The organism is Streptococcus sp. HMSC072G04, from assembly GCF_001813295.1.
Taxonomy (GTDB): Bacteria; Bacillota; Bacilli; order Lactobacillales; family Streptococcaceae; genus Streptococcus.
The window spans coordinates 160858-215044 of the sequence record NZ_KV812046.1 but is presented as its reverse complement, the minus strand read 5'-3'; the positions used below and the strand labels follow the sequence as shown (position 1 = coordinate 215044).

General features: G+C 43.8%; 33 protein-coding genes and 1 pseudogene. 19 read left to right on the top strand and 15 right to left on the bottom strand.

What is annotated here, in order from left to right; all coding sequences use genetic code 11:
• Positions 1 to 17 precede the first annotated feature (17 nt).
• Complete coding sequence (locus HMPREF2904_RS10900; RefSeq protein ID WP_070662794.1) at positions 18 to 506, top strand: hypothetical protein; 489 nt, start codon at positions 18 to 20, stop codon at positions 504 to 506.
• Between the two features lie 85 nt (positions 507 to 591).
• On the top strand, positions 592 to 1938 hold the full coding sequence (gene celB, locus HMPREF2904_RS10895; RefSeq protein WP_049474111.1) for a PTS cellobiose transporter subunit IIC: 1347 nt from the start codon (positions 592 to 594) through the stop codon (positions 1936 to 1938).
• A 290-nt stretch (positions 1939 to 2228) separates the two neighbouring features.
• On the opposite strand, the gene HMPREF2904_RS10890 is transcribed toward celB, so the two are convergent.
• From HMPREF2904_RS10890 to HMPREF2904_RS10880, 3 genes are all read right to left on the bottom strand, one after another.
• Complete coding sequence (locus HMPREF2904_RS10890) at positions 2229 to 2828, bottom strand: histidine phosphatase family protein (RefSeq protein WP_049474110.1); 600 nt, start codon at positions 2826 to 2828, stop codon at positions 2229 to 2231.
• 9 nt (positions 2829 to 2837) lie between these two features.
• Positions 2838 to 3677 carry a Cof-type HAD-IIB family hydrolase gene (locus HMPREF2904_RS10885; protein WP_070662791.1) on the bottom strand — a complete coding sequence of 280 codons (840 nt, stop codon included), beginning with the start codon at positions 3675 to 3677 and terminating at the stop codon, positions 2838 to 2840.
• Between the two features lie 97 nt (positions 3678 to 3774).
• The gene (locus tag HMPREF2904_RS10880; protein WP_070662788.1) at positions 3775 to 4656 is read right to left on the bottom strand and encodes an AraC family transcriptional regulator; all 882 of its coding nucleotides are present in this window, start codon (positions 4654 to 4656) and stop codon (positions 3775 to 3777) included.
• Positions 4657 to 4763: 107 nt separating this feature from the next.
• Between HMPREF2904_RS10880 and HMPREF2904_RS10875 the strand changes: the two genes are divergently transcribed.
• Together HMPREF2904_RS10875 and HMPREF2904_RS10870 are read left to right on the top strand one after the other, a co-directional pair.
• Positions 4764 to 6200: a glycoside hydrolase family 1 protein gene (locus HMPREF2904_RS10875; RefSeq protein WP_049474107.1), complete on the top strand. Its 1437-nt coding sequence runs from the start codon at positions 4764 to 4766 to the stop codon at positions 6198 to 6200.
• Positions 6201 to 6282: 82 nt separating this feature from the next.
• Positions 6283 to 6624 (top strand): antibiotic biosynthesis monooxygenase family protein, encoded by a 342-nt coding sequence (locus tag HMPREF2904_RS10870; protein WP_049474106.1) that lies wholly within the window; start codon positions 6283 to 6285, stop codon positions 6622 to 6624.
• Between the two features lie 69 nt (positions 6625 to 6693).
• Here HMPREF2904_RS10870 and HMPREF2904_RS10865 read toward each other — a convergent pair whose 3' ends face one another.
• From HMPREF2904_RS10865 to HMPREF2904_RS10850, 4 genes are all read right to left on the bottom strand, one after another.
• Positions 6694 to 9408 (bottom strand): DEAD/DEAH box helicase family protein, encoded by a 2715-nt coding sequence (locus HMPREF2904_RS10865; protein ID WP_070662785.1) that lies wholly within the window; start codon positions 9406 to 9408, stop codon positions 6694 to 6696.
• 149 nt (positions 9409 to 9557) lie between these two features.
• Positions 9558 to 10988 carry a vWA domain-containing protein gene (locus tag HMPREF2904_RS10860; protein ID WP_256263291.1) on the bottom strand — a complete coding sequence of 477 codons (1431 nt, stop codon included), beginning with the start codon at positions 10986 to 10988 and terminating at the stop codon, positions 9558 to 9560.
• 270 nt (positions 10989 to 11258) lie between these two features.
• A complete protein-coding gene (locus HMPREF2904_RS10855; protein ID WP_070662780.1) occupies positions 11259 to 12068 on the bottom strand; it encodes a Cof-type HAD-IIB family hydrolase in 810 nt (269 codons plus the stop codon).
• Positions 12069 to 12080: 12 nt separating this feature from the next.
• Positions 12081 to 12824 (bottom strand): DeoR/GlpR family DNA-binding transcription regulator, encoded by a 744-nt coding sequence (locus tag HMPREF2904_RS10850; RefSeq protein ID WP_070662777.1) that lies wholly within the window; start codon positions 12822 to 12824, stop codon positions 12081 to 12083.
• 177 nt (positions 12825 to 13001) lie between these two features.
• On the opposite strand from HMPREF2904_RS10850, the gene HMPREF2904_RS10845 reads away from it, so the two are divergent.
• The 10 genes and pseudogenes from HMPREF2904_RS10845 to HMPREF2904_RS10800 all read left to right on the top strand — a co-directional run bounded on the left by HMPREF2904_RS10845 (position 13002) and on the right by HMPREF2904_RS10800 (position 28239).
• Positions 13002 to 13571, top strand: a complete 570-nt coding sequence (locus tag HMPREF2904_RS10845; protein ID WP_070662774.1) for a sugar O-acetyltransferase — start codon at positions 13002 to 13004, stop codon at positions 13569 to 13571.
• Positions 13568 to 14332, top strand: a complete 765-nt coding sequence (locus HMPREF2904_RS10840; RefSeq protein ID WP_070662771.1) for a nucleoside phosphorylase — start codon at positions 13568 to 13570, stop codon at positions 14330 to 14332. Before HMPREF2904_RS10845 ends, HMPREF2904_RS10840 begins: the two co-directional genes overlap by 4 nt.
• Positions 14333 to 14363: 31 nt before the next feature.
• Positions 14364 to 15746 carry a TrkH family potassium uptake protein gene (locus HMPREF2904_RS10835; protein WP_070662768.1) on the top strand — a complete coding sequence of 461 codons (1383 nt, stop codon included), beginning with the start codon at positions 14364 to 14366 and terminating at the stop codon, positions 15744 to 15746.
• A gap of 9 nt (positions 15747 to 15755) precedes the next feature.
• On the top strand, positions 15756 to 16421 hold the full coding sequence (locus HMPREF2904_RS10830) for a potassium channel family protein (RefSeq protein ID WP_070662760.1): 666 nt from the start codon (positions 15756 to 15758) through the stop codon (positions 16419 to 16421).
• 119 nt (positions 16422 to 16540) lie between these two features.
• Positions 16541 to 17286: pseudogene (locus HMPREF2904_RS10825) on the top strand (CPBP family intramembrane glutamic endopeptidase).
• A 147-nt stretch (positions 17287 to 17433) separates the two neighbouring features.
• The gene (locus HMPREF2904_RS10820) at positions 17434 to 19665 is read left to right on the top strand and encodes a glycoside hydrolase family 31 protein (RefSeq protein WP_070662752.1); all 2232 of its coding nucleotides are present in this window, start codon (positions 17434 to 17436) and stop codon (positions 19663 to 19665) included.
• A gap of 68 nt (positions 19666 to 19733) precedes the next feature.
• Entirely contained in the window at positions 19734 to 21341 is a 1608-nt protein-coding gene (locus tag HMPREF2904_RS10815) for an alpha-glucosidase (protein WP_070662750.1), read from the top strand.
• 590 nt (positions 21342 to 21931) lie between these two features.
• Positions 21932 to 24181, top strand: a complete 2250-nt coding sequence (metE, locus tag HMPREF2904_RS10810) for a 5-methyltetrahydropteroyltriglutamate--homocysteine S-methyltransferase (protein ID WP_049497962.1) — start codon at positions 21932 to 21934, stop codon at positions 24179 to 24181.
• Positions 24182 to 24294: 113 nt separating this feature from the next.
• Positions 24295 to 25170 (top strand): methylenetetrahydrofolate reductase [NAD(P)H], encoded by an 876-nt coding sequence (metF, locus tag HMPREF2904_RS10805; RefSeq protein ID WP_070662748.1) that lies wholly within the window; start codon positions 24295 to 24297, stop codon positions 25168 to 25170.
• A gap of 132 nt (positions 25171 to 25302) precedes the next feature.
• A complete protein-coding gene (locus tag HMPREF2904_RS10800) occupies positions 25303 to 28239 on the top strand; it encodes an ATP-binding protein (RefSeq protein ID WP_070662745.1) in 2937 nt (978 codons plus the stop codon).
• Positions 28240 to 28382: 143 nt separating this feature from the next.
• Here HMPREF2904_RS10800 and hutG read toward each other — a convergent pair whose 3' ends face one another.
• The 8 genes from hutG to HMPREF2904_RS10760 all read right to left on the bottom strand — a co-directional run bounded on the left by hutG (position 28383) and on the right by HMPREF2904_RS10760 (position 38554).
• Positions 28383 to 29375 (bottom strand): formimidoylglutamase, encoded by a 993-nt coding sequence (gene hutG, locus HMPREF2904_RS10795; protein WP_070662742.1) that lies wholly within the window; start codon positions 29373 to 29375, stop codon positions 28383 to 28385.
• An 82-nt stretch (positions 29376 to 29457) separates the two neighbouring features.
• Positions 29458 to 30999, bottom strand: a complete 1542-nt coding sequence (gene hutH, locus HMPREF2904_RS10790) for a histidine ammonia-lyase (RefSeq protein ID WP_003008651.1) — start codon at positions 30997 to 30999, stop codon at positions 29458 to 29460.
• A gap of 232 nt (positions 31000 to 31231) precedes the next feature.
• The gene (locus tag HMPREF2904_RS10785) at positions 31232 to 32560 is read right to left on the bottom strand and encodes an APC family permease (protein ID WP_070662739.1); all 1329 of its coding nucleotides are present in this window, start codon (positions 32558 to 32560) and stop codon (positions 31232 to 31234) included.
• A 21-nt stretch (positions 32561 to 32581) separates the two neighbouring features.
• The gene (locus HMPREF2904_RS10780) at positions 32582 to 33160 is read right to left on the bottom strand and encodes a HutD/Ves family protein (RefSeq protein ID WP_070662736.1); all 579 of its coding nucleotides are present in this window, start codon (positions 33158 to 33160) and stop codon (positions 32582 to 32584) included.
• 15 nt (positions 33161 to 33175) lie between these two features.
• The gene (locus tag HMPREF2904_RS10775) at positions 33176 to 34849 is read right to left on the bottom strand and encodes a formate--tetrahydrofolate ligase (RefSeq protein WP_031576517.1); all 1674 of its coding nucleotides are present in this window, start codon (positions 34847 to 34849) and stop codon (positions 33176 to 33178) included.
• Between the two features lie 52 nt (positions 34850 to 34901).
• Entirely contained in the window at positions 34902 to 35531 is a 630-nt protein-coding gene (locus tag HMPREF2904_RS10770) for a cyclodeaminase/cyclohydrolase family protein (protein ID WP_024054843.1), read from the bottom strand.
• Positions 35532 to 35543: 12 nt separating this feature from the next.
• On the bottom strand, positions 35544 to 36443 hold the full coding sequence (gene ftcD, locus HMPREF2904_RS10765) for a glutamate formimidoyltransferase (RefSeq protein ID WP_003008641.1): 900 nt from the start codon (positions 36441 to 36443) through the stop codon (positions 35544 to 35546).
• Between the two features lie 80 nt (positions 36444 to 36523).
• A complete protein-coding gene (locus tag HMPREF2904_RS10760; RefSeq protein ID WP_070662732.1) occupies positions 36524 to 38554 on the bottom strand; it encodes a urocanate hydratase in 2031 nt (676 codons plus the stop codon).
• A gap of 199 nt (positions 38555 to 38753) precedes the next feature.
• Between HMPREF2904_RS10760 and hutI the strand changes: the two genes are divergently transcribed.
• The 5 genes from hutI to HMPREF2904_RS10735 form a co-directional block, all read left to right on the top strand.
• Complete coding sequence (gene hutI / locus HMPREF2904_RS10755; protein WP_070662729.1) at positions 38754 to 40001, top strand: imidazolonepropionase; 1248 nt, start codon at positions 38754 to 38756, stop codon at positions 39999 to 40001.
• A 291-nt stretch (positions 40002 to 40292) separates the two neighbouring features.
• Positions 40293 to 42677: a phosphoketolase family protein gene (locus HMPREF2904_RS10750; protein ID WP_070662726.1), complete on the top strand. Its 2385-nt coding sequence runs from the start codon at positions 40293 to 40295 to the stop codon at positions 42675 to 42677.
• Positions 42678 to 42914: 237 nt separating this feature from the next.
• The gene (locus HMPREF2904_RS10745; protein ID WP_070662723.1) at positions 42915 to 45011 is read left to right on the top strand and encodes a surface-anchored 5'-nucleotidase; all 2097 of its coding nucleotides are present in this window, start codon (positions 42915 to 42917) and stop codon (positions 45009 to 45011) included.
• A 245-nt stretch (positions 45012 to 45256) separates the two neighbouring features.
• Positions 45257 to 49645: an SGO_0316/SGO_0317 family LPXTG-anchored serine peptidase gene (locus HMPREF2904_RS10740; protein ID WP_070662720.1), complete on the top strand. Its 4389-nt coding sequence runs from the start codon at positions 45257 to 45259 to the stop codon at positions 49643 to 49645.
• An 85-nt stretch (positions 49646 to 49730) separates the two neighbouring features.
• The coding region (locus HMPREF2904_RS10735; protein ID WP_070662806.1) for an SGO_0316/SGO_0317 family LPXTG-anchored serine peptidase at positions 49731 to 54187 on the top strand (4457 nt) is incomplete at its 3' end.

Below are 54187 nucleotides of genomic sequence, written 5' to 3'. Positions count from 1 at the left end.
TTTTTTCTGTCTAACTTTTGGGGTGCAGTTCACAACGTCGGGAGACTGCTTTGAAAAATACTTTTTTCAATCGATTTCTTCTTTTACGTTATTCAATCGCACTCTTCTTTTTTGGCAATATTTATTGGCTTTTAATCCAATTTATTAGACCCTCTCTTGTCGTGATTTTCCCTATTATACTCGTCGTATTTTCTATTTTAGCTACTGTTGAGCAGTTTCGATTGTATGGGAAACGGAGTGTGCGATTGGGAATAACACAAATGTTTGTTCGTTTACAAGCAGTTATTTCAACGGGATTACTTGTTCTAACTTGGACAAGTTGGTTCACCTATCTTTTTCCAATTTTCGAAAATAATCAAGTCGCACGTGTGTTTGTCTTTATAGTTCTTTTATTGGGTCTGGTTATCAGCTTATTAGATATTAGAAGAATTCAAGATATATATCAACAAAAAGATAAGGCTTATCAACGATTTATTCAATTGGAAAAGAGCTCACTTAACTTATAAACTTTTGGTTAGAGTCGATATACTTCGAATTATTCTTTTTTTGAAAAAGTAAATAATTATTATGTTTAATTAAGGAGGTCTGTTTATGGATCAGCAAAGCGGATTGTTTGGTTTCCTTGAAAATCACGTCATGGGACCAATGGGTAAACTTGCTCAGTTTAAAGTTGTGCGTGCTATTACCGCAGCCGGTATGGCAGCCGTACCTTTTACTATTGTTGGGTCAATGTTTTTGGTATTTAGTATTTTGCCACAAGCTTTCTCATTCTGGCCAATTGTAGCAGATATTTTCTCTGCTTCATTTGATAAATTTACGTCACTATATATGGTTGCAAACTATGCAACTATGGGCTCATTATCACTTTACTTTGTACTTTCATTAGCATATGAGTTGACTAAAATCTATGCAGAAGAAGAAGAGTTAAATATGAATCCTCTTAATGGTGCTCTTCTTGCATTAATGGCATTTATCATGACAGTTCCACAGATTATTTTTGATGGAGGTATGATGAAGGCTGTGACAAGTCTCAAAGAAGGAGCTGTAGTTGCTGATGGTTGGGCAATGGGAAATGGAGTTACTCGTTTTGGTACTACAGGTATTTTCACAGCGATTATTATGGCTATTGTCACAGTTCTTATTTATCGTATGTGTGTTAAACGGAATTGGGTCATTAAAATGCCCGAAGCTGTTCCAGAAGGTGTTTCTCGTGGATTTACCGCATTGATTCCAGGCTTTGTAGTTGCGTTCGTTGTTATTTTCATTAATGGCTTACTTGTGGCTATGGGAACAGATATTTTTAAAGTTATTGCTATTCCATTTGGGTTTGTTGCGAATCTGACCAACTCATGGATTGGACTGATGATTATTTATCTATTAACTCAACTTCTTTGGATTGTAGGTATTCACGGTGCAAATATTATCTTTGCTTTTGTAACTCCAATCGCACTTGCTAACATGGCGGAAAATGCTGCTGGAGGTCACTTTGCTGTAGCTGGAGAGTTTTCTAACATGTTTGTTATTGCAGGAGGATCTGGAGCAACTCTTGGTCTATGTGCATATATCGCATTTGTAGCTAAGTCAGAACAACTTAAAGCGATTGGACGTGCTTCAATTGTGCCGGCATTGTTCAATATTAATGAACCTTTGATTTTTGGTTTACCAATTATCTATAATCCAGCCTTGGCCATTCCGTTTATCTTAGCGCCAATGGTTACTGCAAGTATTTACTATTTTGCTAACGCTCTGCAATTAATTAATCCGGTAATCGCTCAAGTTCCTTGGCCAACTCCAGTAGGGATAGGTGCTTTCTTAGGAACGACGGATGTTCGAGCAGTTTTTGTTGCACTACTTTGTGCAGTTGCAGCGTTCTTAGTTTATTTCCCATTCATCCGAGTTTATGATCAAAAATTGGTGAAAGAAGAACAAGAAGCATAATAAATTAAGAATTTCCAAATTATTAACGTACTCCAAGAAATTCATATAAGATAAAATTGAATTAGTAGAGAAAAATTTTCATTTTAAAAATTTTTCTCTACTTTTTTCAAAGACAAGTAAAATAGACTGTTATCTATTTTAACTATCTTTGAAGTCTATATCTGTTTTTTGGAATCATTGCAAAGTTTGTTATAATAAGATTTATAGGTGCATTAATTAATTTTTACAGAACTAAACTATTCCCTATTTAAAAAAATCATAAACCTTGTGTGTTTATGATTTTTTCTTGTCTAGGTTTCATCGCCTGTCCAGCCACTGAAATCGTGATGGATGACGTCTTCTAAATAAAAAATATGATCTGTATAGGTGAACTTGAGGATGCAGCAATTGGTCATGCGACCAGTGATCGGCGTCTGCTGATATTTCTCCCAGACTCTTGCAAAATTGCGGATAGAGCCCCCATGGGAGACCATAAGAATTGTATCTCCACTTGTTTTTTCCATCAGCTCTTGAATAGTCTGGTTGATGCGTTCTTGAACTTCTTGTTGAGATTCTCCCCCGTAGTGAACGAAGAAGTCTTCATAAGGTAGAGCTGGATTGAGGTCCTCACTTTCTCCTTCAAACACTCCAAAATTCCATTCCTTGAGGCCTTTGATTCGTTGATAAGAGACTTGTCCATTGGTTGCAATTTCCAAAGTATCACAGGCACGTTCAGAAGTTGAGCTATAGGCTTGATCAAAATGAATGCCATTTTCTTTAAAATAATTGCCAGCAATCTGAGCTTGGTAGATTCCAAGGTCTGTCAGTGGAGAATCACACCAACCTTGGATCAGATGGCGTTTGTTAAAGAGTGTCTGCCCATGACGCATGAGATAAAGAGTTTTTGACATACGATCCTCCTACAGTAAACCTAGTTTTTCAAAAGCTTTATAAAGACCGTCTTCTCGGACATCATCCGTGATCAAATCCGCCATGGCAAGGATTTCTGGTCCACCATTTCCCATCGCCACACCAATCTGACAGGCTTCTAGCATAGGAATATCGACTTTAGCATCACCAAAAGCGATGGTATCTTCACGATTGGCCCCAAGATGCTGGAGAATAACATCAACTGCATAGGCTTTATGAATATCTTTTACACCTAAATCTCCAAAGAGAGCCTCTTCCCCACGTCCTCCCCAAGTTCCGGCTTTTAGCTCCGGGAAGGCTTCCTTAGAATCCAAATGATCCTGGTAGGAGTGGAGAATGAAGCTGATTTTGTTCAAGTCATCGCGGTAGAGCTCTCCACCATAAACCAAGCCATGCAAGGCATCCTCTGCCTCCATGTGTAAGACTTGTTCTTCGCTAGCTCCCTTGCCTAAAGCGTAGGCGCGTAGAGTTGGTCTCGCGGCTTCCCGAAAATTCCGACTGGCAAAAAGGCCGTTATTGCTTTCAAGATAGAATTCTAAGCCTCGTGATTCAAGCCAATCAACAGCTCGCTTGGCTGTCTCATAGGGGATTAGTTGATGTTGGAGGATCTGACCCTTATGTTCAACATAAGAACCATTTCCTCCAATCATGCCATTAAAACCGATATTCCAAATGTCGTCAGGCATTTCTGCCTTACTCCGTCCCGTGCAAACATAGACGAGATGTCCATTTTCACGTGCTTTTCGAATGGCCTGTCTAGCTGAATTGGGTATGTGATTATCATAGTCAACAATGGTTCCATCAACATCTAGGAAAATAATCTTGCTCATCAGTTCCTTCCTTTCCTATTTTCACGATTCTACATTTTAATTGGCAAGTAATCTACTGATATCCTGTTATATAATGATACTTTCCTATTATACCCCATTATCCTTTTCGTTCTTCTCGATAGACCCGAGGAGTCACGTGATAAGCCTTTTTAAACTGGCGATTGAAATTGGACAGATTGGTGAAACCGACTTCCGATGCAATTTCTAGGATGGAGAGACTGGAGTGTTGGAGGAGTTCGGTCGCCTTTCGTAAACGGTAGGAGATCAGGTAATCGATGCAACTAACGCCCAGATTTTTCTTGAAGAAATTCATGAAGTAAGTGGGACTATAGTTACAAATGGATGCTAGGTGATCAATGGTGAGCTCCTCGTTGTAATGCGCATTGATGTAATCAATGATGGTCCGTATTTTTTCCTCTCTTCGATAGGCATCGCGGGTTTGGTCTTTGGAGTGGACATAGCCGTGTTGAAAGAGAAGGTGAAGGAGGGATAAGAGTTTACTTTTCAGTTCTAATTCAAAGAAGCCCTTACGGTAGTAGCCAATTTCTATCGCCTCAACCAGAAGTTTCCGAATCTCGGAATAACCAGCTTGATGAGGTTTGATGACACGATCAAAGTCTAACTGTCCGTTGTAGAGTGGCTGAAGATAATTAATTGAAGCGTAGTCTAAAGTTGAATAGCCAAGCAAATCGAGATGGAAATTGATGGCATCCATAAAGTGATAGTTCCTATCAATTGGGTGGATTGAATGGAGGCAATTGGGACGGATGAGGATAATATCGCCTTTTTCACTATTAAAATAATCATAATCAATATGGAATTGCGCTTGGCCATCATGGACATAGATGAGTTCCATATCGGTATGCCAATGAAAGAGAATATCAGGATGACCGTCTTCCATAATGGTCCGAGTAATGGAGTAGGGGGTGAGATCGTTCTTATAGGGGATATTTTTGTGGAGTTGTCCTAAATTAAGCATGATTTTCCTTTTTGTGAGAATAGTATCAGTAATAGATAGTTTAGTGTAAGACAGTTGATTCTGGATTCATTATAATATAAGAAAGAACAAAAGAAAAGAGAAAGAATATGGCTAAATTTCCTACAGATTTTTTATGGGGTGGCGCAACTGCTGCCAATCAATATGAAGGTGCTTATAATGTTGATGGAAAAGGACTTTCTGTTCAGGATGTGACACCAAAAGGTGGAGTTCCGGCTAAACCTGGAGACCATAATCCGCTGATTACAGAAGAACCTACTCCTGACAACTTAAAACTTGAGGGAATTGATTTCTACCATCGCTACAAGGAAGATATCGCTCTATTTGCAGAAATGGGTTTTAAGGTCTATCGCACGTCTATCGCTTGGTCTCGTATCTTCCCTAACGGGGATGAGCTGGAACCAAACGAAGCAGGCTTACAGTTCTATGATGACTTATTTGATGAATTAGCTAAGTATGGCATTGAACCATTGGTGACACTTTCTCACTATGAGACACCATTGCACTTAGCTCGTCAGTATAATGGCTGGGTGAACCGTGATTTAATTGCTTTCTACGAGCGCTATGTTCGTACAGTCTTCAATCGTTACAAGGACAAAGTGAAGTATTGGTTGACCTTTAACGAAATCAACTCGGTTCTGCATGCGCCTTTCATGAGTGGTGGGATTGCTACACCAGCTGAAGAGTTGTCAAAACAAGATCTTTATCAAGCAGTTCACCATGAATTGGTAGCTTCAGCTTTAGCAACAAAAGTAGGTCATGAAATTAACCCAGATTTCAAGATTGGTTGTATGGTATTAGCAATGCCAGCTTATCCAATGACACCAAATCCTAAAGATGTCCTAGCAACTCGTGAGTTTTCAAACCAAAATTATCTTTTCTCCGATATTCATGCGCGTGGGAAATACCCAGCCTATATCAATCGTTATTTCCGTGAAAACAATATTTCCATTGAATTTGCTGACGGTGATGCCGAATTACTAGCAGAAAATACGGTTGACTTCATTTCCTTCTCATACTATATGAGTGTGGTGCAAGCACACGATCCTGAAAACTATGAGTCAGGTATGGGAAATCTTCTTGGTGGAGTAAGCAATCCTTATCTTGCTAGCTCTGAGTGGGGATGGCAAATTGACCCAGTTGGCCTACGCTTAGTATTGAACGATTTCTATGACCGTTATCAATTGCCACTCTTTATCGTAGAAAATGGACTTGGAGCTAAAGATGTCTTGGTAGAAGGTCCAAATGGTCCAACGGTGGAAGATGACTACCGGATTGATTATTTAAAACAGCACTTGCAACAGGTGGGAGAAGCGCTTGAGGATGGTGTAGAACTTTTGGGATACACGACTTGGGGTTGTATCGACCTGGTGTCTGCGTCGACTGCAGAGATGAGCAAGCGCTACGGATTTATCTATGTAGACCGTAATGATGATGGCACAGGAACTTTGGCTCGATATAAAAAGAAATCCTTTGATTGGTATAAGGAAGTCATTGCAAGTAACGGTGAGTTACTATATCATTAATTTGCTCCTTATAAGACGACAAGTCTGAGACATTCTCAGACTTGTTTTAAAATAATAGTAAAAGAGAAATTGGAGAAATAAAATGGTTTTAACAGTCAATATTTATTACAAGGGAAAAGATGGGGCTGCTATTGCCTTTGCCAAAAAGATGTTAGAAACTGGTATTGTAGCTGAGATCCGAGATAAAGAAGGAAGTCTCAGATATGGCTACTTCCTCCCCTTAGAGGATCCGGAAACAGTCTTACTGATTGACCAATGGGCCAATCAAGAAGCCCTTGATCTTCATCACCAATCTCCTACCATGCAGAAAATCTTAGACTTACGCCAGAAATATAACCTTGTCATGGAAGTAGAGCGATTTATCGAAGATGAATCAGGAATTCCAGAAGGTGACGAGCAGTTTATTGCTAGGGGAGAACTTTAAAAATATCTAATCAAAAAAAGCATCCAAACCCTTTAAGTAAGATAGGGAGTTGGATGTTTTTTATTCTTTTTATTTCAAATTCGACATCACTTGTTTCTTGGTGAAGGTGCGCTCTTGTTTGTTAGCCAAGGCCTTGATGCGCGCATCTAAAAGAACAGCACGACCTTCCGTACTTCGAGTATAAACCAGGTCATACTTACCTATACTCTTTCGAATCTGCTCGACAAAGGCTTGGGCATCTTCTTTACGTTTGTCAAAGAGGCTTGGCACGGCGAAATATTCTGTCTGATCGGATACCTTTTCTTGTGCTTTCAAGATATAGCGTTGATTTTCAATCGGTGCGAAAAATTCGATCATGGTTTGCGAAAAGACTTCTTTCTCCCGCATGGTTCCGCCTTTCAAATAAATCAGCGTGTTGATGGCATCCTTTCTGTCTCGTGCGACTTGGATGTGGGTCTCCTGGGTTTGAATCTGGCCAGAAAGGAGCAGAGCTTGGTGGATAGCCTGACCAAAGACTTCTAGCCGTTTATAAGGGCTCTTATAAAGATAGTAGCGGAGCCAGGCAAGGAGTGCGAGAACAGCTAGGAAGAATAGAAGAATAAGAGACCCTTTATTCCATCCTCCTCTATGTGAATAGTAAATAAAGTTGGCGAAAGCATCGGTCAAAGTGGCGGCCGTTAGCCAACGAGCTAGCTTCCTGGCGTCAAAAAATAGGGCTAGGGGCAGGAAGTGTTTATCCACTTGAACCTCATTTACAATCTCCATATTCTCCAGAATCGGCAGGGCTTTTTGCCAGCCGTCTCGGAGCTCTTGGCGGTGAGTGGAGCGCTCTAAGGTCTCTTCATTGAGTTTTTGCAACTGTTTTTTGGTATAGCGGATATTGTCAAAGGCTAGACGTTCAATGCCAGATTCGATGAAGGGCTCCTTGTAATGGAGACCTAAAAATTGCTTCATCCGTCTTTCTAAGAGCTCCAGATCAGGACTGTATTCTTTCAACTGATCAGTGATGGCCTCGATCTCTTCCTTTTCAAGATCGGACTTTTCATACCATTTCTTTAGGGAAAGATTGATGGAGACCAGGTGCCAGATATTGCTGGTCTTGTCTGGGTCCTCAGGCCACACTCGGATGGCACGACCTCGCATTTGGTTACTGAGCATAAAACTGCCGACAAAGCTCGCTAGGATCAGGGAATTGACACAAGGAGCATCCCAGCCTTCCCCTAGAAGTGACTTGGTTCCAATGACGACTTGGATGAGCCCTTCTTGAAAGAGCTGGGTCACAGCTGTCACCAAATCATGCTGAGAACCAACCAAGCGAACCTTGAGAAAGTCATCAGGAGATAATTGGCCGACGTTTTGGTAAGTCAGTCGATTCCCTCCTAGAAGCTCTTCTAGTCTTGGCTTAGCGACCGTCGGGATGATGACGATGCTGCCGGTCAAAACAGCGATGGCAGGAGGAGTTGCTTGCTCTAAGCTTTCCCTGCGAATGGATTCGAAATAAGAGAGTACTCCCAATTGAGTAAATTGGGCGTCCTTATCCCCGAGATGAACTTCAAAGTCTTGACGAATATAGTCTGTTAGGACCAGTTGGCGCAATTGACTTCCAAGCGCCTGGTATTCCGCCTTGAAAATCTCTCGAACTGCATTGAGTTTTCCAAGGGATTGATTGAGCAGAAGGTCTTGTTTTTTGTTGCGGACCAGTTTGACTTGTTTTCGATCGATCAAGCTGGCTGCTTTTAGTTCATGAAGCAGTTGCTTCTCGTATTCCTCAGGTAGATTGTACCAGTGAGGCACCTGAAAGAGCAGGCCTTGCAGGAGAATTTCAAGCCAGTCCAGGGTGAAAGCAGGTAGTTTCTTGGCTCCTAAAAGGTCCTGGAAACGTTTGGGAAAGGCGATTCCCTTGCTTCGAAGAAAGATCAGGGTAGCAGAGAGATACTTGGGATCATTGAGCAATTCATCATCGCTGATCTGCCCCGATAAGGCTTGGCAGTTTTGGAGGTATTGGCAAAAGAGGGGATCGGAAGTCAGTTGTTGCAAGAGAGTATTCTTTTGTTGGCTAAAAGCATCCAACTGCTCTTGCTCTTCCTTGGTTGGAAAGGCGAAGTAAACATAGTCTTGGTGGGGACAAAGGGTGTCTTCCTTGACCAATTCGGGAACCGTAATTTCCTCATCGATCTCACCACACATACGGATATAGCGATCCCAAAGGGCAGGATCCCCTTCATAGGGAGGGGTGGCGGTGAGGGAGATCATCTTTAAGTCAGGGAAGGCTTGACGAAAAGCTTCCAAACTCTTCCACCATTCATTGCGCAAGTGGTGGCACTCATCTAAACAAAGGGTCCCAAGTGAGATAGCTTTGAAAGTAGTAAAGATATCAAAGCCTTTGAAATCAAATGTTTCAATCTCTGCCTGGTCATCGGTATCTTCAGCTTGTGATTGACCGACGACTTGGTTCACGGCGCTGTGTAGGGCCTGATAGGTAGCCACTGTAATCAGCTTAGGATGTTTGAGGTCCTGAGAGATCAATTGCTCCGCTTGGCTTTCATCACTCAAGAATGCCTGGATAATCCGGTCCACCCATTGCTGACGAATGGTGACCGTAGGAGCCAAGATCAGGGTTGGCTGGCCAAAGCGTCTGATAAATTCGATTCCCAGGGTTGTTTTTCCAGAGCCGGGAGCTGCTACCAAATGCAGGTGGCCATCCGCCATAAAAGCGTCACTCTTATCGAGAACGCGTTTTTGATAGTGTCTCCATTGGCCTGTAAAGGCTAGTTCTTGTAACATTGGTTTCCTCCCTTGTACTGTCCCCATTATATCATAGCGGAGGACAAGAATCTCTTGGTAGAAGTTGAAGATTTCCGCTTTCTAATGAAAATAGCGAAGGGGAAATTTTGAGTGATAAAAAGCCCAATCAACGGATTAGGCTTTTCATATTAGTCTTTCTTTGTTTTACGAGAGAGGCCAAAGGCAGCACTCATGCTAAGAAGACCAAGACCTAGAGTCGTCAAAGCAATGGAGTTTTTGCTTCCTGTATTTGGAAGACTTGCTTCTTTTTGAGGAAGAGCTGCTGGTGCGATATAAACTTCCGTTTTCACAGGCTCGTTTTTAGCAGGTGTAAATACGGTCGGTTTCGCAGGTGTTACAACAGCCGGTTTTTGAGGAGTAGGAGTCGGTGTTGCAGGCGTTTGGATGCTAGGTGTTTGTGGTTTTGCTTTCGCCACACGATGAGTTTTTGAGATCAACTCATACTTGTCTGTTTGGACTTTGAAGACACGACCTTTTTGGACAGTTTCAACGACTTTATTGGCAAATTGAACGTTCAACAAGTTAGCAAAGTTTTTGTCGATATCTAGGTAGAGACCATTTGTTCCATTGACCAATGGAGCAAAGTCAGACTGGTCTACTGTGCGTCCTACAACTGTTAAGGAAATATTCGCTGCCTTCAATGATTGAAGAGTTTCTTCTTTTGATGGGAGAGGATTCTTATATGGAGTATTCACATCGATTGGCTCGTCTGTAATGACGAATGCAAATCGATGATTGTTTGTTCCGGTGCCCCAGTTGTAGTCCTCTGAAGTAGCGATGTGGCGCAATGGAACAGTGGTGTTTTCATAACCACCATAGGTTTTGATAGTTTTCAGAGCAGAAATAAAACTTTCTGGATCCGTTGTGAATTTTGATCCGTTAAAATCAAAGTATTGTATACGATCTGATCGTTCAAATGCAACCAATCCCAAGCGTGCTTGGATATTTTTTGCAGATAAATTACGAACAAAGGTCTCAACGTTCTTCATTGTATCATTGATATGTGAATCCATCGAAGTTGATTTATCAATGACAAAGACGATGTCGGATGTTGCTTGGACTTCTTTTTTATTGACGATATCGGCTTCTTTTGTCACTTCGACTACAGTTGTTTTATTGACAGTTTCAGTTGTTGTCTCAGTGTAGTCAGCTGTTTCTTTAGTGGATGTAGCTGTCTTAGTTGAAGAGACTGGTTTTGAAGTGCCAACAGGTGTGTCTTGATCTGCTAAGCTAGTCGTTTTGATGGTTGCTGTTGAGGTAGTGGTTGTATCTGCACCGTCTGTTTTAGCAGATGGGCCAGTTTTTTTAACGTCCACAGCGATAACATCCCCAGTTTTTGCTTTATCAACAGGAACAACTGGTGTATTGGCTTTGGCGTTGATTTCTTCGGTTGCAGCCGTGATAGGCGATTTTGCTGCTGTAGTAGCTGCAGGAGCAGCTTGGGTTGTTGCAGGTGCAACGTCATCAGCAGAAGCAATAGTCGTTCCTGTGAAGACAGTTCCTAAAACAACGGAAGCTAAAGTTAAAGTTTGTTTACGTGAAATAGTATATTTTTTCAAAATACGTCCCCTTTTTAATAAACTTTTTTCTATCATACAGGTTTTTGAAAAACTTGTCAACGGTATAATAATCAAGGGTTTTGCTGACTTTTATATCCCTAATTATTAATAAAAAACCCAACGAGAAAAATATACACAAAATAATTTAAATATACAAAGTGTGTGAAAGAAAATAGGATTCCCACAAATTTGCAGGAATCCTTATTTTATCGGCATTTCTACTATATTTTTAGTCCTAAAAAATACTAGCTAGTCACTTTATTTATGTTTCTAAATCAGGACATAGGTTTCAACCGCTTGTCCAGCACCGTTTTCATTGTTGGTCTTTGTCACGACTGCTGCTCCGTCTTTCACCTCTTGAGGAGCGTTGCCCATAGCGACACCGATGCCTGCTTTTTTGAGCATAGGAAGGTCATTGAAGTTGTCCCCCATGGTGAGGACTTCTTCTAAGCTCAAGTGGTAGTGGTTGGCGAGCTCAACCAGAGCATCTTCTTTAGAGACGTGCTTAGCAGTAACTTCTAGGTAGTTGGCTTTGGAGAGATAAAAGGCGGTAGAAGGAAAGTCGTCGTTAGAAATAGCATGATAGAGAGCTTGGATCTCTTCTGCTTCCCCAATTAAGAGCAATTTGTGGAGGGGCTTTGTCGTATCCAGCAAAGGATCCAATAGGGGGAGAATGAGAGGTTTTTCTCCTGTAATCCGGGCTTCCTCTTGGCTCCATTGGTCGAGATGATCGGTCATCCAGTCTTTTCCACTATAGAGGTTGATCGAAACTTGAGGGAAGTGTTGGTTGGCCCAGTTGATAAACTGACGAGCTTCATTCTTGTTTAAAGGATGCTCGAAAAGAACCTGCTCTCCCTTTTGGATCAAGGCTCCGTTGTAGCAGGCCATGGGACAGTCCTCTATGCCGAGCTCTTTGGCAATGGGAGCCATCCCTTTTGGAGAGCGAGCAGAAGCCAGCACGAAAGGAATCTCTTCACGCTTTAAATCAGGGATCAGTGCTGTTAACTCTGGGTCAATCTGATGGTGGTCATTTAAGATGGTGCCATCGATATCACTGATGATGAGACGGATGTGAGACATAAAGATTACCTCCTAGTAGAGAATAGTGGTTTCGTTGCCGACTTGTTTAAGGATTTCAGGGCTTGGTTTTTGGTCAGTGATCCAATAGTCAAATTGTTTGAGACGAGCAAGATAGTAGTTTCCGTTTTTCGTCCATTTAGAACTTTCTGCCACAAGGATCTTGGTGCGAGATCGTTCAAAGACGAGGGATTTGACGGCAACGTCTTCTGCATCTTCAAAGGTGACCTCGCCGTTGGCCAAGCTACCAGCTCCAAAAAAGGCAACATCAAAGCGAAGATTGTCCAGTATTTGTGCTTGGTCCGCAGCATAGTAGAAGCGGTTTTTAGGATAGAATTTTCCTCCTAAGAGATGAAAGTCAACCTGGGAAGGGCTACTGAGTTGGATAGCATTGTCAAGGGAGTGCGAATAGACTGTAAGATCTCCATCAAGCAGGCCTGCCAGCAAGGTGATTGAGGTAGAGGCATCGAGAAAGATCACTTGGCCATCTTGGATCCATTGCAGGGCCTTTTGAGCCATGGCAGTCTTTTCCTTGTTGGCTTTCTGACTGCGGTCTAGATAAGAAGGGCCGGGTTCTTTGTTTAAGGGGAGAAGTCCACCATGGGTCCTACGGACTAGCTGGCGTTGGCTAAGAAGGGCAAAGTCTCTGCGAATAGTATCTTTTGAGACCTTAAAGTAATCAACCATTTCTTTAGCCGATAGCTGTTTTCGCTCTTCTAAGAGTTCTAATATTTTTTCGAGTCGCTGTTCCTGGTACATGAATTCGCTCCTTATTTCTGTTCTTGCCTATATTTTACATCATCTATTAAGTCAATGCAAGTGTTTTTAATCGTTCTTAAGTGTTTATGATCTTTTTTCTTGCAAACCCTTATTCTGACGTTTGTTTTAAAGGGGGAATTCTGCTATAATATGTCAAAATAACGTGGAGGTTTCCTTATGGCCAGTGAATATGAAAAAATGATTGCAGGTGATTTTTATAGACCTGCGGACCCTGAATTACGGGCTTTGGCCCAATCCTCTCGGGAGAAGCAAGAAGCCTTTAACCAAGAGATGGATCCTAAAAAGGGGGCAGCTATCATCAAAGAGTGGTTTGGTTCAACCGGTGAAAACCTCTATCTCAATCGCCAGGTTCTTGTGGATTATGGAGTCAACATCCATCTGGGAGAAAATTTCTATGCCAATTACAATTTGATCATGTTGGATGTATGTCCCATTACGATTGGAAAGAATGCCATGATTGGTCCTAATTGCCAATTCTTGACACCATTGCACCCACTGGATCCAGACGAGCGCAATTCTGGTCTCGAGTACGGGGCGCCGATTACGATAGGAGATAACTTCTGGGCAGGAGGAGGTGTCACCATCCTTCCTGGTGTGACGCTGGGTGACAATGTGGTTGCTGGCGCAGGAGCAGTAGTCACCAAGTCTTTTGGAGACAATGTAGTCCTTGCAGGAAACCCAGCCCGTGTCATTAAAGAAATACCCGTCAAAAAGGAGAAACGATGATCCATCAACATGAAATTCCTATTTTAGAGTTTGACGACAATCCACAGGCAGTCATTATGCCGACTCATGAGGGACTCGATCTGCACCTATCTGAAAAATGCATCTATGCTTTCTTGGAGGATGAGATTGAGCGCTTTGCCAAAGCTGTCGGAGCCAAACAAGTAGCTAGCTTTGTCTCAGCTACCAAGACCTATCCGGTCTATGTTATGGAGCACCAAGGAGAGGAAATCTGCTTGGCCCAAGCGCCAGTTGGATCTGCCCCTGCTGCCCAATTCATGGATTGGTTGATTGGCTATGGGGTGAAGAAGATCATATCGGCAGGTAGCTGTGGGGTCTTGGTGGATATAGAAGAAAATGCTTTTTTAATCCCGACCAAGGCCTTGCGAGATGAAGGGGCCAGTTACCATTATGTCGCTCCTTCTCGTTATATAGAGGTGGACGGCCGAGCACTGACTGCTATTGAAACAGTTCTCAAACAAGCGTCCATTCCTTATCAAGAGGTCATGACCTGGTCGACGGACGGCTTTTATAGGGAAACCCCTGACAAGGTGGCCTATCGCATCGAAGAAGGGTGTAGTGTGGTCGAGATGGAGTGTGCCTCGCTTGCAGCAGTGGCCCAGCTTCGTGAGGCGGTTTGGGGCTTGCTCCTATTTACCGCAGATTCACTTGCAGACCTGGAACATTATGACCAGCGTGACTGGGGCTCAGAAGCTTTTGAGAAGGCCTTAGAATTGTGCCTAGAGATGGTTCATCACTTGTAGATCTTTTCTTTTTTTATGATACAATGAAGCTATGTTAGTCAAATCATTTTTTAAACAATGGCGGGCCAAACTGACTCGCCTATCTCCGGCAAGGCGGATCTTTCTCAGCTTTGCCTTGGTTATCCTGATGGGCTCTCTCTTACTGAGTTTGCCCTTTGTCCAGCAAGTAAGCTCAACAGCAGGCTACATCGACCACCTTTTTACCGCGGTCTCCATGGTCTGTGTGACAGGACTCTTTACCCAGTCGGTGGCTTCGACCTATAATGGCTGGGGGCAATTGATTTGTATGCTCTTGATTCAGATTGGGGGCCTAGGAATTTTGACCTTTATTGGTCTCTTCTTTATGGAAAGTCGCCAAAAGCTCAGTTTCAAGGACCGGCAGACCATTCGGGATAGCTTTAGTTTTAGCAATAACCAAAGTTTGACCCGTTTTGTCCGCTCTATCTTTATTACCACCTTTACCATCGAAGGACTGGGGGCCTTACTCCTCATGACTCGCTTTATTCCTCGATTCGGCTGGGGTCATGGGATCTTTAACTCCATCTTTGTCGCAGTTTCCGCCTTTTGTAATGCAGGTTTTGATAATTTTGGGGGCGATAGTATGATGAGTTTCCAGACCGATTGGTTGGTCAATCTGACCTTATCTGCTCTGATCATTACTGGGGGCTTGGGCTTTATGGTCTGGTTTGACCTAGCCACCAAGGCCCGCAACCAATCTGGACGCCGGACTCTTCGCTTTCATACCAAGGTGGTTCTCTGGTTAACGGCTGCTATTCTTCTGTTTGGGACAGTAACCAGTCTCTTGACAGAGTTTGATAATCCAGCAACGATTGGGTCCCTGCCATTGGGAGAGAAGATTTTGGTCAGCTTCTTCCAAACGGTCAGCATGCGGACAGCTGGCTTTGCCTCACTGGATTATACAGCAGTCCGACCTGTGACACTCTTTGTCTATATCCTCCAGATGTTCCTAGGTGGGGCACCAGGTGGGACAGCAGGAGGGATGAAGATCACCACCTTCTTGGTCTTGATCCTCTTAGCTCGCAAGGAATTGCTCGGGTTGCCTCATACCAACCTAGGCAAACGAACCATCGCACCAGACTTGGTGCAACGTTCTTTGGGCACAGCAGTGATTTTCCAGTTGACCTTTATCCTGGGGCTCTTTGGCCTTTGTCTTGTGACGCCGGATGGTCAACGTTTTCTGTACTTGGTCTTTGAGGTGGTATCGGCTTTAGCGACAGTGGGCGTAACGGCCAATGTGACCTCGACCTTAAATGGAGCAGGGCTGGGGATCATCATGGTGCTCATGTTTATTGGGCGGATCGGCCCCTTGACCCTTATGGTCAGCTTGAACAATTACAAAGCCAAAAAAGCAGATGCCTTGCAATATGCCAAGGCAGACATCATTATCGGATAGGAGAGACTTATGGCAAATCGAACCATTGGAATTCTGGGATTAGGGGTTTTTGGACAGAGTGTCTTAAAAACCCTGCAGGACCAGGATGTGGATATCATTGCAATTGACGATCATGAAGATGTGATCAACCAGTATGAATCTATGATTACAACTGGGATTGTTGGAGACATTACGGAAATGGACCTCTTGGATGCGGCAGATATTGGGAACTGTGACACAGTCGTCATTGCGACGGGAGAAAACTTGGAATCAAGTGTCCTGGCGGTCATGCACTGTAAGGCACTTGGCGTCGAGCACGTCATTGCCAAGGTCAAGAATGAAGTGACCAAGGAAGTCCTTGAGAAGATTGGAGCTGATTTGGTCATCCTACCAGAGGTAGAAGCGGGGATGTCTCTAGCTAAGATGATCCTCTTCCAACACGGGATTGAAGTCTTCCAGTTGGATGAAGCAGTGGTGGTGGCTGAGTTTACGGTTCCAGCTAGCTGGGTAGGAAAAAGCCTTCAGGACTTGGCTGTCAGAGAGGAGTACCATCTCAATATTATCGGCTATCGAGATGCGGAAGACCAACCGCTTCATATTCAGATTGGTCCCGACTTTATCTGGCCTGAAGGGGTGCGCGTGATGGCAGTGACAGACAACCAGTATCTGGATAGAATCCAAGATTTGTTAGACTAATGGTGTAATGGAAACGGCCCAAAGGTCGTTTTTTTCTCTAGGTTAACTCTTCTTTAAGCATTGATTGCTAAAGTAAGAGAAACAAAAATACTTCCATTGTGGGAATAGAAGGATGAAAGATGACATTTTTTAACAGGATACGACCCAAACAGCCCTTAAAAGAGCTCAAATGGTTTGATATTGGTATTGTGACGGCCATTCTCTTTGGGCAATTCATTGTCCGCTCGACCCAGCTGTTTTTAGCCAGTTTTCAGCCAGTCGCGCCTACAAGCAGTAGCAATACTGCAAGTGAAGGGGCTGCTTATTCCAGCAATATGACCTTGCAGTTGATCTTGCTGGCTCTAGCCCTTCTTTACTTGCTGCTCCGTCGCTTTGATTTTAAACAATTGCCGATCCGTTTCAAGTGGTCCACCTTGATCTGGGTACTCCTGCTCTTTGCAGCGATGGGACTTTTTGGGATGTAATCTCAACGGTTTCGGGTGAATACAATTACCTAAGTCCGAGTCTTTGGCCTTTTATCGATCCTATGCAGATCCTCCATAAGTTCATGGCTCTGAGTCCCATGGCAATTGCTTATGGCTTACTCAATGGATTTTATGAAGAATTTTTCTTTTTGGGCTTAATGACTTCGGTAAGTGAGAAGAACAAGTGGAAGGCGCTGGCCTTTTCAACCCTGATCCGCTTTTCTTTCCACACCTATCAAGGGCTTCTCTGGGCCCTTGTGATTGGCGTCATTTATGGACTCTTTTATTACGTCATGTACAAGAAGGTCGTCAAGAATCTCTTGCCATTTTTCCTCATGCATGCCTTGGCAGATATGTTTGGCTCGAGTCTCATGTATCTCTTGATCGATTGGGGAAGTTGATCTTATAAAATTTTAGGAAAGGCTTTGTCAAGTGTTGACAGGCCTTTTTTTGAGTGCTATAGTAAAAACGTAAGCGCTTACCTAGTAAGTCGGAGCAGATGAAAAGAGGGCGAGTCAGATGCCCCATAAAAAGAGGAGGACAGACAAATGGCAGGACCAGTGATAGAGGGAGAAAACTATCGGATCTCCGTATTAACGGAATCTTTGGTGCGCTTGGAATACTCAGAGGATGGTGTTTTTGAAGATGGTCAGACGCAGGTTGTACAACATCGAGACTTTGGACCTGTTGCCTGTGAGGTCGTAGAGACAGAAGAGGTTCTCGATCTTCATACAGAGCATCTCCACCTCCATTTTGAAAAGGGACCTTTTGCACCGGATCGGCTTTTTATTGAGCTCAAGGGTCAGTATGCAGTCTATGGGAGCCGGTGGCACTATGGAGATCAGCCGGAGACCTTAAAGGGGACCAGTCGGACGCTTGACGAGGTCGATGGGGCTATGGAGTTGCAAGATGGGATCTTGAGCAAGGCCGGTTATGCTTTTTTAGACGATTCTGCTTCCTACTTGTATGATGACGAAAGCGGCTTTAGAGCACGGTCCTATCCAGAAGTGGATCTGTATTTCTTCGGTTATGGACGCGATTATCTAGGTGCCTTAAAAGATTTTTACCATCTGACAGGACAGCCACCCCTCTTGCCACGTTATGCTCTGGGAAACTGGTGGAGTCGCTATTGGCCTTATACCAGTCAGGAGTACACAGATTTGATGGATCGTTTCAAAGCAGAAGGGGTGCCTCTTGCAGTCAGTGTGATCGATATGGACTGGCACAAGACGGCGATTCCTGCTCGCTTTGGAAGTGGTTGGACTGGCTATAGTTGGAACCGGGATTTGATTCCTGATCCAGCTACCTTCTTAAATGGCCTGCATGAGCGTGGTTTAAAGGTGACCTTAAATGTCCATCCGGCAGATGGAATTCGCGCCTTCGAAGATGCTTATCCCATGGTCGTAAAACGCTTGGGACTGGATGCTGAAAAAGAAGAAGCAGCTAGCTTTGACTTTTATAGTCCAGCCTTTCGCGAAGCTTATTTCGAAGATGTTCACCATCCTTTGGAAGATCAAGGAGTGGATTTTTGGTGGATTGATTGGCAGCAAGGTAGTCATGGCAAGATGGATCCCCTTTGGTTGTTAAATCACTATCATTATCTAGACAATTGCCGAAAAGGCCAAGCTGGTCTCATCTTATCGCGTTATGGGGGTCCTGGTAGTCATCGGTATCCGATTGGTTTTTCAGGGGACACTATTGTGACTTGGGAATCCCTAGCCTTTCAACCCTATTTTACCAGCACAGCTTCTAATATCGGCTACACCTGGTGGAGTCATGATATCGGTGGCCATATGCGGGGCTACTATGATGAAGACTTGGCGCTTCGCTGGTTGCAGTTTGGGGTTTTTAGCCCGATCAATCGTCTCCATAGTTCTTGCAATGTCTTTAACAGCAAGGAACCGTGGTTTTACTCGCCTGAGACCTGTCGCTTGATGAAGCAGTATTTGCGCCTGCGCCATAGCCTACTACCTTATCTCTATACCATGAATGTGGCGACACACGAAGAAGGGCTACCTTTGGTTCAACCCCTCTATTACCACTATCCAAACGAAGAAGAGGCTTATGAAGCGAAGAATCAATATTTCTTTGGCAGTGAACTCATGGTGGCACCGATTACCGAAGCGCTGGATCCGGTCTTTCATAGTTCTTCTGTGAGCGTTTGGTTCCCAGATGGCGTTTGGTATGATTTATTCCATGACTGGAAGTATGAAGGAAAAGGCAAGCTCACAATCTATAGAGGTAGAGAGGATATTCCAGTCTTTGCACGTGCAGGAGCCATCATCCCTATGGATGCACAAGCACAGACAGGAGTGGAACTTCCAGAAATGCTGGACTGGCATCTCTTCCCAGGTGACAATCGTTCTTTCGTACTCGTCGAAGGAGAAGGAGCTAGCAAGGTTGAAACCCGCCTAACAGTCGATTGGGATGAAAGAAGGATTAGGATGGATCTGTCAGGTGATCTAGCCTTGCTTCCTGAAAAGAGACAGCACCGTTTCTTGCTCCATACCTTTGAGGCAGCCCCTATCTTAGTGGACAATCAAAGTCAGGAAATTGCGATGGGTGAACTGCAATCGCATCCTATTGCTAAAGAAGATCGGATGTTTGAGCTCTTAAAATCTGCCAACCTGGCCTACGATAGGAAAAACGAATTATTTGCGGCTTGTTCAAGAGCCAAGGATTGGAAACAGTTGATGAAGATCATCACGCCTTTGGAGGAAGGCTTGCGCCAACGTCTCTTTGAAGTGATTTATTCCAGTGAAGAGAATGAAGACTTGTAAATTCTTGCAATTTCACCCCTATTTTTGTATGATGAAAGTGATTTCACAATCATAAAGGAGAAGAAAAAATGGAACAAAAATGGTGGCATAACGCCGTAATTTACCAAGTTTATCCAAAAAGTTTCAAGGATAGTAATGGCGATGGCATCGGGGATCTCAAGGGGATCACGAGCAAGCTAGACTATCTGGAAAAGCTAGGGATTACAGCCATCTGGCTCTCACCAGTCTACAAGAGTCCCATGGATGATAACGGCTATGACATCTCGGATTACGAGGATATTGCCTCCATCTTTGGTACCATGGAAGATATGGAAGAATTGATCGCAGAAGGTCAGAAACGCAAGATCAAAATCATCATGGACTTGGTGGTCAACCATACCTCTGATGAACATGCTTGGTTTATCGAGGCACGTGAAAACCCAGACAGTCCAAAGCGGGATTTCTATATTTGGCGCGATGAGCCCAATGGCATTATTTCAGCTTTTAGTGGCTCTGCTTGGGAATTCGATGAAGCTTCTAGCCAATACTACCTGCATAACTTTAGTAAGAAGCAACCAGACCTCAACTGGGAAAGCGAGGAGCTCCGTCATCAGATCTATGACATGATGAATTTTTGGATTGACAAGGGAATTGGTGGTTTCCGTATGGATGTGATCGATATGATCGGTAAGATCCCAGATCAGGAAATCATCAGCAATGGTCCCATGCTCCATCCTTACTTGAAGGAAATGAATCAAGCGACCTTTGGCGATAAGGATCTGCTCACGGTGGGAGAAACTTGGGGGGCGACTCCAGAGATTGCCAAGCAATACTCCAATCCGAAAAATCAAGAATTGTCCATGGTTTTCCAATTTGAACACATCGGCCTTCAATACCAACCGGGGCAACCAAAATGGCACTACGCGAAGGAATTGGATGTGCCTAAATTGAAGGAAATTTTCACCAAGTGGCAGACGGAATTAGGAGAAGAGGAAGGCTGGAATTCCCTCTTTTGGAACAACCACGATTTGCCACGGATTGTGTCAACTTGGGGGGATGATGGGGACTATCGTGTCAAATCTGCCAAGGCTTTAGCGATTCTGCTTCACTTGATGAAGGGAACTCCTTATATCTATCAAGGGGAAGAAATCGGGATGACCAATTATCCATTTAAGAGTCTTGAGGACGTAGAAGATATTGAGTCGATCAACTATGCTCATGAAGCCTTAGAAAAAGGGGTTCCGCTCGAAGTGATCATGGATCAAATCCGCCATATTGGTCGGGACAATGCCCGGACACCGATGCAGTGGAATGATGAAGCAGAAGCTGGCTTTACGACAGGTCATCCATGGCTTGCGGTCAACCTAAACTACAAAGAGATCAATGTGGAGGCTGCCCTAGCAGATCCAGACTCTATTTTCTATACCTACCAAGCCCTCATTGCTTTGAGAAAAGAGTACCCTTGGCTTGTGACCGCTGATTATGAATTGGTGGACGCAGCAGACAAGGTTTTTGCCTACAAGCGGGTAGAAGGAGAGCAAGCCTATCTGGTGGTTGTCAATCTCTCCAGTCAAGAGCAAGACTTACCGCTCGTCAATGGGGTTGAAGAGGTTCTCATTGCCAATACCAAGGTAGAACAAGTCCTCGAATTAGGCAAGTTGGCTCCTTGGGATGCCTTCTGTGTCAAATTAGCCTAATAAAAGTAAGAAAAATAGAGGAAATTACTTCCTCGTAGAAGCAGGTCTTTCTCAGTAGAGAAGGCCTGTCGGATTGGGAACGACGTTATCTAAAAAACTTTCCTTAGGTGAGGACGGACGTCAGCGAACTTCTACGAAGTTCCAAGACTAATTATTGAGCCTTAGGTCTCAATAATTCCGAGTGCTAGAAACAATAGTATTTCTAGCACTTTTCTCACGGCGGAAAGTTTCAGTAGATGATAGAATCATTCTAACGAATACATTTTTATAGAATTTCTTAGATTTGTAAACAGAAGCAATTTGTTTATGCTTGCACAGGTCTTTCTCGATAGAGAAGGCCTGCTTTGCTTTTTAGGGGCTGTTCTTCTAGCAGAATCCGCTCAAAATCCGCTCAAAAATGGTTTTGGGGATGCTTGGGTTATAGGAAATATTTATAAGGAGTCCTAGTTTTTACTTTTAATTTCTGGTCTCAAAGCCCATTAAATCTGTGTTATAGTTTTTGGCTATATCAAAATTCGTGTAAAAGCAATTATACAAGACGGCTATCTTCTGATATGATAGTGTCAATTAGAATTTTTGGAGGACACAACATGTCAACTACAATTATCGGTTTCCCACGTTTGGGTGAATTCCGTGAATTAAAATTTACAACTGAAAAATACTTTAGAAAAGAAATCTCAGCAGACGAGCTCTTGGCAGCTGCTAAAGACTTGCGTGCTAAACACTGGAACATTGTTAAAGAACAAGGCATCTCAGAGATTCCTTCAAATGACTTCTCACACTACGACAATTTCCTTGATGCAGCCTTCCTTTTCAACGTCGTGCCTGCATCTGTTCAAAACTTGGATTTGACAGACCTTGAACAATACTTCGCTTTGGCGCGTGGTTACCAAGGTGAAAAAGGGGATGTTCGTGCCCTTCCAATGAAAAAATGGTTCAACACCAACTACCATTACATCGTTCCTAAATTTGAAAAAACAACAGAAGTGAAATTGGCTGGTCACAAGATTTTTGATGAGTACCAAGAAGCCAAAGAATTGGGGATCAACACTCGTCCAGTAGTTGTTGGACCATTCACATTCCTTCAATTATCTGACTTTGAAGATGGTGTGAAAGCTGAGGACTTCGTAGACAGCTTGGTTGCTGCTTACCAAGAAGTTTTTGCCAAATTGGCTGAGCTTGGTGCGACTCGTATTCAACTCGATGAGCCAGCTCTTGTTAAAGATTTGACAGCTGAAGAAAAAGCTCTCTTCTTGAACCTCTACAACAAACTCTTGGCTGACAAGAAAGGTCTTGAAGTCTTGATCCAAACTTACTTTGGTGATGTTCGTGATGTCTACAATGACCTTGTAAACTTGCCAGTAGATGGTATCGGTCTTGACTTTGTTGAAGGGAAGAAAACACTTGAATTGGTGAAAGGTGGCTTCCCAGCTGATAAGACCCTTTATGCTGGTATTGTGAATGGGAAAAACATCTGGCGCAATAACTATGAAAAGAGCTTGGAAATCTTGGATCAAGTTCCAGCTGAAAAGGTTGTCTTGACGACTTCTTGCTCCCTTCTTCATGTGCCATTTACAACGGCTAACGAAGATTTTGAACCAGCTATTTTGAACCACTTCGCCTTTGCGGTTGAAAAATTGGGTGAATTGCGTGACTTGGATGCCATCCGTAACGGTCAAGGTGCAGAAGCTCTTGCTGCCAACAAAGAACTCTTTGCAACTGAACGTGTCGGAGCAAATGCTGAACTTCATGCTCGTATCGCAGCTTTGACAGAAGCAGACTATACTCGTTTGCCAGCTTTCGCAGAACGGGAAGAAATCCAAAAAGAAGCCTTCAAGCTTCCAGCACTTCCAACAACTACCATCGGTTCATTCCCTCAAACTAAGGAAGTACGTGCTAAACGTTTGGCCTTCCGTAAGGGTGAATTGACACAAGAAGAATACGATGCTTTTCTTGCTGAAACGATCGACGAATGGATCAAATGGCAAGAAGAAGTTGGATTTGACGTACTGGTACACGGTGAATTCGAGCGTAACGACATGGTTGAGTACTTCGGTCAAAACTTGTCCGGTTACCTCTTCTCTAAAAACGGATGGGTACAATCATACGGTATGCGTGGGGTGAAACCACCAATCATCTGGGGAGATGTGACTCGTCTCAACCCAATCACTGTGAAATGGTCTAGCTACGCACAAAGCCGTACAGACAAACCTGTTAAAGGGATGTTGACTGGACCTGTGACCATCCTTAACTGGTCATTCCCACGTGAAGATATCTCTATCAAGGATTCTACTCTTCAAATCGCTCTTGCTATCAAGGATGAAGTTCTTGACCTTGAAGCTGCAGGCGTGAAAATCATCCAAATCGACGAGGCTGCTCTTCGTGAAAAATTGCCACTTCGTCGTAGCGACTGGTACGAAGATTACCTTGACTGGGCGATTCCAGCTTTCCGTTTGGTACACTCAACTGTAGCGCCAGATACTCAAATCCACACTCACATGTGTTACTCAGAATTTACAGATATCATCCCAGCGATCGATAACTTGGATGCGGACGTTATCTCATTTGAGGCTAGCCGTTCAAACCTTGAAATCTTGGATGAGTTGAAAGCGAAAAACTTCCAAACAGAAGTTGGACCTGGGGTTTACGATATCCACTCACCACGTGTCCCACAAGACGGTGAAATTGATCATACTATCGAAGCAATCTTGGCTAAAGTACCAAGTGGCAAAGTTTGGATCAACCCTGACTGTGGTTTGAAGACTCGCGGAATTAAAGAAACAAAAGAAAGCTTGATCAAGCTGGTTAATGCCGCTAAAGAAGCGCGTGAACACTTGTAAGAAATGTTTCGAGGACCTTCTATCATCGTGTAGAGGGTTTTCGAATCGTTCCCTTATCCTAGAAATAGTGGCTCAGAGTTCTTGATCAACGAAACAAAAGAAAAGGATAGAATATGTCACAACACACACCGTCTCTGTCATTTGAAGTTTTCCCTCCAAATCCTGAAGTAGGCAATGCCAAGCTCTTACGTGCCTTGGCAAATATGCAGGAGTTAGCCCCTCACTTCATTAGTGTGACCGCTAGCAATAATAAATACAATATCAAAGAGACGACGGTTGCTTTAGCCAATTACATTCAAAATGAATTGTCTATTCCGACAATTGCTCACTTGCCAGCAGTCTATTTGAGCAAGGAAAAAGTGGCGGATACTCTTCATGAGTTAGATGAAGTCGGGGTTCATCGGATCTTGGCTCTGCGTGGGGATATTATCCCTGGTGTGGAACCTCTAAAAGACTTTCGTTATGCAACGGATCTGATTGAATTTATCAAAACAGAAGCGCCCCATTTTGAGGTAATTGGTGCCTGCTATCCTGAGGGACATCCGGATTCGCCCAACCAAATTTCAGATATTCAAAATCTTAAAAAGAAGGTAGATGCAGGATGCTCTAGTTTGGTCACTCAACTTTTCTTTGACAATGAGCGTTTCTATGATTTTCAAGATAAGTGTACTTTAGCTGGGATCAATGTTCCTATTCATGCAGGAGTGATGCCGATTCTCAATCGCAATCAGGCCCTTCGTCTCCTTAAGACTTGTGAAAATGTTCATATTCCACGGAAGTTTAAAGCGATTTTAGACAAGTATGAGCATGATCCAGAATCCCTTCGCGCAGCTGGTTTAGCTTATGCAGTCGATCAAATCGTTGATTTGGTCACTCAAGATGTGGCAGGTGTCCACCTTTACACCATGAACAATGAAGATGTCGCTTACCACGTCTACCAAGCAACAAAGGCGTTATTTGATCATCAACCGAATTTTGAAGGGAATTAATCAACACTTTTAGTAGGAAGTGTAGAGATTGAGAAAGAATCGTTCTCAATCTCTTTTTAGTTGGTTAAATCACTTGCTAAAAGCCAACTTTTTTTTTATAGTATAACTATGATGATTTTGGAGGCGCTTGCAATGAAGAAAGATCTCACGTTAAAGTTATTTGGACCCCCTAAGGTTGTTTTCAATCAGAAAACTATTCGGTTTTCTTTTTCGAAGATGGAGGCCTTGCTTTATTATTTAGCGGTCATGGGCCAAGTCAACCGTGATGAAATCGCCGGTATCCTTTGGGGAGATAAGGAAAACCAAGTAGCTCGCAAAAACTTACGGAATACGGTTTACCAAGCCAATAAAATCTTTGAAGGAGATATCATTGTCTCACCAAGCAGAAGTAGTTTGGCTCTTAATCCTGAGTTGAGTCTTTCTTTGGATGTTCAGCTCTTTGAAAGAGATCCACTAAGTGCCTTGGATCTTTATCGGGGAGACTTTCTAGAGGGCTTCTATGTCAAGGATGATGAAGACTTTGACCAGTGGGCTTCTCGCAAACGAGATGCTTATAGGAAGCTCTATGTCGAAAGTTGCTATCAAAAAATTGAGCAGGTCGGTTTTGCAGATCCTAGTATAGAACTCTTGCTCCATCATTTGGTAGAGCTGGATGAATTTGAAGAGAAAAACTACCAGCTCTTGATGGAGTATTATAGCTTCCATCATCAGCTAGGAAAATTTTTTGAAACCTATTATAAGCTAGTCGATTTATTGGATCGCGAGCTCAGTGTGCGTCCCAGTCGAGCAATTGAGGAACTTTATCACTCGGTTTTGGAAGCCAAACGAACTCATAAACTGAGTCATCGCTTAAATATCCATGAACTTCCCTTTTTTGGTCGGAAACAAGAACTCTCACAACTCGAGGAATACCTTTCCTTAGTCGAGACGGGTGAGGCGGTAGGCCCTTTTCTCGTGATGGGGCAATCTGGAACAGGTAAGAAACGTCTGTTGCGGCAGTTGGTCTTGATGTCCAATCGCAGTTTTAATTTTATCAAGGTGGAAGGAAAAGCTACTAGTCAACGATACGAAGGAAGCACCTGGAATGATCTCAGACAAGCGCTAGAGAAACTGGGGGATGAGATGGGGATTTCCCTTCTGGAAGAGGAGGATGATCTCATTTCTGTATGGAATCAGCTTCAGGGCCTTAGCAAAGAAAAACCGCTCCTGATTCTGCTTGAAAACGCCCAGTGGATTGATGCAGTGTCTCTAGAAAAAGTGAAACAACTAGAGGAAAGAAGAAACCAGGAGAAATGGCAACTAATTTTTACAGCTGAAGAGCCTCTGCCAGCTTCCTTCGTCAACTTCTTGGGGAGCTTGAAGGTAGAGAAAAGGCTGTCTCAACTAGAGTTGACCAATTTTGATCCAAGTGAAAGTCGTGCTCTCTTGAAAGGGGAACTGGGAGCAATAGAGCCTGCAGTGATGGAGCAGATGGTCGAATGGAGTGAAGGCAGTCCGTTCTTTCTGTCCAGCTATATCGAAGAGTGGAAAGAAAATGAAAATTTAGAACCCTTGCCTGATATCATTCAAGCCTATCTTTCTCAGGAGCTTGGGGATATGAGCAGTGAGGAAGAGGCTCTTCTACACTACCTATCTTGTTTTCATAAGCCAATTTCTCTGTCTATCTTGGCAGAATTGACGGCTACAGAGCTTCCTGTTTTGACAGAATTAATCGAGCCTTTATCTGAAAGAGCGATCGTCTCAATCGTAGAAGAAGGAGAGGCTCTCATGGTTCAATTCTGCAAGCAATTGGTAGCCATGTACTTTTACCATCTTCTTTCGCCAGCTAGACGGCGGCTCTTCCACCAACAAATTGCGCAAAAATTGGAAGAAACCTTAGAAGATTCGACGGACCTTCTTCTTTATAAGGAAATTGCCTACCAATACAAACAATCCCAAAATCTTTTGCGTTCCATATCTTTTGAGTTGACCTATTTAGAAGAAATCCTTCAGCTGGAGCATGAGCTGTTTCCGATTTATTCCAAGGTAGATGAGGGGTTCCTATCAGATGGTACAAATAGCCATTTGGACATTTTTGGAGAGCTATCCCGCATTCGCCAAGAATTAGATAACCTCTTTTCAAGGCACCAAAGAGATAGAGAATACAAGTATTTACAACTGCGTTACTTATACCTAGAAGGTCGCTATTTTATTCGGAGTGGTGAGTATCAAAAGGGCATTCATGATATCCAAAAAGTTATCTCCTATGCGCGGGAACTTAAGCAATCCGACTTCCTCTTAGAGGGTTATCGGCAAATCATTTATTATTGCATTCAAACGGAGAATATCTCTGAGATGGCCTATTATACAGATTTAGCTTTGGAAGATGCCATCCAAGCTAATAATCATGAGGTCATCGCGATCCAGTTGCGTTTGAAGGGCTTGTATCACCTGATGGTTGGGGATGAGGAGCAGGCGACCCGGCATCTGTATCGCTCCATTGATTGCTTTAGTTTAACCAATAGCATGCAGGCCAAGTATGCCATTCAAATTGCGGCTTCTTTGGCCTATCTCGCTGAAATAGAGCAAATTAGAGGCCATTTCCAAGTGGCAGTCACCCACTTAGAAGAGGTTCTGCGTTTGGTGGGAGATCAAGCTGTTGATTCCGTCCGTGTCGTCTTTGATATTGATCTTGGGATCGCCTATTATTGGAAGGGAGATTTGATTCAAGCTCGCCGCTGTTTTGACAGAGCTCAGAAGATTTTGTCCAGTGTTCGTTTCCCTTGGAAGGAAGAATTGCTCGAATTTTATCAATCCTTGATCGCCTGTCAGCAAGGAGATCAAGAAAAGGTTGCGGATTATCTGGCTCGAAAAGAAAGGACGATGAATCCATCTGCCAATTCACGGGATAAGGGGATGGTTCATTATCTATTAGCTTACTTATCTGATCAAAAGGAGAGAGGAGAAGAGCTTGCTCCTGCCTTGAGTGCCTTCTTGAAAGAAGATAAGAATTACTACAAGAAGGTAGCAGAGCAACACTTGAATCCCTACAGAGATCGTCAGTTTCTTAAGAAATTAAAAGACCTGTAGTGTCTCTTGCCTAAATCATAAGAGAGGGCTAAGTGGCCTGTCCTCCTTTCAGGCAAAAATCGTTGTGTCTGAAAATGAAGAAAAAGCATAGAAACACCCTAGTAATGGGTGTTTCTATGCTTTTTATGTGTGTAGAAATCTTCCTAGTTCAGTTTTTGTTGCGCCAATATTTGGGTCAAGTAAAAGATAAAGGTCGCAGCAAGATTTGAAGTATGGTTATCAATGTCATGAGGAGGAGAAACTTCCACGACATCAAATCCGATTAGCTTGCCACTAGCAGCAATGTGTTGGAGAAGCAGAAGGGCTAGTTTAGGATCGACACCAAGTGATTGGATGGCGCTAACACCAGGAGCAGAGCCGACCGCAAAGCAATCCATATCAATAGACAGATAGATCGCGGTTTGGTTTCCTAAAAATTGATCGATTCGATCCAGAATGGCTTGGTGGCTCATCTGGAAGAGATCTTGGCCAGTTAAAAAATCAATGCTTGGTGTTTTAGCAACGTAATTAAAGAGGAAGAGGTTATTATTGTGCTCTTGGATCCCCAGGATGAGGTAAGGGAAGTCCTGACCTTTTTCTTTAGCATGATCAGCCATTTGACGAAAACCTGTTCCAGAATTGGGACCGGTTTGGTCGTAAGGTCGCAAATCAAAGTGGGCATCCAGATTGATCACAGCCAGTTGTTCATCTTTTTCTAAACTGGATTGAATCCCTAGATAGTGGCCGTAAGCAGTTCCGTGACCGCCTCCTAGGACAATGGGTTGGATCCCTAATTGGTACATGCGCTGGATCGCTTGTGAGAGACTATCTTGGAGTTCTTCTAGTGAATGGTTAGGCCCGTCAATATTTCCCACATCATACACTGTCACATTGGTTCCCCAGTGCCATGGAAGTTTAGCGATTTGAGAACGGATGGCTGTAGGACCCTCGACTGCTCCTACACGCCCATTATTGATATAGACTCCTTTGTCGCTCTTAAAGCCGATGATCCCAAAGGTCATACCCTCAAATGGAGTGAGGGTCTCGTCGTTTAGGTCTAAAAATTTGGTGACCATTCCCCATTTGGCCGTGTAGGGATTGTCCTCGATGCTACCTTGGTAGTAGCTGTAGGTCATTGGATAGTAGTTTGTGAGCAAGCTTGTCGCCTCCCTTATTTTTCTGAAAGCAGGCAGAGGCTGAGAAGATCGCCAGCCTCTGTTTTGCTTTATTCTTACTGTATCAGTATTGAATGCTTAAGTCAACTGCTTTTTCGATGGTTGCTAAGAATTCTTCGCTTTCGACAACAGCAGATGCTTTATTAAGTTCTTCAAAGATTTCGATATCTTTGTCAAATTCAATGAAGTTCAGTTTTTGACGAATCAGCTCATAAGCTGGTTTTGTACCTTTACCAAGTTCATGATTTTCTGGCTTGAGATCCAAGGCTTGGCAAGCTGCCATGATTTCAGTAGCAACGATGCGACGTGAGTTTTTAAGAATTTCTGCTGCTTTACGAGCGGCAGTCGTTCCCATGCTGACGAAATCTTCTTGGTTTTCACAAGATGGAATAGAATCGACACTAGCAGGGTGAGCCAAAATTTTATTTTCCGATGCAAGGGATGCACAAGCATACTGGGTAATCATGAAGCCTGAGTTGAGTCCAGGGTGTTTGACCAAGAAGGATGGTAATTTACTGAGTTGGCTGTTGACCAAGCGTTCCACCCGACGTTCAGATACGTTCCCAATTTCAGAAAGGGCAATGCCTAAGAAGTCAAATGGTTGCGCCATTGGTTCACCGTGGAAGTTACCTCCTGAGATGACGTGTCCTTCTTTGGTAATGATTGGGTTATCTGTGACAGAGTTGATTTCGATTTCAACTTTTTCTTTTACGTAAGCAATAGAATCCTTGCTGGCTCCATGTATTTGAGGGATACAGCGAAGTGTATAAGGATCTTGTACCCGTTGTTGAGTCGCAACAGTGGTATTCTTGCTTCCTTCAAGAAGGTTACGGATGTTGCGAGCAGTTGCCAATTGTCCACTTTGTGGGCGGATGGAATGAAGGTCTTCTTCGAATGGACTGGTAATTCCATTGTGAACTTCCATTGAGAGAGCACCAGCGATATCAGAGAGTTTGAGCAATTGGATACCATCATAAGTCGCAAGAGCACCGATACCGGTTAGGACAGTCGTACCATTGATCAAGGCAAGCCCTTCTTTGGCTGCTAATTGGATCTTTTCAATTCCAGCACGATCTAAGGCTTCTTGACCACTGAGAAGTTCTCCTTTGTAGTAGGCGCGTCCAAGACCCAACATTGGTAAAACCATATGAGCAAGTGGTGCTAAGTCTCCAGAAGCTCCGAGAGAGCCTTTTTCAGGGATATAAGGAGTGACTCCTTTGTTGAGCAATTCTAACAGTTTTTCAACAGTTGACAGACGAATGCCAGAATAACCTTTCAAGAGTGAGTTGATACGGATCAGCATGATGGCACGAACGGCATCTTCAGGAAGTGGATCACCGAAGCCAGATGAGTGAGTTCGGATCAGGTTTTCTTGCAGTTGAACAGTATCTTCTGGAGAGATGCTGACATTACAGAGGGAACCAAAGCCAGTGGTTACACCATAGACGACTCGTTTTTCACGGACAATGTCATCAACGATTTTACGGGATGCGATAACGGCTTCTTTGGCTTGTTCATCAAGCTCACATTGGGCACCGTGCCGAGCTACAGCGATGACTTCTTCGAGTGTTAAGCTATTACCATCTAAATGAATCAATTGAGTCATATAAAACCTCCGATTATGAATAGTTGTTCTGTGGAAGTAGTGTTGTTTACTTCGGTTTGAATACCAAACATGGGCCCATTGTCTATTGATCTTAAGAAATTTGAGAAGAGTCTTAGAGAAAAGGGCTCAGGTTTGACATTCGTGGAGTCCTAGATGGGTTAGGGAGCAAAACCGAGCTTCGCTCCCGTCTCTGTTCCCATCTACTGTGTAAAGAAAATTAGTGAGGAAGGGCTTAAGATTTGTGTAGTTTATCACCGTGGAAAACAAAGTAGAGTCCACTTGCAATCACGAGACCGATGGCCCCCCAAACAAAGTTCATTAGGTTGTCCCCTGCAATCATCAAGATACTAATGACAACAGCTAGAACTGGGATAACGGGACCAAATGGTACTCGGAAGGTAACCTTTTTGTCTGGGTACATTTTTCTGAGTTTGATGGCTGCCAAAGCAGTTGGAATGTATTGGAAGAAACGGAAGACAACACTGAATGTTGCTAATGATTCGAAAGAGCCGGATAACAAGAGTAAGAAAGCGAAGATACCAGAGATGATAATGGCAATGACAGGGGCATTCTTAGAGTTTGTTTTTCCAAGCCCTTCTGGTAAGAGTTTTTCAGTTGCTAATGCGGCACCAAAACGAGGGACCATGATGGATTCACCGATGTTTAGACCGGCGATTGAAATGAGGGCTCCGTAAGAAACGAGTGGAGCTCCGATAGGGCCAATCATTTCGACAAATGCGTCTTGTACTGGTGCACCGGTTTGCATAATGCGACCACCAAGCATGGCGATTGTTCCAGCGATGATCAACATGTAGAGAACAGATACAATACTGATAGAACCTAGAATAGCGCGGGGAACATTCTTTTCAGGGTTGCGCATTTCCCCTGCAACGATAGACATGGTTTCAAATCCGATGAAACCGTAGAAGATGTAGACGGCTGTACTAGAAATAGAACTGAAGAGGTTTGTTCCACTTTCCAATTGAAGGAAAGGTGTGAAGTTGCCTTTGCTCACGCCACCGGAAATGAAGAAGATGGCAAAGAGTGAGAAGAGGACAATTGGAATTAATTTTGCAACAGTAGCTGTCAGAGTAAACATCTTAGAGGTTTTCAGACCGGCAATGTTCATCAGACTCAAGAGAATCAGCATACCGATACTGATCGGAAGGTTGTAGCCTTCAAATGCTGGGAAGGTGATGATGAAGATCTTAGCAAAGCCTGCTAACATGGCAGCCCAAGCGATAACAGTAACGGCCCAACCGAGAATCCCAACGTTAAAGCCAACGAAGTCTCCGAAAGCGGCTTTTGAGTATTGCATGGCTCCACCGTTTTTGTCGAAGTAGCCAGCTGTTTCAGCCAGACAGGCTGATAGTAGCATGACGAGAATGGCAACCCCGAACATGACAGCTAGAGAAGCTGGTCCGAGGCCAGAATAAATTTTTTGAGGGAGGAGGAAGATACCAGAACCGATTACGGCGTTGATACCGTAAAGAGTGGCACCGCTAAAGCTGAATTTCGCTTTTTCTTGTTCCTCAATCGACTGTTTATGTGCTCCGTTCATAATGTTTCTCCTTTGTGAACATTATTGTAGTTCAGTCCAGATAGCAATCGGTTGCTCCCCAGACTGATGGGGTAAAAACGTGATTGTCATCTCTTGAAGAGGAGATGCTTGTTCGATCACCAGGAGCTCGTGAGTTTGGAGAGTTTGAGAATGATTGTTTCCCCATTCGAGTGTTAGTGGACAGAGAGCGTAGATCAATTGATAGCGACTCTGACTTTTGACACTCTCTTTTGGGGATATAGCACTCATATGCCCCTGATAAGAAGGTTTGTAAATCAAATTAAAGTCTTGACAAGTCCCTTTGCTAGATACAGGATCTCCCCCATCAAAGAAGTAGCTTTGAAAGGGGTTCAAAACCACTTCTTTATGGTGATGGGTGAGCCTAATGGAGGCATTCAAGGGCATCAAGATTCGGCGGTAGCCCGTGAGATCGGTAAAGTTACTTTTTTCAACCTCTACTGTTGCAGTAGAGAGGCGGAAGTCAAAGGTCCGATCTGGATAGCTTCCTCCCTCTGGGGAGAGAAAGAGTTGGGTGGTTTGGCCACCGGACCAGGTAGAAATTTGATAATCTGCGGGGGTAAGATGAAGGAGAGTCACCATAGGACGCCTTCTTTCTTAAAAGAGACCAGTGATATTACCGTGGGCATCGATATCAATCTTTTCACTGGCAGGAACTTTAGGTAGGCCAGGCATGGTCATAATGGTACCAGTGAGAGCTACGATAAAGCCAGCTCCGGCAGCCACCTTAAGGTTACTGATTTTAACTGTGAAATCTTTTGGTGCTCCCATCTTCTTCGCATCGTCTGAGAAGGAGTATTGGGTTTTGGCCATACAGATTGGGTAGTTTGAGAAGCCAAGAGCTTCTAATTCTTTGAGTTCGCGTTTGGCCGCTGGTGTTAAGCTGATGCCTTTACCACCATAGACTTTTGTGACGATCTTGGTCAATTTTGTTTCAATGCTGTCTTCTTCGTCATAGACATAAGAGAAGTGGTTTTCTTCTTGAGCCAGTTGAATGACTTTTTCAGCCAAGTCACGACCACCAGCTCCACCATGTGCCCAGACATCTGAAATGACCACATCTACATGGCGTTTCTTACAAGATTCATAGACAGCTTCTAGTTCAGCTTCTGTATCCAGTGGGAATTTGTTAATGGCGACGACCACAGGTAGGCCATAGACTTCTTGGATGTTGGCCAAGTGTTTGTCTAGGTTTGGTAGACCATCGATAACGGCTTGAACATTTTCAGTAGCCAAGTCTGCCTTGGCAACCCCACCATGCATTTTGAGGGCACGGATGGTTGCGACGAGGACAACGGCAGCAGGTTTGAGTCCGGCCATGCGGCACTTGATGTCGATGAATTTTTCAGCGCCTAAGTCTGCTCCAAAACCAGCTTCTGTCACGACATAGTCTGCATATTTGAGGGCTAGTTTAGTAGCCAGCACACTGTTACAGCCGTGGGCGATATTGGCAAATGGTCCGCCGTGGATGATGGCAGGAGTATGCTCCAAGGTTTGCACCAAATTTGGATGGATGGCATCTTTGAGGACAGCTGCCATGGCACCTCCAGCCTTGAGATCTTTGGCTGTGACCGGTTGTCCTTGGTAGTTGTACCCAATAATGATGCGATCAAGACGTTCTTTGAGATCAAGGATATTTTCTGAGAGACAGAGAATGGCCATGATTTCAGAAGCCACGGTGATGTCAAAGCCATCTTCACGAGGAACTCCGTTTGTTTTTCCTTGAAGGCCATCGACAATATGACGGAGCTGACGGTCGTTCATATCGACCACCCGTTTCCAGGTAATGCGACGAGAATCGATGCCCAACTCATTGCCGTGATGGATGTGGTTGTCAATCAAGGCTGCAAGGAGGTTGTTGGCAATCCCAATGGCATGGAAGTCTCCGGTAAAATGAAGGTTGATATCTTCCATTGGAACCACTTGAGCGTACCCACCACCGGCAGCTCCACCCTTGATCCCAAAGACAGGGCCAAGTGAAGGTTCGCGGAGGGCAATGACAGCTTTCTCACCAATAGCTGAGAGGGCATCCACTAGTCCAACAGAGGTGGTAGTCTTTCCTTCTCCAGCAGGTGTTGGTGAGATGGCTGTCACGAGGATCAGCTTTCCATCTTCCTTGTCCTTTAGTTGTTCCAGTTGGTTGCTATCGATTTTTGCCTTGTATTTTCCGTAGAGCGAAATGTCGTCTTCGGTCAATCCAAGTTCAGCAGCGATTTCCGTGATGGGCTTCATTTGGACAGAATTGGCAATTTCAATATCCGATAAAACCATAGAATCCCTTCTTTCTTTGTAAGTATTGAAGTTATAAAGTTGATTGATAGGCTTATGAAAGACTTTCTAAAATGGTTTGGTAAATATTATCTGCAAGATCAGAACCGGTTTGGAGAAGTTTGAGTCCCTTGCCGTGGTATTCTTGGACGAAGTCTTGGTCCTTGATTCCTGAAATGTTGATCAAGACATTGAGCCAAGCGCCTTGAAGGCCAGCTTTAAGATTCAGAGCAGCTACCCCTAAGTCACTAGCCGCATTGGTGTTGGACTTGCCAACAGCTTCTTTGGTGGTTTCAAGAGCCTCAACGATGAGCTCCATCATAGAGAAAGGAGATACTGTTGCATGTTTCAAAGCTTTTTGCATGGCTTCACGACGAGCAGCTTTCTCTTCTTCCGTTTCTTTTGGAAGATCAAAGACAGCTGATACGACGTTGAAGGCTTCTGTATCCTTGTCGATGGCTTCTAGTAATTGGTCTTGGAGTTGAGCGCTTTTTTCATGAACCCCTTTGATGTGGTCTTCAAATTCTGCGTATTTTTTCTTGCCAATGGTCAGTTCACAGACCATTTTTGTAAGGGAAATCCCATTCGCAGCAGATAGAGCAGCAGCAGAACCACCACCTGGAGCTGGAGCATCCGAACCAAGGACCTTGGCAAACTCCGTAATACTTAAGTCAACTAGTTTCATAGAACTCCCTTTCTAACCCAACAAGTGATTTTCCAAGACTTGTTTGCTGTAGTCAAAGTCTTCTAATTGCAAGTAGTATTCAGCAGAGTCGATCAAAGCCTTAGCAGGAGCGAGTCCGATAAGTTCTGTTCCGATGATGCGAACACCGTAACGTTGTGCTTCGAAACGAACGGTTTCCACAACACGATACAATGGGAATTGTTCCAAGTTGACCATGTTGATGGAGACTTGGGCGATGTTACGATCTTCTAGCATGACACCGATCGCTTTACAGTATTTGTATCCACCGCTTGATCCACGAATGATTTTAGAAATCTTATTGGCAATCTCTAGGTCGTCTGTGTCAAGGTTGATATTGAAAGCAACGAGTGGCATCCGGACACCGACAGCTGTAACCCCTGCAGTTGGGTGAATCTTGCGTTCACCGTAGTCTGGCTTCCAGTCTTCTTCCAACAATTTTTCTGGCATTCCTTCAAATTGTCCTTTACGCACTTTCGCCAAGTTTTTCCGTTCTGGGCGAGTTGCAGCATCTTCGTAAAGGAAGATTGGAATACCTAATTCACGATTGATGCGTTCAGCCACTTTGTTAGCAATCTCAACGCATTCAGCTGTAGTGATATCTTTAACCGGAACGAATGGACAAACGTCTGTTGCCCCCATACGAGGGTGTTCGCCTTCGTGCTTGGTCATATCAATGTTTTCAGAAGCGTATTTCACCAATTGGAAAGCCACTTCTTGAATGCTTTCTTCATCCCCAACGAGTGTAAAGACGCTACGGTTGTGGCTGGCATCAGACGAGTAGTCTAGTAAAGTGACACCTGGAATACTTTTTGCTGTAGCTGCTAATCCGTCGATCACAGCCTGATTGCGTCCTTCAGAGAAGTTTGGAATACACTCAACAATTTTTGCCATATGATTACCTCTTTTTATAGGAGAAGTTGGGGAGGAGTCTTTGTATTTTCCTCCCCTTTCTCAGTTTTTATTTTTTGATGTTAAAACAATTTTTGAACGGCTTCTTTGACCAAATCTTCATCTGCCAGATACGGAATGGTGATGTGGTCTGTTCCTGCATGGAGACGGTTGTACTCGATCGCTGTTTCAATGGCATGGTTATTCCGTGCCCAGTTCCGACGAGCAACCCCACCCATAGTGTCCCAGGCAATGGCAGACTTGATGATTTCATCGATCCGGTGGCTACCGTCTAGGACGAGACCAAATCCACCGTTGATAGCTTTACCGATACCAGTACCACCACCGTTGTGGAGAGCGACGAGACTCATACCGCGAGCAGCGTTACCAGCGTAACATTGAACCGCCATGTCACAAGTGACGTTCGAACCATCTTTGATGTTTGATGTTTCACGGAATGGAGCATCTGTACCAGATACGTCGTGGTGGTCGCGTCCGATCATGACCGGTCCGATCTTGCCTTGGCGAATGAGTTCATTGAATTTCAAAGCAATGTTGACACGGCCCATACAATCTTGATAGAGGATACGTGCTTGTGTACCAACCACCAGTTGGTTCTTTTCCGCATCGCGAATCCAGTTGTAGTTGTCGCGGTCTTGGTAGCGACGGGTTGGATCGATCGCTTCCATGGCTGCGTGGTCAGTTGCAATCAAGTCTTCGTGTTTACCGCTGAGGCAGACCCAACGGAATGGACCATAACCATAGTCAAAGAGCATAGGTCCCATGATATCTTCTACATAAGATGGCCAAATGAAGCCGTCTTTGTCATCCAAGCCATTCTTAGAAATTTCCTTGATGCCTGAGTCGTAAACAGATTTCATGAAGGCATTACCGTAGTCGAAGAAGTAAGTACCTTTAGCTGTCAAGGCTTTGATCACTGCAAAGTGACGAGCCAAGGTTTCATCGACCAGGCGATGGAAGGTTTCTTTGTCTTCTGCCAACAAACGTGTCCGTTCTTCAAAGCTGATCCCAACTGGGCAATAGCCACCATCATAGACGTTGTGGCAAGAGGTTTGGTCAGATAAGAGATGAACATGGACTTGGTGTTCGTTGACATATTCGAGCAAGTCTACGATATTACCATGGTAGGCAATCGAAGTTGATTCACCAGCTTCCAGTGCTGCTTGAGCTAATTTCACAGCTTCTTCGGCACTGTCTGTCACTTGGCTAATCCAGCCTTGAGAGTGACGAGTTTCGATCCGAGAGCGGTCCACTTCAGCGACGATGGCCACCGCTTTTGCGATTTCAGCTGCTTTCCCTTGAGCTCCGCTCATTCCACCGAGACCAGATGAAATAAAGAGTTTACCGGTCAAGTCGCCATCATCAGGCACACCGAGTTTTAGACGACCGGCATTGAGAAGGGTGTTGAAAGTACCGTGAACGATCCCTTGAGGGCCAATGTACATCCAACCACCAGCCGTCATCTGACCGTAGTTGGTAACACCCATTTCTTCAGCAATTTCCCAGTCGCGCATGTTGTCATACTCACCGATCAAGAGACCGTTGGTAATGACGACACGAGGAGCTTCTGGTTTCGATTTGAAGAGACCCAGAGGGTGACCCGATTCAACCACCAAGGTTTGGTCTTCTGTCATGACTTCCAAGTATTTCTTGATCAAGTTGTATTGCATCCAGTTGGCACAGACAGATCCTGTTTCCCCATAAGTGACCAATTCATATGGATAAAGAGCAATTTCAAAGCTCAAGTTGTTGTCGATCATGACCTGCATAGCCTTAGCAGCTGTGCATTTTCCTTTGTACTCATCGATTGGTTTTCCGTAGATGCGATCTTTTGGACGGAAGCGATAGCCATAGATCCGACCGCGAGTTCTCAGTTCTTCCAGAAATTCTGGAATCAACTCTTGGTGGAATTTTTTAGGAATGTAACGCAAAGCATTTTTAAGGGCAATTTCAGTCTGAGCTTGCGTTAAGCGGAAGCCTCTATCAGGTGCACGACGGATACCTTCTTGAAAAGTCGCCTTTTCAGGTAGGACATCAAAGTCAAGTTTGACAGACATAGCAGCTGCAATTTCTTTCTCGTCTATAAATGACATAGCAGAACCCTCCTTATAGTTGGACTGTGAATTTATATTTTCTTTATTGTATCGAAGAAACGTCAATAAAGAGTCAAAAAAAAATATAATTTTTAATAAAGCAAAAAAAAATGAGGGAAAAACTTTTTGACTTTTTTTTGACGCTTTTCCTGTAGAATTGTAAAATGAATAACAATGGAAATAGAAAGGAATGTTTCATATGTCTGCTGATATCCTATTAACCCACTTTAACCAATTGTTTTGTCCGAATGATCTAGGCCATCCTCTCTATGGAAAAGAGATGGCAGAAGCGCAAATCCTTTCCGATGCTTATATTGCCATTAAAGATGGAAAGATTCTTGCAGTTGGGACAGGTCAACCAGACCCAGAACTGATCGATGACCATACGGAAGTGAAATCCTGTGAAGGAAAAGTTGCGACTCCTGGCCTGATTGACTGCCATACCCACTTGGTCTATGGAGGTAGTCGTGAACATGAATTTGCGAAAAAATTAGCGGGTGTTTCTTACTTAGACATCCTCGCCCAAGGCGGTGGAATTCTGAGCACGGTTCGGGCGACACGGGAAGCTTCTTTTGACAATCTCTATGACAAGTCCAAACGACTGTTGGATTACATGTTGCGTCATGGGGTGACTACTGTCGAAGCCAAGAGTGGCTATGGTTTGGATTGGGAAACGGAAAAACGCCAACTAGATGTAGTAGCTGCCTTGGACCGTGACCATGAAATTGATCTGGTATCAACCTTTATGGCAGCCCATGCGATCCCAACAGAGTACAAGGGCCGTTCCCAAGAATATTTAGATCTCATTGTGGAGCAAATGCTTCCAAAAGTGAAGGAAGAAAAACTAGCTGAGTTCTGTGATATCTTCTGTGAAAAAGGTGTCTTTACAGCAGATGAATCTCGCTATCTTCTTTCTAAAGCTAAGGAGATGGGATTCAAACTGCGGATTCATGCCGATGAGATCGAATCCATTGGTGGTGTTGATGTGGCGGCTGAATTGAAATCTACCAGCGCAGAACACTTGATGGTGATTACGGATGAAGGCATTCAAAAACTAGCTGCAGCAAAAGTGATTGGAAATCTATTGCCAGCTACAACCTTCAGCCTCATGGAAGATACCTATGCACCGGCTCGTAAGATGTTGGACGCTGGGATGGCCATTACCCTAACAACGGACAGCAACCCAGGGTCTTGTCCAACAGCCAATCTTCAGTTTGCCATGCATCTGGGTTGCTTCATGATGCGCCTAACTCCAGTAGAAATTCTCAATGCGGTGACCATCAATGCGGCCTATTCAGTTGATCGTGCTAAAACAATCGGCTCTTTCGATGTTGGCAAACAGGCCGACATCACGATTTACGATGCACCAAATTTAGATTATCTCTTCTATTTCTTTGCGACAAATCTCGTGACAGATGTCTACAAGAAAGGTCAAAAAGTCATTTAACCTCCTCCATTTCATTTGGGACTTTGCTCGTTTGCAAAAATCAGCAAAGTCTTTTTTTAAAACCTATCCCTGTAGGGAATGGAACCACTTTAGTGGGAAATTAAAATTTGACGTTCAAAGAATATTTTTCTTACTTTCTGATGTACAAAAAGGGAAATTCTTGATAGAATAGAAGTAATATTGAATATTTTCTTCAATATCATCTGTTTGTCGTGAAAACAGATTTTTTAAACTATTGATCAAACGAACAGGTTGTTCAACAGACCTGTCTAGAAATTGTGAGGAGACAAGATGACTGTCGATTATAACAGCAAAGCTTACTTGGATAAAGTAGACGCTTGGTGGCGTGCAGCCAACTACATTTCAGCTGCTCAAATGTACTTGAAAGATAACCCATTGTTGAAGCGCGAAGTCGTTGAAAATGACTTGAAGGCTCACCCAATCGGACACTGGGGAACTGTACCAGGGCAAAACTTTATCTATGCTCACTTGAACCGTGCCATCAACAAATATGACTTGGATATGTTCTACATTGAAGGACCAGGTCACGGTGGACAAGTAATGGTATCGAACTCTTACTTAGATGGTTCTTATACTGAATTGAATCCAAATATCCCACAAAATGAAGAAGGTTTCAAACACTTGTGTAAGATCTTCTCATTCCCAGGAGGAATTGCTTCTCACGCAGCGCCTGAAACACCAGGATCTATCCACGAAGGTGGAGAACTTGGTTATGCCCTTTCTCACGCTGCAGGTGCTGTATTGGATAATCCAGATGTGATTGCTGCTACAGTTATCGGTGACGGTGAAGGAGAAACAGGTCCATTGATGGCTGGTTGGTTGTCAAATACCTTCTTGAACCCAGTTAACGATGGTGCTGTTCTTCCAATCTTCTACCTCAACGGTGGGAAAATCCACAACCCAACAATCTTCGAACGCAAAACAGACGAAGAATTGGCCCTCTTCTTTGAAGGTCTTGGATGGAAACCAATCTTTGCAGACGTAACAGCTATTTCTGACGACCACGAAGCAGCTCATGCTTTGTTTGCAGAAAAATTGGACGAAGCGATTGAAGAAATCAAGAAAGTCCAAGCAGAAGCTCGTAAAGGTTCTGCAGAAGAAGCAACTCAACCAGTATATCCTGTCTTGATTGCTCGTATTCCTAAAGGTTGGACTGGACCAAAAGCTTGGGAAGGTACACCAATCGAGGGTGGATTCCGTGCGCACCAAGTTCCAATCCCAGTAGATGCTCACCACATGGAGCATGTAGATGCCCTTCTTTCATGGTTGGAATCTTACCGTCCAGCTGAATTGTTCGACGAAACTGGTAAATTACTTCCTGAGATTGCTGAAATTGCACCAAAAGGTGACCGTCGTATGGCTATGAACCCAATCACAAACGCAGGTGTCATTAAACCAATGGACACTGCTGATTGGAAGAAACATGCCTTCAAGATTGAAACACCAGGTGCCATCATGGCGCAAGATATGATTGAGTTTGGTAAGTATGCAGCAGATCTTGTGGATGCGAACCCACATAACTTCCGTATCTTCGGACCAGATGAAACCAAATCAAACCGTCTCCAAGAAGTCTTCACTCGGACAAGCCGTCAATGGTTAGGACGTACGAAACCAGACTACGATGAAGCTTTGAGCCCTGCTGGTCGTGTCATTGACTCTCAATTGTCAGAGCACCAAGCAGAAGGTATGCTCGAAGGATATGTCTTGACAGGTCGTCATGGATTCTTCGCTTCTTACGAATCCTTCCTTCGTGTTGTAGACTCTATGATTACTCAACACTTCAAATGGTTGCGTAAATCTAAGACACATACGACATGGCGTAAAAACTACCCTGCCTTGAACTTGATTGCGACTTCAACAGTTTTCCAACAAGACCACAATGGCTACACTCACCAAGATCCAGGTATCTTGACTCACTTGGCTGAGAAAACTCCTGAATATATCCGTGAGTACTTGCCAGCAGATACCAATAGCTTGCTTGCGGTAATGGATGAAGCCTTCAAGGGAGAAGATGTGATCAACTTGATCGTTTCTTCAAAACACCCACGTCCACAATTCTACTCAGCAGCTGAAGCAGAAGAATTGGTTCGTGAAGGATACAAGGTGATCGATTGGGCTTCAACAGTTTCAGCCGATGAAGAGCCAGATCTTGTTATTGCAGCCGCGGGTACTGAGCCAAACCTAGAAGCTCTTGCTGCTATTACAATCTTGCACAAAGCCTTCCCAGAATTGAAGATCCGCTTTGTCAATGTGGTAGATATCTTGAAATTGCGTCACCCATCCGTTGATGCGCGTGGACTTTCAGATGAAGAATTTGACAAAGTCTTCACAACTGATAAACCAGTCATCTTTGCCTTCCATGGTTACGAAGGCATGATCCGTGATATCTTCTTCAACCGTCACAACCATAACCTTCGTGTGCATGGTTACCGTGAAAACGGGGATATCACAACACCATTTGATATGCGTGTGATGTCTGAGTTGGATCGCTTCCACTTGGCACAAGATGCAGCTAATGCAGCTCTTGGAGATGCAGCAAGCGCATTTGCAGCGAAGATGGATGAAACAATCGCCTTCCACCATGACTACATCCGTGAAAACGGAGACGACATTCCAGAAGTTCAAAACTGGAAATGGGAAAACGTGAATAAATAAGAAAAAGAGCCGGAGTAATCCGGCTTTTTTTGTGATGAACAGCAAGTAACAAAAGGAAGAGGATGAGAATAGATGTTCGGAAATCAAGCGTTTTTCTAATAAAATTGTAAGAGTTTCTAGGAAAATATTGAAGTAAAACCGAAAAAATAGTAAAATGGAAGAGCTGATTGCAGCAAATCAACTGTTCTGCATTCTCCTTTTTGGAGAAGTGTTCTACATTAGAAAATGGAGTATTCTATGAAGAAAAAAATTATCTTGAAAAGCAGTATCCTAGCGGTCGCTGCGGGTCTTAGTGTTTTTGCGATCAATAGCGTTTTTGCAGACGAATTGCCCGTACAGTTCATGGGCGTTAATGACTTCCACGGTGCCTTGGAACAAACAGGGACAGCTCGTTTAGAAGGCGAAACTGTGAAAAACGCAGGAACAGCCCCACTTTTGGCAACCTATTTGAACGATTCGCAAAAAGACTTTGAAACGGAGAATGCCGGAACGCCTAATGCCAGCATCCGTGTGCAAGCGGGAGATATGGTCGGCGCTAGTCCAGCCAACTCTGCCCTCCTTCAAGATGAACCAACTGTAAAAGTCTTCAATGAAATGAACTTTGAATACGGAACCCTTGGAAATCACGAGTTTGACGAAGGACTTGGTGAATTCAACCGGATCATGAAGGGAGAAGCCCCAACACCTGGTCAATTCAATAAGATCGTCGATGAATATCCTCATGAAGCTTCTAAACAAGAAGTCGTGATTGCCAACTTGGTCGACAAGGATACCAACAAAATCCCATTTGACTGGAAACCTTATACCATCAAAGAAATCCCAGTCAATGACAAGACAGTTAAGGTCGGATTTATCGGGGTTGTTACGACAGAATTCCCAAATCTTGTCTTGCGCAAAAATCATGAACAATACCGTGTTTTGGATGAAGCAGAATCGATTGCCAAATATGCGCGTGAATTAAATGACCAAGGTGTGCATGCTATCGCTGTCTTGGCCCACGTTGCTGCCACTAGTAAGAATGGTGTAGCAGAAGGTCCTGCTGCAGACATGATCAAAAAATTAAATCAAATCTATCCTGAAAACTCAGTGGATATCGTCTTTGCAGGTCACAACCACCAATATACAAACGGGATGGTTGGAAATACCTTGATCGTTCAAGGTACGTCTCAAGGGAAAGCCTACTCTGATGTCCGCGGGGTCCTAGATACGGATACAGCTGACTTTGTCAAAGCTCCAACTGCTAAAATTATTGCAGTAGATCCATCTAAAGGCAAAGCAAAAGATGCCAAGGTTCAAGCGATCATCGATGATGCCAATGCGACAGTTAAAAAGGTAACAGAAGCAAAAATCGGTACAGCAGACAAGGCTGAAAATATTACCCGTGAATTGAATGCACAAAAAGAAAGTGCTGTTGGAGATTTGGTCACAGCAGCGCAACTAGATATTGCCAAAAAATCAGGTTATCCAGATGTTGACTTTGCCTTCACCAACAATGGAGGAATCCGTGCAGATCTCGTGGTGAAACCAGACGGAACAGTCACTTGGGGTGCAGCTCAAGCAGTGCAACCATTTGGAAATATCCTCCAAGTAGTAGAAATCACTGGGGACCAAATCTACAAAGCTTTGGACCAACAATATGATGAGAAAGAGCTTTACTTCTTGCAAATGGCAGGGATCAAGTACACCTATACAAAACCAGCTGATGCAACAGAAGAAAATCCATATAAGGTCGTGAAAGCTTACAAGGCAGACGGAACTGAAATTGATCGCAACAAGACCTACAAGGCAATTATCAACGACTTCTTGTATGGTGGCGGAGATGGCTTCTCAGTCTTCCGTGATACAAAATTGATCGGTGCGATTAATCCAGATACTGAAGTCTTTATCCAGTACATCGAAGATGTGAATAAGGCAGGGAAGAAGTTGTCTGCTTCAATCTTGGGCAACAAGACCTTTGTGGAAAAAGTGGAAGAAGAAACGCCTACTCCAGAACCACAACCAACCCCTCAACCAACTCCACAACCAGCGCCAGTTGATCCAGTAAGTCCAGTTCATCCTGTAGCTCCAGTAACTCCGGCTACCCCAACTCCTCAACCTGAAAGCCCAGTAACTCCAGCTCAACCAGCTACAAGCGAAACAAAAGAAGTGGCAACAAACAAATCAGTCGCTGTTACCTATCATACAGGTGGTCAAGCAGAAGTAGCTGCTACACCAGCAACTGGTCTTCCCAAAACAGGTCAAGAAGAATTGGCTTCAACCGTCCTTAGCCTCTTTGGCATGACCTCACTAGCTTTAGCAGGATTTGTAGCCAGCAAAAAACGTGAAGAAAATTAATCAAAAATAGGAAGTATCCTCTCTAAGAGGGCTTCCTTTTTGTTTTTCATTGAGAGGGGCGTCTTTACCAAAAGGTTTCAACTTCAAAACCAATCATATACTTTCGCTATCGATTAGGAAAATTGTCAGAAATAAACTAAATATTATACTTATTTTAGATTTTGACAGACCGCATTGACTTTACATAAAAGAAGGACTAAAATGAAGGCGTGGTAAACGCTTACAACAAACAAGGAGGTCTGGTTATGAGAAATGACAGACAACAACGATTTTCTTTCCGTAAATATGCCGTTGGTTTAGTATCAGTGGTAGTCGGGTGCCTTTTTTTTGGTCCGGCTGTTTTAGCGCAGGAACAGGAGGGGACGATAGAACCACCTGCAATTGTAGCGCAAGAAGGGAAAGAAGAGGTTCAACCGTTATCTGGTTTGGAAAAAAATTCGGAGGAAGCTCTTCCAACTGAAGAATCAAGTAAGGAAACTTTTTTGCAAGAGCAACCAACACCTGAGAAATCTCCTGAAACAGCAGATTCAAATGGGAATGTAGATTCCGCTTCTAATCCTAAATCTGAAAAGGAGGGAGTCGAAAAGAAAGAGCAACTGGAGAAAACAGTGGCAGAACACTCTTCAGTAGCCAATAAAGAAGGTGTTTCGGAAACTGTAACAGATCAAGCACGTGTTCAGGCCTTGGTACGTTTGGAGACGAAAAAACAGGATGTAGCAACTTCTCCAAGTATTGCAGACCAAATTCGGAATAATCTCCCAATCAAAACGGCAGTTTTAAAAGAGCTAGATGAAAAGGGAATTCAATATAAAAAATTAGCTGATTTTGATTTGGTCTTTAATGGATTTGTCTTGGAGACGAATTACAAGGATGCCTTGGAGATTCGCAAGATAGCTCGAGTTGAAAACGTTGAGATTACCCCTCTTTCTACAACTATAGAAAACCAGAGTCTTCCGAAGAAGCAGACGACCCTGGTCCCAACCAAGGTAAGTGATGAAAATGAATTGATTAATCTTCAACCATTGTGGGATAAGGGAATCAAGGGGCAAGGGAGCGTGGTTGCTGTCCTAGATACTGGCCTAGACTATGATCATAATTTCTTTAGTTTAACGGATAAGAGTAGAGCCAAATACAAGAATAAAGAGCAGATGGAAGCGGCCATGAAGAAGGCCGGAATTACTTATGGTAAGTGGTACAACGATAAGGTGATTTATGCTTATAACTATTCGGATATGAATGATGAGATCAAGGAGGATGATCCGCGTTCGCACGGGACCCACGTGGCGGGCTCTGCAGTAGGAAATGCAACAAAACCAGTGCCAACAGGAGAACTACTTAAGGGGGTAGCTCCAGAGGCACAACTCATCTTTATGCGGGTCTTCTCAGATAAGAAAGGGATGACCGAACAAGGTTTTATTGTAGCAAAGGCTGTAGAAGATGCTGTGAAGTTGGGGGCAGACACTATCAATATGAGTTTTGGGGGTGTCAATGGGGCAGAAGCTGATACCAATCCGTTGACGCGTCAAGCTTTTGAGTTTGCAAGAAAATCAGGTGTTATCATTAATGCCGCAGCAGGGAATTATGCCGTGAGTGGATACTGGCAGGCTAAGCCAAAAGCAGATGCACCGGATACTGGAACAATGGATGAACCAGCTGTTGAAAAGGGAGTTCTAGCGATTGGTGCTTTCAATAATAGCATTACACATGAAACAAAAATTAGTTTAGAAGTTCCAGCTCTAAAAAATAAGGAAGAATTCCAGAATGGTCTGATTGACCTTCCTGTCTATCGCTTGATCTTTCCAGTAGAAGGACCACAGTCTTATGTTTATGTACCGAAGGGGGGAGAAGATACTTATCGAAATGCTACTGTAAAAGGCCAAATTGCACTGGTTGAAAGTGGTGGCGATGTAACAGATGAAGATAAGGTCAATGCCCTCAGACAAGCTGGAGCAAAAGGGGTCCTGGTTTATCAAAATGAAGAACAAGGAGATACCCTTCAAAATCTTTCCATGGGGTATTGGGGATCCTTCTATCCTGTCAGTGTACTTGGTCATTCTATCGGGAAAGAGCTAGCCACACATGCTGGGGAATATACGATCACTTTCCATCAAGAAGTCAAGAAAGTACCCTATAGTGAAGCAAATAAGATGCTCTACTTTACAGGCTGGGGGTTAACCGCCGAAGGAATGTTGAAGCCTGATGTTACTTTGCCAGGTGGAAATGTTTACTCTGCTATCCCAGATGGTTCGTACGATTTGGATGCAGGTACGAGTATGGCGACACCACATGCGGCAGGGGCGACAGCCTTGATTAAGCAAGCATTAGAACAACGATTTCCAAATTATAGCCCAGAGCAAATCCATACGCTTTTGCGACAATTAGTCATGAGTACAGCCAAACCTCATTTTGATCAGGAAAGCAACAGTTACTCCTCGGTTCGTCAACAAGGATCTGGTCTTATGGATGCTGCAGCAGCAGCTTTTGGCGATGTCTTTGTAACAGGTGGAAAAGGAGCAAATAGCAGTCGGACCCTTGGCAATGTCAAGGATTCCTTCACATTTGATGTCACTGTGCATAATCTTAGTTCAGAAGCAAAAGAATTTACTTACCATACGGTCGTCAATACCGATCAAGTGGAAAATGGACGTATTACCTTGAAGATGCGCCAACTACTGGATCAAGAAGGCGAAAAAACCATTCATGTACCAGCTATGGGAAGTGTGACGGTTCTGATTTCTGTGAATACTAGTAACTATACAAGTGAGCTCACCAATCAAATGAAAAACGGTTACTTTTTAGAAGGTTTTGTCTTCTTTAAAGATGCCAAAACCAAGAAAGAATTAGTGAGTCTTCCATATATTGGTTTTAAAGGGAACTATCAAGATTTACCAGGAATTGAAAAACCTATCTATGCCTTCACTGGGGATGAAAAACCATTCTATTATTACGCAAATGAAAAAGCGGAACACCCTGAAAAAGACTCAGGAGATCACTTTACAGCCTTGGTCAGCACTATTTGGCGCGGGGGCAAAGAAGTACAGGTTGTCCTGGGAGAAAAAGATGGGCATTACGATGGAAATCAGCTCGTCTTCTCGCCAAATGATGATGGATCCTATGATAGTGTCAAACTCAATGCAGTGGTCTTAAGAAATGTGGACAATATTCACCTGACAGTTTATCGTGCGGATGATATCAAGAGAGAACATCCAATTTTTGAAAAAGGCAATGAGAGCCAGAAAAAATCAGATTATGGCTGGCGGATCAACGATCGTAGTAAGATTCTTTATGCGACACAGTGGGCAGGCAAGGACAATAACAATCAGCTTGTTCCAGATGGGGACTATCAATATGTAGTCACTTATCGTCCAAGCACACCTGGTGCCAAACCTCAAGAGATTGTCTTAAAGGTCAAGGTCGATAAGCAAGTGCCACAATTGGCTAACACCAAGGATCTGTATGATCCAACAACGCGCCTCTTTAAGCCAGGTGAGATTGTTGAAACGGGTAGTGGGCTAGCTGGTAAATACCTCTCCTACCAAAAAGATGGTCAGGAAGTAGAAATCACTCCAAACGAAGATGGAACCTATCTCATCCCTGAAGGAGTCGATCTAAAAACAGTGCGTTTCTATATTTGGGATCAGGTCAATAATACCAATACCTTGACTTTGGATGGAAAGACTGTCTCGGAAGAAAGTACGACTGAAAAAGCCGGAACAGAGGATGCAAGTCCAACACATGAAACTAGTGAAGCTACAGTCGGCCGTTTAGAAGTACAAATTGTCAATGAAAAAGGAGAGGCGACCAATCAATATCCAGAAATGATGCGTTACCAAGTGTTTGACAGCAAAGGAAATCGGATTGATAAGGAATTTAATATTTATTATGAAGATCCACTACCAACTCTTCCATTTGGAACCTATACTGTAAAAGTCGTCGGTCAAGACCAAAATTACTCTTGGGCTTCTCCAACAACGGTAACAGTTGAATTGAGCAAAGAGCATCCAGAAGGTGTGGTCAAATTTGTCTACCACTATATTGACAAAAATCGCTTTGATCTCGTCTTTGATAAAGAACTTCCAAACGGCACCCGCGTCTTTGCCATCGATAAAAAGACCGGTCAGAAAGTGGAGTTGGATCAAACTCTTTATGAACCGAAGACCTTTGAAAAGATTCTGGTGAATGGAGACTATCAGATCCATATTGATCTACCAAAAGGTTATCGTGCAGTGGAAAACGACTTCTTCTATACAGTTGGTGAGCGTATCAATCGTTACTTGACCAGTTTTGTCGAAGTTTCAGATGACCAGGTAGAAGATCCATTTATCCCATCTTCTTCTATTCCATCTCCTCAACCGTCAACGACGACGCAAGAAGGTGAAAAAGGAAAACAACCGGCTGTAATCGATAGCCATCCAATAGTCGAGAAAAAGACAGATATCCGTCCAATGTTCCAGAAAGATCTTGAAAGAGTATCAGAAATGGATCCGTCGACTAAAGAGGTTACAAGTCAATCATCACCTTCTCTTCCAAATACAGGACAAGAAAATGAACAAACAGGGATGGTAGGTTTGATGGTTCTTCTTCTCACTTTTGGTGCTATCCGCTTGAAGAAAAATCGTCCAGATCAAGGATAATCTTCTATTAGTTTAGTTGCAAGAATAAAATAAGGGTTAAGGTAGTGTGAAGCTACCTTAACCTAGTGTGTAAAAAGGAGTTTTTATGGAATTTCATCGACAACAGCGTTTTTCCATTCGTAAATACGCAATTGGAGTCGCTTCTGTTTTGATTGGTACCTTTCTAATGGGTTCAGCCGTTTCAGCTGATACGATCGTACCAACACCCTCTGTCGTAGAGCCTTCTGTAGTGGTGCCAGAAACCGCAGTAACAGATGAGAAAACAGCAGAACCACTTTCGGCTACTAAGGACAGTACGCCCGCTTCAGTTATAGAAGATGTTGCTTCTAAGAACCTTGCTACAGCTGAGATTGAGAGTAAGGAAAAGACAAATCAGTCTCTACCTTCATCCTCAATCGATACAAGCAGTTCGACTACAAATCAAGTAAAGGCAGAGAAGGCTTCACCTTCAGTTGCGGAAGCACCAAACGAAAATGGGGGTGCTGCTCCAATTACGACCCCTATTGAACCAGTAAAGGAAAATTTAGAAGAAACAAGCCCAGTTGAGATCCTGGTTCGCTTGAAAGAAAAGGTTTCTGATGGGATTGGAGAGGTATCTCCGACTTCAAAAGAAACTCGCATTGAAAAAACCAATCAGGATCATGAACAGTTTTTGAAAGAGCTCGAAAAGCAATCCATTCAATTCAAAAAATTGTATGACTTTAATCTGCTTTTTAACGGCTTGGCTCTAGAGACAACTTATGGAGATGCTAAAAAGATTCGAGGACTAGCGCGTGTGGATGCTGTAGATTATGCTCCACTTGGTCGGACCAGAGTGGCGGAAACACAGCCCGCACCTGCATCACCGACTTCAACTACGACCAAGGTCAGTGAAGAAAATAGTCTGATCAATTTACAACCACTCTGGGATAAGGGAATCAAGGGTCAAGGGCAGGTAGTTGCGATCATTGATTCCGGTGTGGACCCTGCCCATGATGTTTTCCGTCTAACAGATATCAGTAAGGCCAAGTACAAGAGTGAGGCGGAAATTGAAGAGGCTAAGAAAAAAGCGGGGATCACTTACGGTAAATGGTACAACAATAAAATCGTCTACGTTCACAACTACAGTGATATGGATGACAATGTCAAAGAAGACGATCCAATTTCACACGGAGCTCACGTAGCAGGAACTGCTGTGGGAAATGCTTCTCAACCCTCTCCAAATGGTGAAATTATCCGTGGTGTTGCTCCAGAAGCCCAACTGATGTTTCTACGTGTTTTCTCAGATACCAAGGGCGGTCAAGTTCAAAATTTCATCTACACTAAGGCGGTAGAAGATGCGGTCAAATTAGGGGCGGATTCCATCAATATGAGTTTGGGAACAGCATCAGGTTCTGTTTATGATGTTGGAGAGATCACCCGCCAGGCCTTTGATACAGCAAGAAAGGCGGGAGTAACCATTACAGTTGCCTCTACCAATATGGCGACTAATGGCTTCTGGCACAGCAAACCACTGGCTACCACACCAGATTATGGAATGACAGGGACGCCATCCGTCAATCCAAATGTCATCTCAGTCGCGTCTATTAATAGTCTCACCAAGCATGAGTCGACAGAAGCAAGCCTGACCGTAGATGCGTTAAAAGGTTCCGTGGACTTCCCAGATGGCAAGATTCCGATGCATTCCTTTGTAGAACGCGACGCTTTTCGGACAACCATCCCTCAAAGCTATCTCCATGTGGACAAGGGAGGGATCGACCACTACCAAGCAGATAGTATCAATGGGCACTTAGTTCTTACTGAGCGAGGCGGCGAAGTTTCGGATGTGGACAAGGTCAAAGAGCTCAAAAGAGCTGGTGCTACAGGTGTGATCTTTTACCAAACAGAGGAACAGGGAAATAATCCTGTAGGCTTTGATTTAGAAGGGCTCGGAGAACGATTCCCAGTTGGGGTTATTGGCCACGCTGCTGGACTTGTTTTGGCTCAGCATGCCAATGATTACCAGCTCCATATTGCCAATAAATTCAAACGTGTGCCTTACGATGCAGCCAATCAACTATCTGACTTCTCATCTTGGGGGCTATCAGCTGATGGGGATCTCAAACCGGATGTCACCCTTCCAGGAGGAATGATCTACTCATCTGTTAATAATGGAGAGTACTATATGGATAGGGGAACCAGCATGGCCTCTCCTCATGCTGCGGGAGCCACTGCACTGGTGAAACAAGCCTTGAAGGAGCGCTTCCCTCATCTTAGTCCAGAACAACTACAGGTTCTAGTCAAACAAATGACTATGAGTACAGCGATCCCTCATGTAGATGAGGAAACGCATGCCTATTCCTCTGTTCGTCAGCAAGGAGCGGGGGTCATGGACGTCACAGCAGCAGCTCTAGGAGACCTCTATGTGACAGCAAAAGATGCTAAAAGTAGCCTGACACTTGGCAATGTCACAGATACCTTTGAATTTGATGTGACCATCCACAATCTTTCCAATCAAGATAAGTCTGTCCGATATGAAACCACTCTTCAGACAGATCAAGTTCAAGATGGCAAATTCACCCTCCATCCTCGTCTATTAGAAACCATAGATGGCAAGGAAACTATTACTGTTCCAGCCAATGGTCAGCGGACCATCCATGTAACGGTTGATGCGAGCAAGTACAAGGAAGAGCTCAGCAAGCAAATGGCAAATGGTTATTTCTTAGAAGGTTATGTACTGGTCAAAGATGCCGGTACCCAAAAACATCTGGTCAGCCTCCCTTATGTTGGTTTCCATGGGGATTACCAAAATCTTCGTGGCATTGAAAAGCCTATCTACGAATATACAGGTAGCGACAAGCCGTTTTACTACTACAAGGATAAGACCGATTATCCAGATGGAAAAGTCCCAGAAACGCCAGAGCGTCATCCAGACAATCACTTTACCTCTTTGATTAGTTATGTCTATGAAAATGGAGAATCCGTAGCCAAAACTCTTGGTCAGGATGGGGATCGCTTTGACGGGGATCAACTCTACTTCTCTCCAAACAACGATTCCAGCTTTGATAGTGTCAAGGTAAAAGCCGTCATGCTTCGCAACGTTGAAAATGTACACCTATCAGTCTACAAGAAGGATGACACAACTCGTACCAACCCGATTTACGAGGTCGGAAACGAAGTCCACCGTAAGACAGATTGGAGTTACCGGATTGGGAATCGCAGTGAAGAGTTTTATGAAATCTCTTGGGAAGGCTTGGACAAAGACGGCAAGCAATTACCAGATGGGGAATACCAATTTGTGATCACCTACCGTCCAACTGCTTCAGGGGCCAAGCAACAAGAGCTTAACTTCAAGGTTAAGATTGACAATACGGCTCCAAGCATCGAGTCTGGAAGTGCTCAGTACGATCCAGCAACACGGATTTTCCGACCAGGTAAGGTACTTGAAACCGGTAGTGGCTTAGCAGGGACTTATCTGTCCTATGTCAAGGACGGGGAAACAGTGGCCTTGGAACCCCAAGAGGACGGTAGCTATCTTCTTCCAGAAGGGGTGGACCCTTCTACTGTTCGCTATACCATCTGGGATAAGGTCTACAATACTACTGAGATGGACATTGAAGGAAAGAAAGTAGAGGAAACGACTCCGACGAATGAAACCGGTTCAGATGAACAACCAAGTGAGACAGAGTCTGAAAAACCGACGGCTGAAAAGGGGACCTTAGAAGTCGTCTTCACAGATAGCAGTGGCGAAGTCATTTCTTATTATCCATCCGTCGTTCGTTACCAAGTGGTGGACGACCAAGGACGTGTAGTGGAAGGAGAGTTCAATGCTTCCTACAATGGTGGTACCTTCCCAGACTTGCCTTTTGGTACTTATACAGCCAAGATCACCCTATCTGATTACCATTATGATTGGGGAACAGAGCTGGTGAAAAAGGTGATCGTTTCACCTGAAAATCCACATCCAAAAGTAACCTTTGCTTTCCATTATTTAGATGAAAACAAATTGACCATTGGATTTGATCAGCCGGTCCCTGCAGGAACGGTTGTAAAAGTGGTAGGGAATGACGGTATCAGCCGACTTCTCCCACAAAGCATCTATGATCTTCTGCGCTTTGAGACGATGCTGATGAATGGCTCCTATCGTGTCCATGTGGATCTCCCGGCAGGCTATCGTGTTGCGGAAAATGATTTCCTTTATGAAGTGAGCAATCGGATCAACTACCATCTTCTCTCTTTGGTCAAAGACGTTATCAAGCCAACCCCAGAGGTGCATAGTGGAGCGATTGTGGAACCATGGATTCAACCAGAAAATCCGACACTAGTGATAGATGAAGTGCCAAGTCGTCAAGCAGAAACCCCAGTGACCCCAGACCAACTAGTAGTATCCGAAAGTCCAGGAACTCCAGCTCAACCAGCTGCAAGCGAAACAAAAGAAGTGGCAACAAACAAACCAGTCGCTGTCACTTATCATACAGGCGGTCAAGCTGAAGTAGTTGCTACACCAGCAACTGGTCTTCCAAAAACAGGACAAGAAGCCTTGGCTTCAACAGTCCTTAGCCTCTTTGGCATGACCTCACTAGC

What these genes read in the sequence shown, in the direction of transcription:
- HMPREF2904_RS10830 (WP_070662760.1), top strand. Translation starts at nt 15,756, where the DNA reads ATGGCAAATCGAACCATTGGAATTCTGGGATTAGGGGTTTTTGGACAG.
- HMPREF2904_RS10770 (WP_024054843.1), bottom strand. Translation starts at nt 35,531, where the DNA reads ATGAAACTAGTTGACTTAAGTATTACGGAGTTTGCCAAGGTCCTTGGT.
- HMPREF2904_RS10855 (WP_070662780.1), bottom strand. Translation starts at nt 12,068, where the DNA reads ATGTCTCACATCCGTCTCATCATCAGTGATATCGATGGCACCATCTTA.
- HMPREF2904_RS10760 (WP_070662732.1), bottom strand. Translation starts at nt 38,554, where the DNA reads ATGTCATTTATAGACGAGAAAGAAATTGCAGCTGCTATGTCTGTCAAA.
- celB (WP_049474111.1), top strand. Translation starts at nt 592, where the DNA reads ATGGATCAGCAAAGCGGATTGTTTGGTTTCCTTGAAAATCACGTCATG.
- hutH (WP_003008651.1), bottom strand. Translation starts at nt 30,999, where the DNA reads ATGACTCAATTGATTCATTTAGATGGTAATAGCTTAACACTCGAAGAA.
- HMPREF2904_RS10745 (WP_070662723.1), top strand. Translation starts at nt 42,915, where the DNA reads ATGAAGAAAAAAATTATCTTGAAAAGCAGTATCCTAGCGGTCGCTGCG.
- HMPREF2904_RS10845 (WP_070662774.1), top strand. Translation starts at nt 13,002, where the DNA reads ATGGCCAGTGAATATGAAAAAATGATTGCAGGTGATTTTTATAGACCT.
- HMPREF2904_RS10840 (WP_070662771.1), top strand. Translation starts at nt 13,568, where the DNA reads ATGATCCATCAACATGAAATTCCTATTTTAGAGTTTGACGACAATCCA.
- metE (WP_049497962.1), top strand. Translation starts at nt 21,932, where the DNA reads ATGTCAACTACAATTATCGGTTTCCCACGTTTGGGTGAATTCCGTGAA.
- HMPREF2904_RS10835 (WP_070662768.1), top strand. Translation starts at nt 14,364, where the DNA reads ATGTTAGTCAAATCATTTTTTAAACAATGGCGGGCCAAACTGACTCGC.
- HMPREF2904_RS10820 (WP_070662752.1), top strand. Translation starts at nt 17,434, where the DNA reads ATGGCAGGACCAGTGATAGAGGGAGAAAACTATCGGATCTCCGTATTA.
- HMPREF2904_RS10780 (WP_070662736.1), bottom strand. Translation starts at nt 33,160, where the DNA reads ATGGTGACTCTCCTTCATCTTACCCCCGCAGATTATCAAATTTCTACC.
- HMPREF2904_RS10800 (WP_070662745.1), top strand. Translation starts at nt 25,303, where the DNA reads ATGAAGAAAGATCTCACGTTAAAGTTATTTGGACCCCCTAAGGTTGTT.
- HMPREF2904_RS10870 (WP_049474106.1), top strand. Translation starts at nt 6,283, where the DNA reads ATGGTTTTAACAGTCAATATTTATTACAAGGGAAAAGATGGGGCTGCT.
- HMPREF2904_RS10850 (WP_070662777.1), bottom strand. Translation starts at nt 12,824, where the DNA reads ATGTACCAGGAACAGCGACTCGAAAAAATATTAGAACTCTTAGAAGAG.
- hutI (WP_070662729.1), top strand. Translation starts at nt 38,754, where the DNA reads ATGTCTGCTGATATCCTATTAACCCACTTTAACCAATTGTTTTGTCCG.
- HMPREF2904_RS10875 (WP_049474107.1), top strand. Translation starts at nt 4,764, where the DNA reads ATGGCTAAATTTCCTACAGATTTTTTATGGGGTGGCGCAACTGCTGCC.
- HMPREF2904_RS10885 (WP_070662791.1), bottom strand. Translation starts at nt 3,677, where the DNA reads ATGAGCAAGATTATTTTCCTAGATGTTGATGGAACCATTGTTGACTAT.
- HMPREF2904_RS10865 (WP_070662785.1), bottom strand. Translation starts at nt 9,408, where the DNA reads ATGTTACAAGAACTAGCCTTTACAGGCCAATGGAGACACTATCAAAAA.
- HMPREF2904_RS10750 (WP_070662726.1), top strand. Translation starts at nt 40,293, where the DNA reads ATGACTGTCGATTATAACAGCAAAGCTTACTTGGATAAAGTAGACGCT.
- HMPREF2904_RS10815 (WP_070662750.1), top strand. Translation starts at nt 19,734, where the DNA reads ATGGAACAAAAATGGTGGCATAACGCCGTAATTTACCAAGTTTATCCA.
- HMPREF2904_RS10775 (WP_031576517.1), bottom strand. Translation starts at nt 34,849, where the DNA reads ATGGTTTTATCGGATATTGAAATTGCCAATTCTGTCCAAATGAAGCCC.
- HMPREF2904_RS10880 (WP_070662788.1), bottom strand. Translation starts at nt 4,656, where the DNA reads ATGCTTAATTTAGGACAACTCCACAAAAATATCCCCTATAAGAACGAT.
- HMPREF2904_RS10740 (WP_070662720.1), top strand. Translation starts at nt 45,257, where the DNA reads ATGAGAAATGACAGACAACAACGATTTTCTTTCCGTAAATATGCCGTT.
- metF (WP_070662748.1), top strand. Translation starts at nt 24,295, where the DNA reads ATGTCACAACACACACCGTCTCTGTCATTTGAAGTTTTCCCTCCAAAT.
- HMPREF2904_RS10785 (WP_070662739.1), bottom strand. Translation starts at nt 32,560, where the DNA reads ATGAACGGAGCACATAAACAGTCGATTGAGGAACAAGAAAAAGCGAAA.
- ftcD (WP_003008641.1), bottom strand. Translation starts at nt 36,443, where the DNA reads ATGGCAAAAATTGTTGAGTGTATTCCAAACTTCTCTGAAGGACGCAAT.
- HMPREF2904_RS10890 (WP_049474110.1), bottom strand. Translation starts at nt 2,828, where the DNA reads ATGTCAAAAACTCTTTATCTCATGCGTCATGGGCAGACACTCTTTAAC.